General features: G+C 56.9%; 57 protein-coding genes and 3 pseudogenes (1 of these 60 running past the window's edge). 36 read left to right on the plus strand and 24 right to left on the minus strand.

Going from position 1 to position 57671, the window contains the following annotated elements:
* The first annotated feature begins 17 nt into the window (after window positions 1-17).
* From CU100_RS25585 to CU100_RS27415, 5 genes and pseudogenes are all read left to right on the plus strand, one after another.
* A complete protein-coding gene (locus CU100_RS25585; protein WP_106719615.1) occupies window positions 18-368 on the plus strand; it encodes an AraC family ligand binding domain-containing protein in 351 nt (116 codons plus the stop codon).
* 1174 nt (window positions 369-1542) lie between these two features.
* Window positions 1543-1902, plus strand: a complete 360-nt coding sequence (locus CU100_RS27405) for a type 1 glutamine amidotransferase family protein (RefSeq protein ID WP_245419248.1) — start codon at window positions 1543-1545, stop codon at window positions 1900-1902.
* Window positions 1903-2095: 193 nt separating this feature from the next.
* On the plus strand, window positions 2096-2335 hold the full coding sequence (locus CU100_RS27410; protein WP_245419250.1) for a type 1 glutamine amidotransferase family protein: 240 nt from the start codon (window positions 2096-2098) through the stop codon (window positions 2333-2335).
* Between the two features lie 92 nt (window positions 2336-2427).
* A complete protein-coding gene (locus CU100_RS25605; RefSeq protein WP_106719616.1) occupies window positions 2428-3150 on the plus strand; it encodes an alpha/beta fold hydrolase in 723 nt (240 codons plus the stop codon).
* A 38-nt stretch (window positions 3151-3188) separates the two neighbouring features.
* Window positions 3189-3317, plus strand: a pseudogene (locus CU100_RS27415) (putative quinol monooxygenase); the annotation flags it as partial.
* Between the two features lie 376 nt (window positions 3318-3693).
* Here CU100_RS27415 and CU100_RS25615 read toward each other — a convergent pair.
* On the minus strand, window positions 3694-4407 hold the full coding sequence (locus CU100_RS25615; protein WP_245419252.1) for an alpha/beta fold hydrolase: 714 nt from the start codon (window positions 4405-4407) through the stop codon (window positions 3694-3696).
* A 613-nt stretch (window positions 4408-5020) separates the two neighbouring features.
* Between CU100_RS25615 and CU100_RS25625 the strand changes: the two genes are divergently transcribed.
* From CU100_RS25625 to CU100_RS27020, 5 genes are all read left to right on the plus strand, one after another.
* A complete protein-coding gene (locus CU100_RS25625) occupies window positions 5021-6058 on the plus strand; it encodes an LLM class flavin-dependent oxidoreductase (RefSeq protein ID WP_106719617.1) in 1038 nt (345 codons plus the stop codon).
* Window positions 6059-6093: 35 nt separating this feature from the next.
* On the plus strand, window positions 6094-7062 hold the full coding sequence (locus CU100_RS25630; RefSeq protein WP_106719484.1) for a LysR family transcriptional regulator: 969 nt from the start codon (window positions 6094-6096) through the stop codon (window positions 7060-7062).
* Window positions 7063-7126: 64 nt separating this feature from the next.
* Complete coding sequence (locus tag CU100_RS25635) at window positions 7127-8062, plus strand: pirin family protein (RefSeq protein WP_106719485.1); 936 nt, start codon at window positions 7127-7129, stop codon at window positions 8060-8062.
* Between the two features lie 90 nt (window positions 8063-8152).
* On the plus strand, window positions 8153-9403 hold the full coding sequence (locus tag CU100_RS25640; RefSeq protein WP_106719486.1) for a DUF5996 family protein: 1251 nt from the start codon (window positions 8153-8155) through the stop codon (window positions 9401-9403).
* Window positions 9404-10039: 636 nt separating this feature from the next.
* Window positions 10040-10183 (plus strand): hypothetical protein, encoded by a 144-nt coding sequence (locus CU100_RS27020; protein ID WP_170113972.1) that lies wholly within the window; start codon window positions 10040-10042, stop codon window positions 10181-10183.
* A gap of 128 nt (window positions 10184-10311) precedes the next feature.
* On the opposite strand, the gene CU100_RS25650 is transcribed toward CU100_RS27020, so the two are convergent.
* Window positions 10312-10962: a hydrolase gene (locus CU100_RS25650; RefSeq protein ID WP_106719487.1), complete on the minus strand. Its 651-nt coding sequence runs from the start codon at window positions 10960-10962 to the stop codon at window positions 10312-10314.
* A gap of 149 nt (window positions 10963-11111) precedes the next feature.
* Between CU100_RS25650 and CU100_RS25655 the strand changes: the two genes are divergently transcribed.
* Complete coding sequence (locus tag CU100_RS25655) at window positions 11112-11996, plus strand: LysR family transcriptional regulator (RefSeq protein WP_106719488.1); 885 nt, start codon at window positions 11112-11114, stop codon at window positions 11994-11996.
* Between the two features lie 266 nt (window positions 11997-12262).
* Here the strand turns inward: CU100_RS25655 and CU100_RS25660 are convergent, their stop codons facing one another.
* Window positions 12263-12631 carry a nuclear transport factor 2 family protein gene (locus CU100_RS25660; protein ID WP_106719489.1) on the minus strand — a complete coding sequence of 123 codons (369 nt, stop codon included), beginning with the start codon at window positions 12629-12631 and terminating at the stop codon, window positions 12263-12265.
* A 506-nt stretch (window positions 12632-13137) separates the two neighbouring features.
* Here CU100_RS25660 and CU100_RS25665 point away from each other — a divergent pair.
* Window positions 13138-14322: an amino acid ABC transporter substrate-binding protein gene (locus CU100_RS25665; RefSeq protein WP_106719618.1), complete on the plus strand. Its 1185-nt coding sequence runs from the start codon at window positions 13138-13140 to the stop codon at window positions 14320-14322.
* A 46-nt stretch (window positions 14323-14368) separates the two neighbouring features.
* On the opposite strand, the gene CU100_RS25670 is transcribed toward CU100_RS25665, so the two are convergent.
* The gene (locus tag CU100_RS25670; protein ID WP_106719490.1) at window positions 14369-14791 is read right to left on the minus strand and encodes a winged helix-turn-helix transcriptional regulator; all 423 of its coding nucleotides are present in this window, start codon (window positions 14789-14791) and stop codon (window positions 14369-14371) included.
* Between the two features lie 136 nt (window positions 14792-14927).
* Between CU100_RS25670 and CU100_RS25675 the strand changes: the two genes are divergently transcribed.
* Both CU100_RS25675 and CU100_RS25680 read left to right on the plus strand, forming a co-directional pair.
* The gene (locus tag CU100_RS25675; protein ID WP_106719491.1) at window positions 14928-15881 is read left to right on the plus strand and encodes an NmrA/HSCARG family protein; all 954 of its coding nucleotides are present in this window, start codon (window positions 14928-14930) and stop codon (window positions 15879-15881) included.
* Window positions 15882-16022: 141 nt separating this feature from the next.
* Complete coding sequence (locus tag CU100_RS25680; protein WP_106719492.1) at window positions 16023-16421, plus strand: nuclear transport factor 2 family protein; 399 nt, start codon at window positions 16023-16025, stop codon at window positions 16419-16421.
* 502 nt (window positions 16422-16923) lie between these two features.
* Here CU100_RS25680 and CU100_RS25690 read toward each other — a convergent pair.
* Entirely contained in the window at window positions 16924-17835 is a 912-nt protein-coding gene (locus CU100_RS25690) for a LysR family transcriptional regulator (RefSeq protein WP_106719494.1), read from the minus strand.
* Between the two features lie 197 nt (window positions 17836-18032).
* Here CU100_RS25690 and CU100_RS25695 point away from each other — a divergent pair, with 197 nt between their 5' ends.
* The 4 genes and pseudogenes from CU100_RS25695 to CU100_RS25710 all read left to right on the plus strand — a co-directional run.
* Complete coding sequence (locus CU100_RS25695; protein WP_106719495.1) at window positions 18033-18290, plus strand: hypothetical protein; 258 nt, start codon at window positions 18033-18035, stop codon at window positions 18288-18290.
* Window positions 18291-18415: 125 nt separating this feature from the next.
* Window positions 18416-19816, plus strand: a complete 1401-nt coding sequence (locus CU100_RS25700; RefSeq protein WP_210280674.1) for an aldehyde dehydrogenase family protein — start codon at window positions 18416-18418, stop codon at window positions 19814-19816.
* 40 nt (window positions 19817-19856) lie between these two features.
* The gene (locus CU100_RS25705) at window positions 19857-20366 is read left to right on the plus strand and encodes a nuclear transport factor 2 family protein (protein WP_245419254.1); all 510 of its coding nucleotides are present in this window, start codon (window positions 19857-19859) and stop codon (window positions 20364-20366) included.
* A 141-nt stretch (window positions 20367-20507) separates the two neighbouring features.
* A pseudogene (locus tag CU100_RS25710) lies at window positions 20508-20747 on the plus strand (MFS transporter); the annotation flags it as partial.
* Between the two features lie 213 nt (window positions 20748-20960).
* On the opposite strand, the gene CU100_RS27425 reads toward CU100_RS25710, so the two are convergent.
* The 3 genes from CU100_RS27425 to CU100_RS25720 all read right to left on the minus strand — a co-directional run bounded on the left by CU100_RS27425 (window position 20961) and on the right by CU100_RS25720 (window position 22372).
* Entirely contained in the window at window positions 20961-21311 is a 351-nt protein-coding gene (locus CU100_RS27425) for a carbon-nitrogen hydrolase family protein (RefSeq protein ID WP_245419256.1), read from the minus strand.
* On the minus strand, window positions 21254-21670 hold the full coding sequence (locus CU100_RS27430; protein ID WP_245419282.1) for a hypothetical protein: 417 nt from the start codon (window positions 21668-21670) through the stop codon (window positions 21254-21256). Before CU100_RS27430 ends, CU100_RS27425 begins: the two co-directional genes overlap by 58 nt.
* Window positions 21671-21805: 135 nt before the next feature.
* A complete protein-coding gene (locus CU100_RS25720) occupies window positions 21806-22372 on the minus strand; it encodes a TetR/AcrR family transcriptional regulator (RefSeq protein ID WP_106719496.1) in 567 nt (188 codons plus the stop codon).
* Between the two features lie 132 nt (window positions 22373-22504).
* On the opposite strand from CU100_RS25720, the gene CU100_RS25725 reads away from it, so the two are divergent.
* From CU100_RS25725 to CU100_RS25805, 18 genes and pseudogenes are all read left to right on the plus strand, one after another.
* A complete protein-coding gene (locus CU100_RS25725; RefSeq protein ID WP_106719497.1) occupies window positions 22505-23362 on the plus strand; it encodes an alpha/beta fold hydrolase in 858 nt (285 codons plus the stop codon).
* A 263-nt stretch (window positions 23363-23625) separates the two neighbouring features.
* Window positions 23626-24366, plus strand: coding sequence for an SDR family NAD(P)-dependent oxidoreductase (locus CU100_RS25730; RefSeq protein ID WP_106719498.1), 741 nt, complete (start codon window positions 23626-23628; stop codon window positions 24364-24366).
* A gap of 127 nt (window positions 24367-24493) precedes the next feature.
* Window positions 24494-24895: a RidA family protein gene (locus CU100_RS25735; protein ID WP_106719499.1), complete on the plus strand. Its 402-nt coding sequence runs from the start codon at window positions 24494-24496 to the stop codon at window positions 24893-24895.
* 125 nt (window positions 24896-25020) lie between these two features.
* Window positions 25021-25365 (plus strand): hypothetical protein, encoded by a 345-nt coding sequence (locus tag CU100_RS25740; protein ID WP_106719500.1) that lies wholly within the window; start codon window positions 25021-25023, stop codon window positions 25363-25365.
* 52 nt (window positions 25366-25417) lie between these two features.
* Window positions 25418-25585: a hypothetical protein gene (locus CU100_RS27025; protein ID WP_170113973.1), complete on the plus strand. Its 168-nt coding sequence runs from the start codon at window positions 25418-25420 to the stop codon at window positions 25583-25585.
* 180 nt (window positions 25586-25765) lie between these two features.
* On the plus strand, window positions 25766-25915 hold the full coding sequence (locus CU100_RS25745; RefSeq protein WP_210280708.1) for a zinc-binding alcohol dehydrogenase family protein: 150 nt from the start codon (window positions 25766-25768) through the stop codon (window positions 25913-25915).
* 10 nt (window positions 25916-25925) lie between these two features.
* A pseudogene (locus CU100_RS25750) lies at window positions 25926-26200 on the plus strand (GMC oxidoreductase); the annotation flags it as partial.
* Between the two features lie 1222 nt (window positions 26201-27422).
* A complete protein-coding gene (locus tag CU100_RS25755) occupies window positions 27423-28220 on the plus strand; it encodes an SDR family NAD(P)-dependent oxidoreductase (RefSeq protein ID WP_106719501.1) in 798 nt (265 codons plus the stop codon).
* 166 nt (window positions 28221-28386) lie between these two features.
* The gene (locus tag CU100_RS25760; protein WP_106719502.1) at window positions 28387-29259 is read left to right on the plus strand and encodes a transketolase; all 873 of its coding nucleotides are present in this window, start codon (window positions 28387-28389) and stop codon (window positions 29257-29259) included.
* Window positions 29260-29263: 4 nt separating this feature from the next.
* Entirely contained in the window at window positions 29264-30400 is a 1137-nt protein-coding gene (locus CU100_RS25765; protein WP_170113974.1) for a transketolase family protein, read from the plus strand.
* Between the two features lie 21 nt (window positions 30401-30421).
* Window positions 30422-31450 (plus strand): zinc-binding dehydrogenase, encoded by a 1029-nt coding sequence (locus CU100_RS25770; RefSeq protein ID WP_106719504.1) that lies wholly within the window; start codon window positions 30422-30424, stop codon window positions 31448-31450.
* A gap of 85 nt (window positions 31451-31535) precedes the next feature.
* Window positions 31536-32828 carry an ABC transporter substrate-binding protein gene (locus CU100_RS25775; protein ID WP_106719505.1) on the plus strand — a complete coding sequence of 431 codons (1293 nt, stop codon included), beginning with the start codon at window positions 31536-31538 and terminating at the stop codon, window positions 32826-32828.
* Between the two features lie 62 nt (window positions 32829-32890).
* Window positions 32891-33763 carry a branched-chain amino acid ABC transporter permease gene (locus CU100_RS25780; protein ID WP_170113975.1) on the plus strand — a complete coding sequence of 291 codons (873 nt, stop codon included), beginning with the start codon at window positions 32891-32893 and terminating at the stop codon, window positions 33761-33763.
* Between the two features lie 5 nt (window positions 33764-33768).
* Window positions 33769-35550 (plus strand): branched-chain amino acid ABC transporter ATP-binding protein/permease, encoded by a 1782-nt coding sequence (locus CU100_RS25785; protein WP_106719507.1) that lies wholly within the window; start codon window positions 33769-33771, stop codon window positions 35548-35550.
* A gap of 7 nt (window positions 35551-35557) precedes the next feature.
* Window positions 35558-36295 (plus strand): ABC transporter ATP-binding protein, encoded by a 738-nt coding sequence (locus CU100_RS25790; protein ID WP_106719508.1) that lies wholly within the window; start codon window positions 35558-35560, stop codon window positions 36293-36295.
* A 9-nt stretch (window positions 36296-36304) separates the two neighbouring features.
* The gene (locus CU100_RS25795) at window positions 36305-37189 is read left to right on the plus strand and encodes an SMP-30/gluconolactonase/LRE family protein (protein WP_106719509.1); all 885 of its coding nucleotides are present in this window, start codon (window positions 36305-36307) and stop codon (window positions 37187-37189) included.
* Between the two features lie 52 nt (window positions 37190-37241).
* A complete protein-coding gene (locus tag CU100_RS25800) occupies window positions 37242-38126 on the plus strand; it encodes a substrate-binding domain-containing protein (protein WP_106719510.1) in 885 nt (294 codons plus the stop codon).
* A gap of 8 nt (window positions 38127-38134) precedes the next feature.
* A complete protein-coding gene (locus CU100_RS25805) occupies window positions 38135-39919 on the plus strand; it encodes a helix-turn-helix domain-containing protein (protein ID WP_170113976.1) in 1785 nt (594 codons plus the stop codon).
* Between the two features lie 633 nt (window positions 39920-40552).
* Here the strand turns inward: CU100_RS25805 and CU100_RS25810 are convergent.
* From CU100_RS25810 to tcuA, 16 genes are all read right to left on the minus strand, one after another.
* The gene (locus CU100_RS25810) at window positions 40553-40933 is read right to left on the minus strand and encodes a carboxymuconolactone decarboxylase family protein (protein ID WP_106719512.1); all 381 of its coding nucleotides are present in this window, start codon (window positions 40931-40933) and stop codon (window positions 40553-40555) included.
* 15 nt (window positions 40934-40948) lie between these two features.
* Entirely contained in the window at window positions 40949-43693 is a 2745-nt protein-coding gene (gene acnA / locus CU100_RS25815) for an aconitate hydratase AcnA (protein ID WP_106719513.1), read from the minus strand.
* A complete protein-coding gene (locus CU100_RS25820) occupies window positions 43690-45084 on the minus strand; it encodes an MmgE/PrpD family protein (protein WP_170113977.1) in 1395 nt (464 codons plus the stop codon). Before CU100_RS25820 ends, acnA begins: the two co-directional genes overlap by 4 nt.
* Window positions 45085-45118: 34 nt before the next feature.
* Window positions 45119-46477 (minus strand): CapA family protein, encoded by a 1359-nt coding sequence (locus CU100_RS25825; protein ID WP_106719515.1) that lies wholly within the window; start codon window positions 46475-46477, stop codon window positions 45119-45121.
* A gap of 15 nt (window positions 46478-46492) precedes the next feature.
* Entirely contained in the window at window positions 46493-47092 is a 600-nt protein-coding gene (locus CU100_RS25830; RefSeq protein WP_106719621.1) for a thiamine pyrophosphate-dependent enzyme, read from the minus strand.
* Between the two features lie 2 nt (window positions 47093-47094).
* Window positions 47095-47625, minus strand: a complete 531-nt coding sequence (locus tag CU100_RS25835) for a thiamine pyrophosphate-binding protein (protein ID WP_210204118.1) — start codon at window positions 47623-47625, stop codon at window positions 47095-47097.
* 104 nt (window positions 47626-47729) lie between these two features.
* Window positions 47730-48725, minus strand: a complete 996-nt coding sequence (locus CU100_RS25840) for a Bug family tripartite tricarboxylate transporter substrate binding protein (protein WP_106719516.1) — start codon at window positions 48723-48725, stop codon at window positions 47730-47732.
* 187 nt (window positions 48726-48912) lie between these two features.
* The gene (locus CU100_RS25845; RefSeq protein WP_106719517.1) at window positions 48913-49860 is read right to left on the minus strand and encodes a LysR substrate-binding domain-containing protein; all 948 of its coding nucleotides are present in this window, start codon (window positions 49858-49860) and stop codon (window positions 48913-48915) included.
* 128 nt (window positions 49861-49988) lie between these two features.
* Entirely contained in the window at window positions 49989-51074 is a 1086-nt protein-coding gene (locus tag CU100_RS25850) for a 2-methylaconitate cis-trans isomerase PrpF family protein (protein ID WP_407070383.1), read from the minus strand.
* Between the two features lie 76 nt (window positions 51075-51150).
* On the minus strand, window positions 51151-52653 hold the full coding sequence (locus CU100_RS25855; protein ID WP_106719518.1) for a tripartite tricarboxylate transporter permease: 1503 nt from the start codon (window positions 52651-52653) through the stop codon (window positions 51151-51153).
* A complete protein-coding gene (locus CU100_RS25860; protein WP_106719519.1) occupies window positions 52653-53102 on the minus strand; it encodes a tripartite tricarboxylate transporter TctB family protein in 450 nt (149 codons plus the stop codon). Before CU100_RS25860 ends, CU100_RS25855 begins: the two co-directional genes overlap by 1 nt.
* A gap of 186 nt (window positions 53103-53288) precedes the next feature.
* Window positions 53289-54767 (minus strand): aldehyde dehydrogenase, encoded by a 1479-nt coding sequence (locus CU100_RS25865; RefSeq protein ID WP_106719520.1) that lies wholly within the window; start codon window positions 54765-54767, stop codon window positions 53289-53291.
* Window positions 54768-54785: 18 nt separating this feature from the next.
* A complete protein-coding gene (locus CU100_RS25870; protein WP_106719521.1) occupies window positions 54786-55508 on the minus strand; it encodes a 4-carboxy-4-hydroxy-2-oxoadipate aldolase/oxaloacetate decarboxylase in 723 nt (240 codons plus the stop codon).
* Window positions 55509-55518: 10 nt separating this feature from the next.
* On the minus strand, window positions 55519-56235 hold the full coding sequence (locus CU100_RS25875; RefSeq protein WP_170113978.1) for an HpcH/HpaI aldolase family protein: 717 nt from the start codon (window positions 56233-56235) through the stop codon (window positions 55519-55521).
* A complete protein-coding gene (locus CU100_RS25880) occupies window positions 56232-57161 on the minus strand; it encodes an NAD(P)-dependent oxidoreductase (protein ID WP_245419259.1) in 930 nt (309 codons plus the stop codon). The genes CU100_RS25875 and CU100_RS25880 overlap by 4 nt, the downstream gene beginning before the upstream one ends.
* Before the next feature lie 28 nt (window positions 57162-57189).
* Window positions 57190-57671, minus strand: the 3' portion of a protein-coding gene (gene tcuA, locus CU100_RS25885) for an FAD-dependent tricarballylate dehydrogenase TcuA (protein WP_106719523.1). Its footprint extends 1057 nt past the window's final position; the window shows 482 of its 1539 coding nt (coding positions 1058-1539); the start codon falls outside the window, past its right edge; it ends in the stop codon at window positions 57190-57192.

Below are 57671 nucleotides of genomic sequence, written 5' to 3' on the forward strand. Positions count from 1 at the left end.
TGCGATGGAGAAAAATCGTGACAGTTTACAAGTTTGCCCTCGCGGATGCGTCTTTCGAGCGTTCACCAGGGCAGCAGGCCGACATCTTTACCGGCAATGTCCTGGACCAACGCCATGGTGGACCGGTGACCGTCGGCTTTGGGCGATACGGACCAAACCAAATCCTTGAAACGACTATTGCAGTACATGACACGATGGTAATCCTTGAGGGGGGGTTATCGGTCACTAGCAATGGGGAAACGTTCAATGCAGGACCAGGCGAAATTATCGCTATGCAGGACGGGGATCGAGTAACGATCCGTTCGCACGAAGAGGGAGCAGTGACCGCTTACGTTACCTACCCCCATTGGCAGGAAGCCGAATCTTAGCCCAGGCATGTAGCGAAGTTCACTATCCTCTGGTTTAATCGAGACTATTCACCTTGGCCCTGGACCGCGACGGCGTTAGCCCCACGGCCCTGCTCTCGCTTATCGTGGATCGCTGCGCTCTCGTGCCAGGGCGGCATCGGACCCTATCGGCCCCGTAGGCTGGCGATACAGGTCTCCACGAGCACCGCAAGCGTCCCATAGGGAATGAACGCAGGCTATGTGGCTCGGTTCGCGTGAGGTGCAAACGAACTCGTATTGGAGATGTGGAGTTGTTCGCCAGCTGGCAGGAACATCGCAGTGCAAGCCGGCTGCATGCCAGACGGCGCAGCCGCGCGGTTCAGACAGCTGAGGCCAGCCTTGCCGAGGAGCGCCATGTCTACTTGCCATCTCGCAGCGACTGCGGTTCCCCGCAACGCTTATAAAGCCGGCATCCGGTACCAATCACGGTTTTATATTGGTTTGATCGTCGACCAGGAGGAAGGCGCCGGCCTGATTGTAATGCGGGGCCAGACAAAGGCCAGCTAAGGCCAATAGCTCCGATGCGAAGGCGTCGAGCGCCCTCCGTTCCAATCCCGTGTAGCATGTTGCGAGGTACAAATAGTTTTCCAGCTGTTCACGTATGACACTGTCTGCATCGTTGTGCACTTCGTTTTCTGCTTTGCGCCTTGTTGAAGTCATTAGCCTGATAACGGCCGCATCCTGAAAGCGGACATTCCAGAGAGGGCACGTTTTCATGGGTTGGCTGCCGCCATCCTACGTCCCGCTGTCGTTCGCCATAGCGGCGCCGCTGCCAACATCGAGAATATACTTCGCTCATTGCGCCTGTCGCCGACAGAAGTCGTCCAGCTCGCCTCGCTTTTCCTTTCGCTGGGCCATGTGAGCTTTTCTCTTTGGCCTGCATCCCCAGCTAGGTGGAATTCGACCTGATGTTCTATTTGTTTACCCCATTCTCTCGCGATGCGGAGCGGAGTCGCCGCAACGGTTCTTTTGCTGGGCTTCATCCGGAACCTGAGGCATTCGCGTAACGCCGCCGGGCCGATCCCTACAATCGCGACCCGCTCCGTTTTTTTACCTCTTTTAACCAGCCGCCTTTCAGTTCCCACGCTATCGTCTTCGGAGTTTCAGGATGACCGGCTTCGGTCCTCCTACCACCGCGAAACATCAGGAGGCTTTCATGAGCAAGGGAAAAGTGGTGGTGCTGGTCTCAAACGCCACACGTATCGAAATTCAGGGAGGCGGCACGGGACCGACAGGACAGTATCTTAACGAGACAGTGGTGCCGATGATGGCGCTTGTCGGGGCAGATTATGAAGTTCTGCTCGCCACTCCCTCAGGCGCCAAGCCATACATCGACCCGGCGTCCGATGCAGTCCAGCATTTCGGCGGCGATGAGGCGGCCTATCGGATTGGCAAGGATTTCTTTGCCAACGATCCGTCGACGAACCAAGTCCGCACCTTGCGATCGGTGGTCGAGGAGGGACTGGACAATTATGCGGGCGTGTTCGCTCCGGGAGGCCAAGGGCCATTCGTCTGATGCAGGACCCTGACGCGGGCGAGATACTTCGGCATTTCCATGCCGCCGGGAAGCCTACCGCACTGCTCTGCCACGGCCCGATCGTTTCGATCTACGCCTTGCCTCGGGCGAAGGAATTTCGCGAGGCCTGATTCAGGGCAACCGCGCCGAGGCAGCGGAACTTGCGAAGGGATGGCAATATGCCGGCTACAAGATGACAGTCTATTCGGCCAGCGAGGAAAAACCCATTGAGGACAACATTCTCCACGGCAAGCTCTATTTCTACATGCCAGAAACTTTAAACCTGGCAGGCGCCAAAACGAACGTAGGCCCAGATTTCGAGCCGTATGTGATCGAGGATCGTGAGCTGATCACGGGCCAGAATCCGCGCTCAGACCATCCGATAGCCGCCGCCCTGATCACTGCGCTGAACCGGGATCGCGCGCGAGCTTGACAGGCAGGCACGCCGGTTCGGCCGCCCAAAGTTGCAACAAGAAACTGATGGAGACGATCGTGAAACGATCAATTTGGGAATTTCTCGCTGCCATGATTATCGCATCTTCAGCCGCCTCTGCTGCCACTGACAAGCCCATCTCGATCGTCCTGGTGCATGGCGCGTTCGTCGACGGCTCCGGCTGGCAAGCAGTGTTCGACATCCTGGCCAGCGACGGGTACGAGGTGCTGGTCGTGCAGAACCCGACGATCAGCCTAAGCGGCGACGTTTCAGCCACCAATCGTGTGATCGCCGCGGCAAGCAAGCCGGTCGTCCTCGTAGGCCATTCCTATGGCGGGATGGTCATCAACGAGGCAGGCGACAATCCGAAGGTGCAGAGCCTGGTCTACCTTGCCGCCTTTGCACCCGACGCCAAGGAATCGGTGGCATCGCTCGCTGAGCAACCCGTGCCAGCAGGAGAGTCGGGAGCGCCCCTGCTGCCGCCGAAAGATGGCTACCTGCTGGTCGATCCCTCAAGATTTCCGACGGCTTTCGCAGCAGATGTTGATGCGGCGGTAACCAGCTTCATGGCCGTAGCCCAGGTTCCGTGGGGCTTGGAAGCGGTGCAAACTCCGGTCGACAAGGTGGCGTGGAAGTCCAAGCCGTCGCATTTTATGGTCACCAAAAAGGACATGATGATCCCTCCGACGTTCCAGCGGGCTTTCGCCAAGCGGTCCGGCGCCACAACCGTCGAAATCGACAGCAGCCATGCGGTGATGCTCTCGCATCCGCGCGAGGTTGCGGCTTTCATTGAGAGCGCGGCAACCGCAAAATAGCGAAACGGGAGAATTGGACCATGTCTCACGTCAAGATCATGGCGACGTTTCTGGCACGGCCTGGCAAGGCTGGACAGCTTGAAGAGCTGCTGTTCAGCAGGGCGCCGGACTGCAGGGCAGAGCCGGGAAACCTGCGATGGGATGTCTGGCGGGACCAGGCCAAAGCAGACCGCTACGCGCTGGACGAATTCTATGTCGACAACGCGGCGGTGGCGGCACACGGGAGACGCCGCATTACAAGAACTACTGTTGATTATCAACGACGTCGCCGAACGAAACGCTTTTGTCCTCGAGCCTGCCCTGGTCGCCAACAAGAATGGCTAGCGGAGTGTCGGATGCGTCACCCATTGCTTTCTCGCCGAAGAGAGCGACGGCTTGCGTCTTATGCTTTTGTAGCCCGGTCCGGTGTTAGGGCTGGTAAGATCCGGTGCGGCACGCGGTCTGCGACGGAAGCTGCGGGTCGGACGTCTCCGGTCATCCAAACATCCTGGCTTCGCAGTGCGAAGGCCCCAAGCCGGAAGCTGCGTTCTAGACCGGTGCAGACTATTTCGCCGCTTCCTCGATCAGATCCGCCACGACCTCCGGTTTTGAAACCATGACCACGTGCGACGCTCCTTCAACGACAATCGTACGCTTCGAGCCCGCTCGATCGGCCATGAACTTGAGCGCGTTGACCGGTATGTTCTTATCGGCGTCACCGTAAACATAGTAAGATGGGAGTGATTTCCAAGCCGGTTCATCGGATTTCTCCGTAAGTGCGGCTTCAGTGATCGGCCGTTGGCCGGCTGCCATCAACGCAGCAGCCTCGGATGGAACGTCGCGAGCGAATTGTTCATGAAAGTTCGCTTGATCAATGTAGAGATCAACTCCACCCCCAGACAGCTTGACCGGAGGCGCCAGCGCTTCCCCAAGCGTTCCGCCTGGAAACTTGCCCGCCAGGTCAGTCGCCGCTTCTCCATCATCTGGTGCGAAGGCCGCCACGTAGACGAGCGACTTAACGTTATCGTGTCCGTTCGCAGCATTCGAAATGACCTGGCCACCATAGGAATGTCCGACGAGAACCACTGGTCCTTCAATGCCCTCGACAACGTCAGAAACGAGACGCGCGTCGCCCGAGACGCGGCCGCGGCCGGTTGCATGTCCAGCCCGTTCCGGAACCTCTCGGTAAAGCGTCAATGCAAAAAATAGCAATGACAGTGAATGCACATGCGAACGGTAAGGGTTGCGATTGCCGGGTCGGGGGCATGGGCGGGCCACGGCAAGCCTGCTCCTGTCGCGGCGCGCGCGTTATCGCCAAGTCTATGGGGTCGACATCCGCCTGTTGCGGTCTGCGGATCCCGGGCCGGCTTAAGCGACGATCGCGGTCTTTGAAGAAGACCAGCTCGGGGCGCCCGCAGACGGACGTTCTGGCCAGGCTTTCATAGAGGCGAGCGGGGCGGATATTCTCATCAAAGCCGGACCGAGCGATTTTCCGTCGAGAGACTAACTGATTTTTTTGAGGCACATCTCGTCGCTTGAAGCGCGAGTAGCTTCCTAGGCCGCTTCCAAGCAGCGCGTCGAGCCCAAACGCATCTCACCCAGCACATCGCTCAGCGCTCGTCGGTCGATCACCATTGCATGCCTGCCATGAGGCAATCCGCAGATTCGAGCTGATACTCTTTTGTCCACCCGGAAGAAGCCATGCCTCCGCGCCCGGAATAAAGCGGGTGGGCATGCGGATCCTCTTGCAAATGGCGTTCCCCATTTTGCGACAGAGCTTCCCAGGATCGAGCACTATCGCATGACCGGCATTGATGACACTCTCAGCCTGTCGGTAGCCGTGCACCCGCGGAGAAAGAAGCTGCCCGAAACATCTTTCAAAGGACCCATAATGGAAATCGGTATCGACAGTTTTGCAGCTATCCTACCAGATCCGGCGACGGGTAACATTCCCTCGGCCGCCAACCGTATAGCGGAACTGATCGAGGAAGTCGAAGTGGCGGACCGCGTCGGATTGGACGTGTTCGGTATCGGTGAACATCACCGCGCAGAGTTTCTCGATTCCGCGCCGACGATCATACTAGCTGCCGCTGCGGCACGGACCAGCCAGATCAGACTGACGAGCGCGGTAACAATTATAAGTGCCGCCGACCCTGTGCGGGTTTTTCAGGAATTTGCAACCCTCGACCTGATATCCAAGGGTCGTGCTGAAATCGTTGTCGGTCGAGGGTCGTTCGTTGAGGCTTATCGGCTCTTCGGTCTCGATACGCGTGACTACGACGACCTATTCGCGGAAAAGCTTGATCTGTTGCTTGCTCTGCAAGAGTCAACGAATGTCACTTGGGAAGGGCGTTTCCGTCCGCCGCTCAGCGGACAAGGTGTCTATCCGCGTCCTCATCAACAGCAACTTCCGATATGGATCGGTGTGGGCGGCACACCGCAGTCCTTTGCCCGCGCCGGTGCGCTTGGCCTTCCCTTGATGATCGCCATCATAGGCGGAGGCTTCGAACGCTTTCGTCCGCTTGTCGATCTCTATCGGGAAGCTGGCAAACGCGCAGGGCACAGCCCCGAGATGCTCAAGATCGGCATTCATGCGATGGGCTTCGTCGGTGAAACCGATGCTGCAGCCAAGGACGCCTTTTTCCCTGGATGGGCGCATTTGACAGCGAATATCGGCCGCGAGCGCGGCTGGTCGCCGCCGACGCGTCAGCAGTTTGAGACCATGGCGGGGCCTGAAGGTGCATTCCTGGTAGGTGATCCGACTACGGTGGCAGCCAAAATGCTGCAGGCGAGCGAAATACTGGGGGGCGTATCACGCATCACCTTCCAGATGAGCACAGCCGCTCTCGATAATGCAGCAATGAGACGATCAATAGAACTGCTGGGCACTGAAGTGGCGCCGGTGGTCAGAGCAGCACAACGCACTTGATACCTGAGCTTTGATCGCAAAACGGGGAATCCGAAATGGATATCGAAGAACTACGGACCTTTGTCGAAGTTGCCGATTCAGGGGGTGTATCGCCCGCGGCGCGCCGACTTGGAATTTCCAAGTCGATGGTCAGCCGGCGGCTTGCCCGGCTTGAGGTAGAACTTGGAGTGCAACTTCTTGCGCGCACCCCCCGTGGAGCTGGCCTCACCGAGGCGGGTGTCACGTTTCGCGATTACGCGGCAAAAACATGCATAGAAATAGACATAGCCCGCGAAACGATTTTGCCTGAAGGCCACCTTCGAGGGCGTTTGAGAGTCGCCGTTCCGCTGACATCAGGTCCAATGCACTTTGTATCCGTGCTTACGGAAATGGCGCACCACCACCCGCAGCTTCAGATTCATGCCGAATGTAGCGACCGGTTCGTTGATATGGTTGGGGAAGGGTTTGACTGCGCGATCTGGGTCGGCGCCTTGCGTGACTCCAACGTGGTAGCGAAACGCGTCGGCGAGGTATCTTGTAAGCTCGTTGCGAGCCCTGACTATATCAGGGTTCACGGGTCACCTGCAACGCCGGGTGAAATCGCAACCCACCAAGCGCTGCTAGGTGCGGAGGCCTGGCGGTTTCTGGATGGCGACAGGATCATTACCGTGCAACCCCAAGGTCGCTTCAGCTCCAACAATGGCGCGGCTATAGCCAAAGCAGCCGCTGCAGGGCTTGGCATTGCATGGCTTCCAGATTGTGTAACCCACACGTATTTTGCGTCTGGCGCGCTCGTGCCGATCATGACCCGCTTTCCGCTGCCCGTCGGGGAGGTTCATGTGGTGAGGCCGTCCAGACCGCACCCACCACGCAAAGTACGTATCCTCTGCGAATTTCTAATCAGATTGTTCGACAGGATTCGGGAGTCATCGGGTGAAGAATTCGAACCTCTAAGCTCAACAGGCGCCCCTATTCTCACAACACAGCCTGAGGTTACCCAATCTCCCGTCACTTGCGTCCCGTGAGGACTACAAAAACCCAACTACATCGCACGACGCAGATCGCACATATACAGGAAAGAGATCGCACATGAGCTGGAACCCCGCAATCGAACCAGGCTGTCCGGACGAGGTCGGCATCGACGCGATCGACACCCTCATCATTCCCCGCGCTCGCGACATTGGCGGCTTCGAGGTCCGGCGCGCCCTGCCGGCCCCGAAGCGACAGATGGTGGGCCCCTTCATCTTCTTCGACCAGGCAGGACCGGCCGAGCTCCTGACAGGCCAGGGCATCGATGTTCGTCCCCACCCACATATCGGTCTTGGCACCGTCACCTATCTGTATCGCGGGGACTTTCATCACCGCGACAGCACCGGAGCAGACCAGATCATCCGTCCCGGTGCGTTGAACTGGATGGTCGCAGGCCGCGGTGTTTCCCATTCGGAGCGAACATCCGCCACCGCCCGAACCGGGCCGAACAGCCTGTTCGGCATCCAAACCTGGCTCGCCCTACCGGAAAAGAACGAGGACATGGCGCCGACGTTCAATCACTACGGAGAGGAGAAGCTGCCGGTGATCGAGGATCAAGGCGTGTCGGTTCGGCTCATTCTCGGCAACGCCTACGGCAAAACCGCTCCCGCAACCATGTTTTCCGAGACATTCTATGCCGATGTCACACTGGGTTCGAGTGCTCGCCTGCCGATGCCGGACAATCACGAAGACAGAGGTATCTACATCGTTGAAGGCTCGATCACGATCGCTGGCCAGGAGTTCGAGGCACCGCAGATGATGGTCTTCCGCCCCGGCGACAGGATCACGGTTGCAGCCGGGCAGAAAGGCGCTCGCCTGATGATCCTCGGCGGCGCTACACTGTCTGAACCGCGTTACATCTGGTGGAACTTCGTCGCCTCTTCGAAAGAGCGCATAGAGGAAGCCAAGGCCGAATGGCAGGCGCAAAAATGGGGCGAAGGCCTGTTCGACCTGCCGATCCACGATCGCGACGAGCATATACCGCTTCCGGAATGATGACAGTAGCGTAATCGCCCTGGCTCGGTCGTTCAAGCCGAACCGCATTCACGACCTCGTCGTGTTTCTGCAGAAATTGGAGAAAGCAAAATGAGCAATAAATGGCCACGCCTCGACTACCTCAGCTGGCGCGAGACGTGTTCCGCCCTGCACCTCTACCTGCAGGTCGTCGGCAAATACCGGCTCGCTCACACTCCGTGGCTCAACCATTCCTGGAACGCGACTTTCTACGTGACCCCTTCCGGTCTGACGTCCTCTCCAATCCCTGATGGTCCTGGCATCGAGATTGTCTTCGACTTTCATGAACATTCAGTCATCGGTTCGAATGGCGACGGACATCGAGCCTCGTTTGCGTTGGGGACATCCACCGTCGCAGAGTTCCATGCCAATTTCGCCCGTCTGGTCTCCCAACTCGGCGGCAGACCGGTCTTCCATGGCCAGCCAAATGAAGTTGCGGACCCCGTGCCGTTCGATGAGGACCATCGGGAGCGCTCGTATGACCGCGAGGCCGTCCGGAATTTTCATCAGGCACTCATGGCAATAGACCGGGTATTCAAAGCGTTCCGGACATCCTTCATCGGGAAATCAAGTCCCGTGCACCTTTTCTGGGGCAGCTTTGATTTGGCCGTCACTCGGTTTTCGGGACGGCAGGCGCCAGTCCATCCCGGCGGCATTCCAGCACTGCCAGACAACGTGGCGCAGGAGGCCTATGACCGCGAGGTGTCTTCGGCGGGCTTTTGGCCGGGAGGTGGTGGCATCGATTATCCCGCATTCTATGCCTATGCCTATCCTGCACCGAGCGATTTCAGAGCTGCGTCTGTTCAGCCTGATGCGGCGTTCTGGCATGAAGGCCTGTCGGAGTTCATCGTGCCTTACGAGGCGGTCCAGACTGCTGCCGATCCTGACGAAGCGCTAATGGCCTTTCTCGTCTCGACTTACGAAGCTGCCGCCGATCTGGGACATTGGGATCGCGACCAGCTCGAGTGCACGCACGGGCAGCGGGGCAAAGTTCGGGAACTGAACGCGAAGGTTCCGGAGAAGGCTGCTTCTTCGGTTAGCGAGGAGGTGGAACGGGAGGACGGGGCGTCGAAAGGGCGGTACCGGATCGTGGTAGAGGGCGTCGAGGCGGAGATGACCTACAGTCGAGCTGGCACACAGCTCATCATTATCGACCATACCGATGTCCCCGCGGCCTTACGGGGGAGAAAAGTTGGGGAGCGGCTTGTGCGACAGGCGGTCGAAGATGCCCGACGCGAGGGTGTTTTTATCATTCCCCTTTGCCCGTTTGCGAAAGCCCAGATTGAGCGACATCCTGAATGGCAGGATGTTCTTCGAAAGTGAGCAGCATGCCCGGCATTGGAGAATAAGAGGCAGGAAGAAACCGGCCTGATGCTGGAGGCAGATCGGATTCTGATGGCCGCTGTCGATGAGGCAATCGACAACGCTGCCAGGACCGCTGGATCTGAACTCCGTGCAGTTGGCTCACGCGTTTCACACCCGTGATTACTTCGTAGATGGCGTCCTTCGGCACCTGTTCCTGCGTTTGTGCGGAGCGGACCCGACAACGAACAAGGGTGGTGATCCCAAACGGCATGGAAGATTTTGTATGGAGGGCGCAGCGTCGCTCGTCATTGGGAAAGGGAACGCGGCAGTCCGGCGACGTTGCGGATGAAGAAAGACCGCCCGGAGGATATCGACGAGGACAGAACCGAACGACAGCAACTGGCACTCTGCGCAGAACTTCGCGTTGACGACGGTTAATCCGAGGCTTGCTTGATCAGGCGCGCGCTTCGGATCCCACATCAAAGATCGACTTGAAGCAGTCATCGACGCACGCCACGCGAGACTTGAGTTCGTGTCCGATACCGACCGGGAGTTTACCGAAAGAGCAAAAACCTACCTGTCGCTCCTCACCGGTCCGCTGGGCCAGGAGTAGTACTGCACACTCGGAAACCTAAAAAGTTAATGGAGTTAATCGTGACAAACAGATGTCCTGTTCTTACCCCGTCTGAAAGACAGATCGTCGACGTCATCAAGAGTGCGGACAACGCCCTGGCGACTGTGGTCTCTTTGGCTCTGGACGAAGCGGTTAAAAAAGCTGCCGAAAATATCCAACTCTAACCCAACGGGGAAGAGATCAATCGACAAACTCATGGTCCTTATTCAGGTGCGCCGGCTTAGGGCGGCGAGGTCCGATGGAACGCTTTTGTCAATCCATCATCGAGCCTCGCACTCCCCGGATCACTTCATCACACTGTTTTGGGAACAGGCGTATTGAGCAGTTGCTGTTCCCAGAGATAGGCGATGCCGCTGCCACCAGCATGCTGGATGATCACATCTGTGACCTTCCCCGCAGTTTCCGCACGAGCCCAGTCGCGCTGCCATTCTGCCGCCAGCGCGAGCCAGGTCATCATGTTGGCACCAGCCGCAATCATGCGCTGTATGGCGACTTGGTGAGCTTCGACCGAGACACCGCCGGAAGCATCGGTGATGACCGTGACTTCCCAACCTTCGCCAAGCGCCTGGATCGCAGGCATTGCGACGCATACCTCTGTCCACAGGCCGGCCATGATCAGCTGCTTGCGTCCCGTTGCCTTGACAACGTCCACGACCTTCTGGTCCTGCCAAGTATTGATGAACGTCCGGTCGATGATTTCCTGGCCGGGGAAAACGTCCGCAATCTGCGGAAAAAGGTTGCCGCCGCGTCCGGCAACGACGGTGGTCAGGATTGTCGGCACACCAAACGCCTTTGCGACCTTGGCTAGTCCCACAGTGTTGTTGACCACCATTTGCGGCTCGTGGCTGTTTAGGTTCGCAAGCTGATAGGGCTGGTGGTCGATCAGAACCAGTACCGAATCTTCGGGGCGAAGGAGTGACGAAAGGCCGTTACGAAGGGTCATGATAAATCCTCTGCTGTCATTTTCAGGTGAACTATTTGATCAGCATGCGCTGTCAGCGGCGCTGCCGTTGACGCGGACACTGTCATTCCTCAAAATGATGCGGTAGTGTTCAATCTTGCAAAGCTGTGTCGCGAAACGGGGAACACTATTTGGACATCGAAGACCTGAGGACGTTTGTGGAAATTGCGGATGCTGGAGGTGTGACGGCCGCCGCGTTGCGACTTGGTGTCTCGAAGTCGATGGTCAGCCGGCGTTTGGTCCGGCTTGAAGAGGAACTCGGCGTGCAGCTACTCGCGAGAAGTACGCGTGGCGCCGCTCTCACCGAGGCGGGCAGCACCTTTCGGGATTACGCAGCAAGAGTCTGTGCGGAAATCGACGTGGCGAAGGAAACGATCTTGCCTGCCGGTGAGCTTCGCGGGCGCTTGCGGATCGCTGCACCTTTGTCGTTCGGGCCAACGCACTTGGCCAACGTCTTAGCGGAGATGGCGCGCCGGCATCCGTTCTTGCAAATACAGACCTGTTACAGTGACCAGGTCGTAGATCTTATTACAGAAGGCTACGACTGTGCCATACGGCTGGGCTATCTCCAGGATTCCAATCTGATCGCGAGACGCGTCGGGCCGATCTACGGGAAGCTTGTTGCGAGTCCCGACTATGTTAACAGACATGGATTTCCTGAGACACCGGAGGATCTTGCCAGCCATCAGGCTCTCATGCAGGGAACTGAAGCTTGGCAGTTTCTGGATGGCGAGAAGATCATTGCGGTCAACCCGCGAGGCCGCTTCAAGGCTGACAACGCCGTCGCTCTTACGGCCGCCGCGGTAGCGGGTATCGGGATAGCCTATCTCCCTGAGGGGCTCATCAAAGAACATGTTGCCTCGGGTGCGCTTGTTCCTGTGATGCCAAACTATCCATTGCCTACGGCTGGGATTTACGTAGTGCGGCCCCCGGCACAATATCCAGCCAAGAAAGTGCGCGTCCTAACCGAAATGCTGATCGAATGCTTCGATGATGGTGGGGCTCCGGACGCTTAGCCTCGTTTCGTCAGTATCGCAGCGAACGGGCGTTTGTACTCTTCGGCACTAGATGATCAAAAGTCACCTGTAGGAGGTTGCCAGCCAGTCGACCGCTTGATCCAATAGCCCGGCTTGTGATAAATTTGATAGTGGCCAACTCCATAAACGACACCAATACCGAACAGTTGGGCCTGGATGATCTTAGACGGCGGCTTTGATGTCCGTGCCGTTCGAGCACAGCTGGCTTCTCGCATCTTTAAGTCGATGCCCGTGAGCAATCGCCCTTAGGTGCCGGGTTCGATAAAAACATACAGCGAATGTATCCGACCATCCTGGAAATGAGCGATATCCATACCAGTCACCGCTGAGGGACCATCAGGAGGGCCTGCCTGCCATCGCAAACGGCCAATACCGTGGTGACCGAGGGCTGGCCCGATTGCCGAGAAGACGAAGTCGGCGGGTAAACTCGCAAGAACGGCGGTGACAGCATCGGAAATCGACGCATGGCCGATGACCGAAGTTTCCGGCTCATTAAGTGTAGCGTCCGCGGCGTAGAGTTCGCCGATCGCGATCAGGCGCCGTTCTGGATCGCGCTCGTTGAATACGCTGGCCAGGTTTGCTTGCAGGAGTCGGTCATAGTCTAAGGCTTGCATGGCTTTACTCCATCGGGTTGATCTTGTGATACGCGAGCGGCTGCCCGGACTGGGCGCCAACAAACGCCCACCATTTAAAGCGACAAGTATCGTAAGGCGCACGAGTGGGCTAGTTACCGATATCGGAAAGCTGTGTCGCAAAAGCTGGAACGACATGATGCCCCGCAGCTTCGACCGCGTTGCCGCAACAATGCATTGCATAACTTCCTATTCGTCAGGCCCCCTGCCGCAGGAAAGAAAACCCGATCCGCAACCACGACAATCAGCGGGTTGCTGATCTATCGACCCTCGCGACGGAAGGACTCGTTCCGTGTTCTGCAACACAGCTTCACCGATTGTGAGGCTGGTCATGACTAGCCGACGCTCGCTACACGGTTGTCGCAACAGCATAAACCGAACGGTCCGAAGGATCGAACCACGCCGGACCACCTGCCAAAGCCCACTTCTTGAAAAGTTGGTGGTGCCGAGGCTGTTCGTGGTTCTTCCGTCAGCAAAGGCGCATGGTGATGTCGTATACAAAAACTCCTATCCGCATAGGCTACTGCCTGTCATTGACAGGCCCGCTTGCGGGCAACAGTCAGTCGGCACGGCTTGCGCACGAAATTTGGCGAAGCGATATCAACGACGCGGGTGGCCTGCTCGGCCGACCCGTCGAGTTCGTCTGCTACGACGACGAAGGCGATGCGTCCCGCGTATCTGGTCTGTATGAACGGTTGCTCGACGAGGACAAAGTTGACCTGGTCATCGGCGGCTACGGCACCAACACCATATTGCCGGCCATGCCGTTGATCATCGAACGCGAGCGCTATTTCGTCGGGCTGATGGGTCTTGGCGTCAACAATGCGCTCTCCTACACGAACTATTTTGCAATGATACCGACAGGTCCGGACCCTAACGCGGCTCTGACGGAGGGTTTCTTCGAGATTGCCGCACAGCAGACGCCACGGCCTGTGACGGTCGCACTCCTTTCTGCGGATGCCGTATTCTCGAAAAATCCCATTCTTGGCGCAAGGGCCAACGCGGAAAAGCACGGTTTCAAGGTCATCCACGAGGCTGAATATTCGCTTGCGACCACTGACTTCGCGCCGATCCTGGATGCGGTCGCTGCGAGCAATTGCGACCTGCTTTTCCTATGCTCCTACATTCAGGATTCGATCGATCTCATCCGCGCCATTCGCAAGCATTCGTTCCGTCCGAAGATGGTGGGCGCGGGTATGATCGGCCCCCAGAATACGTCCGTAAAGACGGCACTCGGTCCCCTGCTCAACGGCTTGGTGAACTACGAGTATTGGGTTCCGGTTTCGACTATGATGTTCCCGGGCGTGGCGGCGTTCCTAGACACCTATCGGGAGCGCGCCAGTAACGAAGGCGTCGATCTTCTCGGGCACTACATGGCTCCGCTGGCCTACGCTCAGATGCAAGTCGTCGCGACGGCGATTAAATCGACCGGCGGGCTCGACGACCGGGCTTTGTCAAATTTCACCCGTAATGCGGTATTCCATACGGTCATGGGTGAAATCCGGTTCGGCAAGAACGGCGAGTGGGAGATCCCCCGGGTGGTGCAAGTGCAATTCCAGGGGATTGATGGCCATGACGCCGATCAGTTCAAATATGGCTCGAGGCAGGTTGTCGTCAGCCCCGGTGGGCTAGCGTCGGGACAACTCATTTTTCCTTACGCTTCGGCACTGTGATCGCGCGTCGCTTCGGGTTGAGCTATGCTAAACGCTTACCTCAAATTCAGGTCATCAGCTCGTCGATACGCTCTTGTTGCTGGGAAGTGCTTCTGCAGCTTCCGGTATCAACAGGCAGACCATTTAGCTCTTGCAGCCGTGTACCCCAATTGCACATACTGACAAGCACAGGTTCCAGTGATTTTCCCAACTCCGTTAGCTGGTACTCCACCTTCGGTGGGATCTCTGGATAAATGGTGCGGTCTATAATGCCATCGGCTTCCAGTTCCCTGAGTTGGAGCGTAATCATTCTTGGCGTTGCGGCCGGAGTGAGACGGCAAATAGCGTTGAACCGTAGTTTGCCATCGAGCAGATGAAACAGGATCACCGGCTTCCACAGCCCCCCGATGACCGAAATTGTCGCTTCCACCGCGCATCCGGTCCGGTTGGCTGTACTGCGCTTACGCTTAGACCTGACACTATCATCCATGATACTACATGCTCTTTTTGTACGTACTTCATTTAAGAGCACTATACCCTTATTTTCGCGGCTGTGCAAAGAAAACGCGCTGGCACCGAAGTGTCTGTTCCAGCCGGTTAGTCTCAAGAAGGAGCACAGCCTCACAATGTCTACGAAACAAAAGCCGCTTATTTCGGTGGTTGGTGCAACCAGCAAGCAAGGCCGCAGCGTGGCCACGACACTTCTCAAGAGCGATCAATACAGGGTCCGTGCATTGACCCGGAACCGTGATTCCGAAGAGGCTCGTAGCCTCGCAACTCTCGGTGCAGAAGTTGTGGTCGCGCCGCTAGGGCCTGGCCATCAGAAGGAACTTATTGCAGCGTTTGCTGGCGCGGATGGTGCATACCTGATGACGCCGCAGCTTCTGCCCCAAGACAACGCCGAATTCGCCCTCGGCAAACAACTGGCCGATGCAGCGGTTGAAGCCGGCGTCGGTCACATCGTGTTTTCGACATTAGAGAATGTTGCCAAGGTCTCGGGTGGAAAGAAGTTCACTCCCCACTTCACCGACAAGGCGCTCGTTGCCGATTACATTCGCACACTGCCAATTACGCACTCGTTCGTCTCTCTCGCTTTCTTTTATACGAACCTACTTGAGTATTACGTCCCGCAGATGGAAGGGGACACGCTCCTCATGCCAATATACCTCCCTGAGGACTTCCGCGCACCGTTCGTCGATCCGACGACAGCAACGGGACCGGCCGTCCTGTCCGTGCTGTCCGACCCTGCGACCTTCATTGGAAAGACACTTCCGATCGTCGGCGACATCATCTCCCCGCGCGAGATGATCAAAACCTTCCAGCGCGTGACTGGCATCAAGGCAGAATACCGGAGCGCGTTTAAGCGCGACGAACTGCTGAAATACTTTCCGGGATTTGGCGCCAACGAGCTTCTTGTCGATGAACTGATCGGCATGGTCGAGTATGCGGTCGAGTACGGTTACTTCAACAAGGAACACGACCTGGAATGGAGCCGCCGCTTGGATCCGAATACCCTTTCCTGGGAGCAGTTCTTGAAGTCGACCGACTGGCGCGGCGACAAGAAGCAGTTCGGCCTTTGAACAAGTCTGTCGGGGCGACAACTGTCGCAAGATGGTAACGCGGTTGTCGACTTCAAAATATCACGGGCTGGCATCCGACGTTACGCGGAGCTGCCCATTATTTGATTTGCATTCAGACCCAACAACAATAGTGAGAACGATATGAGCGTTGAAGACAACAAGCGCACCGTGCGCGAGTTCTGCGATCACTTTAGAACATCGAACGCTGATGGTCTAATTGATGGTATGACAGAAGATGCAACCTGGTGGGTCAACGGAAAGCCGCACCTGTTTCCGTCCGCCGGCATGAAGACGAAAGCGGAAGCTGCGAACATGTTCCGTAACATGTTTGCGGCCTATTCGAACGGTCTTGATGTGAAAGTCCTGAACATGATCGGCGAAGGCGATAGCGTCGCTGCTGAGGCGCGTTCGCAGGCACTCACAAAGTCCGGCAAGGTCTACGAGAACGAATACTTTATTCTGTTCAAGATCCGCGACGGAAAGATTGCGAGCGTGAGGGAATATACCGACCTTATGCACGTCGAGGAGACTTTTGTCTGAGGCGCGTGTGGGTTGTTAGGTACGGTCGCATCGATCTCGTGAATGCTGTTCTTCGAATGACACACACGGGGTTAAAGCGAGACCCAGCAAGGCCATGGAAAATATGGTCACCGCAGATCGAAGATGTTCCGCAGAGGGACGTTGCAGCCTGTTGTTGATCTCCTTTTAAGAATAGCGCTGGGGCTCCATAAGGGACGCGCAGTGGCGTTCCTCGCGGGGACCCGCGCAAACGACATAAAACAGGAGAAGATTGCGGTAACATTGTCTGCGCCGAAAAAACTCAGGGAACAGCCCGGTAGGCAGCGCGCGCCCGCATGTCATAGCTTGACGCTGTGTTCTATCACGATTGAACGACTGCCCGCAGTCATCGCCTTGAACGGATACGGACCTTCGGCTCCTGCGCTTCTGCTGTTAGTGGCTTGAATTAAAGAGCATTTCCCATGGGACCGATCTTAAACAGCAAACTGTCCCATAGCAGTGGACAGAAATCTTGGGTGCCGACTCAATAAAGCTTTTGGGAAACGCGCTCGGCCATGAAATCAATGAAGGCGCGAACTTTGGGCGCTCGTGCCGACATAGGGGGCCAGACGAGCGAAACGCTGCCACGTTCGTCCGTGTAATCTGCGAGGACGGCTTGGAGACGTCCCGCCGCAATGTCTTCGCTTACGAGATAACTTGGCGCCTGAATAATCCCCAACCCACCCAGTGCGGCGGATGCAAGTGACTCGCCGTCGTTCAAAATGACAGAGGGCTTGCTTGGCGTTGCATGGTGTGAATTCTTGAACGCCCAAACCTCCTGCCGACCGGTGGTGGGGAAACGATAATAAACACAACAATGATCATGGAGATCTGCTGGACTTTTCGGAATGCCGCGGCGGGCAAGATATTCGGGTGAGGCGCACGTTATGAATGTGTGTGGTCCGATTCTTCGCGCGCGTAAGGTCGAGTCGTCCAGCTCCCCAAGTCGCAGCACCACGTCATATCCACCCTCGATAATATCGACCTTCACATCATCAAGGCTGATATCGGTCGTCACCTCCGGGAAGAGGGTCCGAAAATCGATGAGCGCCGGCATGATAATCTTGCGTCCTAAGACTGTGGGCACGCTTACCTTGAGTCGACCTCGGGGTGCCTTCTGGACCAGATGAAGCTCTTGCTCAGCATCTTTCAGTTCTTTCAAGATGCGTGCGACGTATCGGTATAGAATGTCGCCTTCGCCGGTCACGGCTAGCGATCTGGTCGTACGGTTCAACAACCGTAAACCTATACGCGCTTCAAGTCGCTCTACCGCCTTTCCCACGGCGGATGCGGATAGGCCAAGCTTCCTTCCCGCAGCGGCGAAACTTCCGGTTTCGACGGCAACTGAGAACGCGACGAGGCCGCTGAGGGACTCTATTGAGACGATTAACGACATTATGTCCGGTATGATGCGACGAGTGCCCCCATTCCGTCAACAGCCGCGATTCTCCAATATCAACACAGCAACTGTTCGCGCAGACCGCTACTAGAACGTCGAGCTAAGCATTGGGAGGAAGTAATCATGTCTCACACTCATGCACGTGTCCCCCGTCGTTGATTATTCAACGCGCCGGGTAATGGATCAAGCAAGCAATGACAGGAATGCGGCAGGTAATATTCGAACGCCTGAAAACGACTGCGATGGTGTGGCTCGCCGTCTACCCAAGCGTCCTTCTGATTATTTGGATTGTAGGCGACTGCATGCAGGATTGGCCAATACCGCTGCGCGTACTGGGCGCAACGCTCATGGTTGTGCCAATTGTCACCAACGTTAGCCAACCCGCAGTCAGGACAATTGTCGGCAAAATCGAACAGGTAATGGTGCAGTGGCAATCACGTAACCGGCTCTAGCCTCGTCCTTTCCCGACGAATACTCGAAAGTGGAAGGATCCACAGATATGACGATGCCCCTCGACAACATACCGAGCCGCAAAGCCTTCAATTGGATCAGCGGATCTCAATGCCAAGAAGGTCAGTTGAAACAGTCAATAGACCCAGCGACTTATAACGTAATCGGCCATTACCCCGACTACGGCCTTGAGGCAGCGAAATTTGCGGTGGTAGCAGCCTCTAAAGCCTTTCGCGAAACAATGTGGGCGCATGATCATGAATTACGGGGTCGGGTGCTCGACCAACTAGCGCGCGCCTTCGAACGCAATCGCGACAGACTACTCGAAATTCTGTCGTTGGAGAACGGCAAGGTAAAGGCTGAAGCTGCATTCGAGCTGGACATGGTTGCGAGCAAACTCCGCTACTCGGCAGCCACTGCCTTGGTCGAAAGTGGACGGGCATCGACACCAAAGCCCGGGAGCATCTCCGTGATCCTTCGGCAACCGATGGGAGTCGCGGCGGTCATTGCACCTTGGAACTCTCCGGTTATTCTGACGATCCGATCACTCGCCCCAGCGCTCGCTGCTGGTTGCACCACCGTCATCAAACTCCCGGCACAAGTCGCACAGACGGCGAGCGTCATGGCCGAGATTATGGCGGAAGCAGAGGATCTTCCGAATGGCGTGATCAATCTGTTTTTCGAAAGCGGTCCTGAGGGCTCCGCTTATCTCGTGGACTCGCCGGAGGTTCCGGTCGTCAGTTTCACCGGATCTACCCGTATCGGCCGAGCCATTAGCAGCGCCGGCGCGAGGTACCTCAAACGTTTCGGAATGGAGCTCGGCTGTAAGACGCCGATGATCGTCTTTGACGATGCAGACCTTGATGCCGCCTTGCCGGTACTGGAAAAGGCGCTGACTGTCTTCAGCGGTCAGTTCTGCATGACGGGGTCCCGCTTGCTCGTGCAGGATGGAAAATATGAGGCCGTGCGCAACGGCTTGGCGGAGAGATTGCGCAACGTCAAGGTTGGCCCAGCCGCCGACCCCGCCAGCGATATGGGCCCGCTGATCGACCGCGCTAACGTTGCGCGAGTCGATGGTGTGGTCGAGGCCGCTATCGCAGCCGGCGCGAAGGTCGTCGAGCGTGGCGGCCCCATCAATGTGGGTCCCCTTGCAAACGGCGCTTTCTTTCGCCCGGCCCTTCTGGAAGTCTCCGACAACAGTCTTGCTATCGTACAGGAGGAGACTTTTGGTCCAGTGCTGACGATTCAGCGGTTCACTGACGAGGCGGAAGCGATCCGACTTGCCAACGACAATGAGTACGGACTGTCGGCCAGCATCTGGACACGCGATGTAGATCGATCCTTGCGCGTCGCGCAGGCGCTCGAAGCGGGCTCGGTATGGATCAATGACTGGGCGAAGGTCTACGACGGTACCGAGGAGGGCGGATTCAAGCAGTCTGGCGTTGGCCGCTTGAACGGTCTGGCCGCGCTGGACGATTTCATCGAACACAAGCACATCGCGCTCAAGCCGGGCTTGGCGCAACGCTGACACCTCAATTCCCAAAGTCACTTAAAAGGAGGAATATACGATGTCTATCAATGCGCACGCTAAGAAGTTGTCTGAAGCCGAGCCTGCATCCCCGACCTCACCGTTAGGGGTATTGCAGTCGATCCTGTCGAACCCGACTGACCTGGATTTCGTAAAACAATTCACGACGGACGATTTCATTTATGTTTCGCTGAACTATGAGCACGCGGAGCTGAAGCGGATCATGCCTTGGGCGGGTACCAACGAAGGTACCGAAGGGCTGGTTCAGACTTTCATCGATGTCGGCCGTTACTGGACGACAGACAACTTCGAAATTCAGGACAGCTTCGAAAATAAGAACGGAGCAGCGATCTTCGGCACGTTCACCTACACATCAAACGTTTTGGGCAAAACGGTGACGTCGCCCTTTTCGGTTCTGGCGCGCGGTGAGAACGGCAAGCTGTCTTATGTGCAGTTTATGGAAGATACTTTCGCAACGGTCCGCAGTTTCAGAAACGGCGGCGAGTATTCCATCAAAGCGAACCCAGACGGGTCCGAAATCACTGTCTGAATGTAGGTCTGCCTCGCGGCAACGATCACTAACTTGATGTAAGAGGTTTCGGGCAGCAAGTAATCGCTAGCGAATTGAACGAAACTTTGGTCAGTTTTCGGCAAAACAACGCCGAAAAAACAATCCTGATCCTGCATGCGCTTGCTCACCTCTCGCAGGAGCGATGGCGCCTATGGCTGCGGCGTGACCGAGGATTCTGCTGATCCGCAAAAGATGGTCGAATGGTTCATGGTCGAGTCCTGGGCGAAGCACCTGCGCCAGCACAAACGGGTTTCGCAGGCCGATGCCGACCTCCAGGCCAAGGTACTTGCCTACCACTCGGGTCCCGACAGGCCTGTTGTTCGCCGTTTCCTGGCGATCAACCGGCCGGGCAAAGCCTGATACGAAGCCGTCTTTGGCAGGATCAAGGTCCTCCCAAGAGCGGGAGGACCGGCAATACGGCAGTGCAACGTAGTGGCAGTCCTGCAGAGAACTACAGTGACTGGGTTTTTTGACAATTAAATATCGATATCAGGGACCCCGATGCCGCCAGGGTCATACAGTTCGTCCACGTAACAGGGATATTCCTGCCGCTGTCGGGCAGAAACCTGCGCATTAATGTCGATTAGCATGATGGAAGAACTGGTTTCTGTCCGCCCAGCCAGATCGCCCCGGGGTGACGGCGAAGCCGCCTCCGCCGAAGCGTGGACCATCCGTAGAATGCCCGACCCTGTTCGAACTGACGACGTAACTCCCAGAGACGATTGAGGCCATCTTGCCGGCAGTTATCCAGCTTTCGTGGGCAGAACCGGTCGCCCGAGGAACGGCAATCAAATCGGCTCCGCATCGGCCGTACTGTCTGGCATGTTCGTTGAACATGAGTTCGGGATACAAAAGGACGCCTACACCTAGCACGCAAATATTCTGGATGTTGAAGCGCCCATCGCCTCGACTGAACCAGGACACCTCGGACCAACCAGGCTCCTGCGGAAGGTAGGTCTTCGTATGCAGGGGGCGAACTCGCCGTTCTCGATGACGATCGCCTCATTGGCAAGGCGGTCGGCGAGCAGCATTGGACGGCTTGTTATAACAGCCGGAATGTTCAGCGCAGCGAGAGCAGCGGTTCCAGCTTCGTGGATCTCAACACTTTGCTGTGCGTCCTCGACTACGAAATCATTCTTTCGAGCCAGCCACTGACCGAAAGGCATCTCATTCATCAACAGTATATCGGGCCTGCACTTGCCAATAGCTTGGGCAAATTGCTCCCACGCCGGTCCACGCGGCTGCAAGCCATCGGTCATTTCGACGTAAGCACAAACAGGCATTATTATCCTCCACCTCAAGGGATTGAGCTTAGTACTTGGCGTAGGGTCAAGTTTCAGGGCTGCCATGAGCTTCCCGATGTACGGACGGGTATTCTCAAGGCGGTAGCGGATACGGTAACCGGCACGGCTTAGGCGTTATCGGCTAGGCAGTGACTTCGCAGCGGCTGCATTTTTAGCTTCTTCGATGGAAAGGCGAACCGCTCGTTTCATGGCATCCTTCTCGCCGAATATCGCAACAAAAGCCGTGGCACCTTCCAAACGGGCTAACGTGTCAGTCGCAATATCACGAGCTACATCGACAGGCATGGCGCGGGACAGGATGCTCGACAGATGATCGCGATGCGCTTGAAAAAATGCTCGAACGGCATGCTTCGCAATCGGGGTCTCGTCACTTGTGCCGTAGGCTAGATGCAGACCTACGCATCTGCCGCGATCAGTGAGAGTGGTCGCGATAAATTCGATGACCTCGACGAATTCATCATCCCATTGCCCGGAGGCTGAGACTCTTTGACCGAATGTCTCTTGCAAAGTGAGATCAAGTACCGCCGGAACGAGAGCTTCCTTATTGGGAAAGCGGACGTACAGCGATGATTTCTTCAGGCCCACGGCATCCGCGAGGTCATTCATCGACGCGCCTGCATACCCTCTTGATCGAAACAACTCCCTCGCAGTCGATACGATCGTTTCTCTCATGACTTTCATACGTCTTCTCCGAGCCAGGGTTCTCCGCCCTTGATACAGGAAATCTAAAGGGTTGACAACCGACCGTTCGGTCGTATTTTACTTTCATTCGCGACTGTTGGTTTGTCGAATCCTTTGAGATGGAGTTCTAAAATGGCCGTAAGCTACAAAACGCAAAAGGTACAAGACGTCGAGGTTTTCTACAGAGAGGCCGGTTCAAAGGAAGCACCAGTCCTTCTTCTGCTCCACGGTTTTCCGTCATCCAGCCATATGTTCCGTGATCTGATCCCGCTGTTGGCAGATCGATACCGCGTCATCGCACCAGACCTTCCCGGGTTCGGTCGAACGAATTCACCTGCACGTGGAGAATTCCCTTACACATTCGATGAACTCGCCGCTGTCATGACGGGCTTCACAGAGGCACTCGGCCTCAGCCGCTATGCACTTTACGTTTTCGACTACGGTGCACCGATCGGGTTCAGGATGGCGACGGCCAATCCGGACCGAATCTCCGCCATCATCAGCCAGAATGGCAACGCCTACATCGAAGGGTTCAGTGATGCATGGAGTGCGTGGGAGGCATATTGGCGTGACCCCTCCGCTCAAAACAGAGAGGCATGTCGGGCATCTCTGTCTCCTGAGGTGATCGAGAACTGGCAATACCGCACCGGGACATCAAAGGAGCGTCTTTCACCCGATGGTTATCAACTTGATATCGCGTTCATGTCGCGGCCGGGTGCTGAAGACATTCAACTGGATCTAATCCTCGACTACAGAACAAACATTGACCGGTATCCGGAGTTTCAGGCGTATTTTCGGGATCACCAACCACCGTTCCTGGCGGTCTGGGGCAGACATGATCCAGCATTCGTACCCGCGGGTGCCGAGGCCTATAAGCGTGACCTCCCCACCGCGGAGGTCCATCTACTCGATACCGGCCATTTTGCCTTGGAAACACATGCGGATGAGATCGCTCAGTTCATCCGGAGCTTCCTGATCAGACATTTCTAAGCTCGATACGACGCTGTCGTCGTCGGGCTTGGCTCAAGTGGCCACTGAAAAGGGACAATCGCGAAGCTTCACGGGGAGGACAGGTACGGGTTTTACGACTTTCCAAGTGTTCCTGTTCAAGCAACGGAGTTTTGCACGCCTGGCACCTACAGGATGCCAGCAATCCCCGCGAAATAGTATTAGCTTGTTCGGTTGGATCCGACGGTGTCCTTCGAAAATAACTTGAAACACATCAACTTATCCTGGTGGAAAGGAACGGATACATGATCAATCTTGAAGGCAAACGCGCACTGGTAACTGGCGGGTCGCGAGGCATTGGTGCTGCGATCGCATTGGCGCTGGCAGAAAACGGCGCAGATGTCGCGTTCACCTACCAACGCTCCGCCGAAAAGGCCTCGAAGGTAACCGAAGCGATCGAAAAGATGGGGCGTCGCGTGGCTGCAATCCAAGCGGACAGCGCCGACCCCGAGGCAATTGCTAGCTCAGTAAGCGAGGCCGTCTCCGCTTTGGGCGGGCTGGACATCCTCGTGAACAGCGCCGCGATTGGCCACAACGGCATGATCGTCGACCTGGATGTCTCAGCGTATCAGACCTTGATGGATGTCAATGTACGAGCTCCGGTCCTGTTCGCGAAAGCCGTCATCCCGCATCTCGGCAAAGGCAGCCGCATCGTCACAATCGGCTCGGCTCTGGGCGAGCGGGTACCGTTTCCCGGCATAACACCCTATGCAATGTCCAAAGCAGCACTCACATCCTTCACACGCGGTCTTTCGCGTGAACTTGGTCCAAGTGGTATCACCGTCAATCTCGTGCAACCCGGAGCAACCGATACTGAAAGCAACCCGGCGGACGGCCCGGCTGCAGACTTGCAGAAAAGCTTGACCTCCTTGGGACGCTACGGCGAACCGCGGGAGATTGCCAACGCTGTGGTATTTCTCGCAAGCCCGGCCGCGAGTGTCATCACGGGCGCTATTCTCACCGCAGACGGCGGTGCAATCGCCTGACTTGCTCGTGCAAGATTCTGATGGAGCGATGGTGCCCACCTTTTCGATCGCCCGGACTAACCGGCAACACACCATTTCGGTGGGCGCCATCTCCATGCTTATACCTTCCTCACAATAGGAGACCTCAATGGCAAAGCCTGAACTTTTCGTCACGCCCGGGTACGGGCAGAAATTCCATGAGCTTTTGCACTTTTCACAAGCGCTCAAGATTGGTGATCGCATCGAGATCTCCGGCCAGGGCGGATGGAACGATGAACTCGAAATTCCGGAGTCAATCGTGACCGAGATCGAGAGGGCATTTGAGAATGTCCGGCGAACCTTGGCCACGGCTGGCGCGGACTGGAAGGATGTCGTCCATGTCAACTCTTATCACGTCGGAGGCTTTCCACCGATCGTGAACGAAACGATTGCCGGTCTTTTCCGTGAGTACATGCCCGATCGAGCTCCGATCTGGACGCAGACCGGTGTGGAAGCCCTTGGGCTCCCCGCCATGCGAATTGAGATCCGTGTCACTGCCATCCTGGAATGACTCTGGCGCCTACCACGGCTGCATTACGATGCAAAGGCTAGTCGCGTTTAGCAACGGCCGACCCATGGTCAAAGCCTGTGATCGCCTTAATGCGATCAGAATCTCAGCCTCCCAAGGAGAATGTAATGAACACCGACAGTTGCCCCCTTCCCACACCGCAGGAGCGCTCCTTCCTAGCCATCCAGCAAGCGGCCGAACAGACGATGCTTGAGAAGGTGTCGCGCGCCATCTCCGATGCGACAGCCGAAGTCACGAGGAACGTGCAAGACGCTGGTTTGGAATTTGAACCGACCAGTGAAGGCTACTTCATGTTCGCGGTTCAGCAGACAACATTCGTGCGCCTTTGCGGAGGCAATCCGCACACGCTGCGGGGAGGAAACCTGGAGGTTGGCGAACATGTCATTCGGAACTGTCGCAGCATCATTGACACCTATTGGAAGAGCCACACAGCACAGATCACGGTGCCCTGAAAAGCACTTCCCTGTCCCAAACAATCGGTCACAGCAATAAACGAGGTCTATCATGGAATGGGAATACCTGACAGTCGACAAGACACTCGATAAGCAGCAGATGAACGAACTTGGTGACGCCGGGTGGGAATTAGTTGCGGTCGTTTCACCAGCGCATTTCGTCTTTCATTATTTCTTCAAGCGGGAAGCTCAGCCGCTACAGCAACTATCGAAGGACTGAAGCGTTTACAGGCGTCTTGCCTTTTAGCAATGCAAATGGCGCCCCGTAGCACGGGCGGGACGACCGCGATCTGGCCCCGCAATCACTGGGCAATCCATTCAGCAGATTGGGCTGAGCGCTGCAAATTGGGTTCATCGGTGAATGACAGTTAGCCCGTGCAGTTACGGAAAAGGAAGAACAGTGAAGGCTGCAGTCTATGGCAACCCTGGTGTTCCGGCCGTTCTTGAATATGTCGGTATGCCGGATCCTGCCTGCGGGCCGGGCGCTGTGCTCATTGCCGTCGAGGCTATTTCCATTGAGGGAGGCGACCTCATTGGTGAATTGCACTGAGAGCTGACCAGCCTTCACCCGCTTCATGTTCCGGACATGGTTCCGCAACACCATGTGCATGGGCGCTGCCATCCACGAGACGGGCGGCGCGCGGATGGGAGAGACTCCGGAGACATCCATCAGTGCTCAATCGCTACAACCAAGTTTGGGACGCGCCTAACCTCATCGTCACCGACGCCAGCGCCTTCCCCGGCAGTGGAGTTGCCGGCACCACCCTCACCGTCATGGCCCTGACCCTTTTGCGCCTGCCGTCATCTCGTTGATGGAGAAGAGCATTCCTCTTAAAATGGCTCTAACGCAGATGAGCAACTGCCCGATTAGTAAGGTATTTTCTGGCTTTTCACAGCCACGTCTCCGACGTCGATTACACCAGGTCTTGATTGGAATTGGACACACAACCTATGAATTACGGCTTCGTATAGTCAGGGAAGTTGTCAGCAACCCTTCGTTTGAAACTGCCGATAATAGGCTAATCTGGTGCGTTTTCGATTGTAGCGTGAGTGTCTACAATCCCGATTAGAAGCCTATTGTGGCGACCTATTCAACAGTATGCCTTTAAAAGAGAGTGGACTGCAGACCAGCTAAATATCCCCTCTCGTTTCGAAGTTATGCGATTTGGCAAGAACAGGAATGAACGTGGCCAAACGACCACGACTGCTTCGGGCCCTCATGTTGGTCATCGATGCCGTCATCGTGCCTGCCTGAAAAGCAGACATCGCCCCGGTGTTTGTCACGTCGGCTATGCGCCGCCAAATAGTAGTCACAGTCGCTTTCGGCCCAAACCGCCATGAACAGAGCCACAGCCCCTGCGGTACAGATTGCTTTTCGATACAGAATGGTGGGAGTCACGCCCCCAACCAAGCTGCCGATTATTCGCCGTCGCCGGCCATGCGATCAGCTTGAACCGCCAAATCGATTACGTAGTGAACCAAGAAGGCTTCAATCAACGAGAGCGCATACTCGCTGTCAAACGGCGGCATGTCAGCGTTCAAATGGTGATAGTCGACATATTCTGCAGCGTCTCATAAGGATTCATGGGAGTTCGGCCCGAATCGAGCTTTGGCTAGCGGATGCCGTGCCTACGGATGAGCTTTCAGTAGGCCTGTTTTGCGCGTTCCTGAAAGCATCCCGCACGCTAGATTCTGCGGTCTTAGCCTAGTTGTCGTCTGGCTTGCTTGCCAAACAAGCTCCAGTCAGAAAGCACGACGCCGCGTCTATTTCCCGTCGCAACTCGCAAACAAAGGTGCAACTTGCCATTCCGCCATTGCACCTTCCACTCTGCGGCGTCGCACGGGGCAACATTGATTCCTGCAGGGCGAAATTTCACGTTTGTCTTAGGTTGATACTTCGGAACGCGCAAAAATATCTATTGTTGATACATGGGGTATCGTACCTGATCCAAGATCGCCCTCAATTTTCCTACATTATTGACCGGGTCCTTGCTGGCGGGATACCCCATTGGTCGAAAGTTCGTGGAGGAGCGGACACCTTGTAGGAGGAAAGCGAAGTGGCAGAGGGTATCGGGCAAGTAATCGTCACAGGCGGCGCTTCGGGGATCGGAGCGGGCGTGTGCGAGCTGCTCGCAGCGCGAGGCCAGAAGGTCATCGTTGCCGACCGCAATCGAGAAATCTCTGCGGAGCTCATTGAGTCCCTAGCCAGCAAGGGGATTAATGTCAGCGCGCGTCGCCTCGACGTGTCCGACCCGGAAGCAATAACCCAGTTCTACTCCTCGCTTTTGGCCGACGGTATCCTTGCGACCGGGCTGGTGAACTGCGCCGGCATCAATGTTCGCGCTGGGGCATTAGACTTCAAGCCGAGCGACTGGCAGAAGGTCATGGATGTAAACCTCCGCGGTACGGCCCTGATGGCGCAGGGCTTCGCGAAGGCGCTCATCCGCGAGGGACGAACCGGTGCGATCGTCAATGTCGCGTCGATGCTCGCGCACTACGGCGCGCCGAACTTGATTTCCTACTCAGCATCAAAGGGCGGCGTCGCGATGGTGACGAGAAGCCTTGCAGTCGAGTGGGCATCCTCTGGAATTAGGGTCAATGCGGTCAGCCCAGGATATATCCAAACTTCGCTGACAGCCAAAATCTTCAGCATCGAAAGCTATCGGCACACGATTGTTCGACGAACGCCGTTAGGTAGGTTGGGAAACCCTGAGGACCTTGCGCGAGTCGTGGCGTTTCTCATCTCCGAAGATTCGCGCTTTGTCACGGGGCAGATCATTCCGGTGGATGGAGGGATTACAGCGGGCGACACGGCGCTGGGGCCTCCGCCCGACCAGCTATTAGCAAGCGCGTAACTCGGCGGAACGCGCGAATTCTAGTTCAATACTTCACGGACCAGGTTGGTCCCGATGAACGGCGGGTCGTGAACGTGGCCCGGCGACCGGGTCCCTTTCGGTTCAGACCATAGGCAGACTGCCGCTGCACGGCAGCGCGAAACTTAAAAGAGAGGACGCAGTCCACATGGTTGAACTTCAACACAATCGAGCAGGTACCGCCAACGACCTGAGTTTCCTGGGCGATCGCGCCGCATGGGTACGCCGCTGCGTTGTCGATCTCGCTGCGGTTGCTGGCAGTGGTCACATCGGCCCCTCGCTTTCATGCACTGACATCTTGGTTAGCCTTTACTACGGCTACATGAATATCGATCCGAAGAATCCAGGCAAGATCGACAGAGACCGCTTTATTCTAAGCAAAGGCCATGCCTGTTCCGCGCTTTATCCGATCCTCGCCGACCTTGGATATTTCGCGTACGACGTGCTGAACGACTTCACACAGCTTCACAGTATCCTCGGCGACCACCCCAACATGCTCAAGGTTCCTGGGATCGATTTCTCGTCTGGATCGCTTGGCCACGGTCTGGCCATCGGGATCGGCATGGCGGAGGCAGGGCGGTTCCGCAAGACCAACGAGCGAGTGGTTGTCATGCTCGGCGACGGCGAACTCAACGAAGGCCAAATCTGGGAAGCGGCCGGATATGCATCGGCTCGCAATCTTGGCAGCCTTCTAGCCATCGTTGACAAGAATCATGTCCAAGTCGACGGAAACACCAAGGATGTTCTCAATTTCGAACCGATCGACAAGAAGTTCCGCGCCTTCGGCTGGCATGTCGAGGAAGTTAACGGCCATGAGTTCACCGAGCTTCTCGCAGCGCTCGGTCGTTTCGATGCTCGCCGCACTTCTACGGACGCATCTCCGACCGTGATCATCGCGGACACGGTTTCTGGCAAGGGTATCCCGTTCATCGAAGGCATGGCCGAGTGGCATATCGGCTTCCTGGCCGGCACCGATTATGAACGCGCCATTGAAGGCATCAACTTGGTACACAAGGGCTAAACATATGACCAAGACACAAGGTAAAACTGTCCGTGACTTCCGTCCGCTCGCCGACCTCAAGGACGGGCGCTCGTTCGACATGGCCGGGCGCGATAGTGGCGAGAGCGCGCTTGTCTCCGGTTCGGTGTTAGCCGATCTTGCGAGGGAAGACGAGCGGATCGTGCTCGGCACCGCCGATCTCCAGTTTGCCACCCAGATGGTCCAGTTTCGCTTCGAGTTTCCGGAACGCCTCCTGCAGTTCGGGATTTCCGAACGCAACATGCTGGGGGCCGCAGCCGGCCTAGCGTCTTCCGGATACATTCCTTACGTGTGCACCTTCGCGTGCTTCGCTGGCGTGCTCGGGTTTGAGAACATCAAAACCGACATGGCATATCCCCAAATGCCCGTGCGGGTTCTGGCCACGCATGCCGGGATTTCCATGGGCTTCTTCGCCACTTCGCATCACGCCACCGAGGACATCGGAGCGCTCCGCACAGTCGCCAACCTCATGATTCTGTCACCGTCGGACGGTCCGTCTTACGAGGCAATGCTGCGGGCTACAAAGGACCATCCCGGCCCGATCTACTTCCGTCTCGGTCGCGGCCGTGAACCTAGAATCTACGAGTCTGCTCAGGTTGCGCCGACACCAGGCGCTTCCACCCTTGTGAGGAAAGGCGGCAACAAGATTCTCATCGTCGCAACGGGAGCAATGGTCTATCCCGCCATCAAGGCGGCGGAACAACTCGGCGACGACGTGTCTGTCTTTGACGTCCACACCATCAAACCGTTCGACCCCTCGACGATCGTCGAAGCGGTCGGAACGGACACGAAAATCCTCGTAGTCGAAGAACACAACGTGGAGGGCGGTCTGGGCTCTATTGTCCGGGAGGGTCTCTTCGACAACTGCGTCCATGTCCCGGTCTACAAACACGGCCTCATGGACGAATTTGCCATAATCGGGCCGCCTGCCCATCTCTATCAGTACTACGGCCTTGATGCCGCAGGCATCGCCACGATCGCGGATCGTCTCGCGAGCGCCTCCGGTCTGCCCCGCCCGAGCTCTCTTTGGACGAAGCAGGACCGGGATCGCGTAAGTGGGGAGGTCGCCGCCAACCGCAAGGTCCGCGCCAAGGTGACGTGGGCTGGTCGTCAAAGCGCTTGAGCTAAGAAACGGAGATGTCGCATGGAAGCACTTGTCACCGACAACCCGAGGCAGATGACTTTGACCGACGTTCCCCCACCTGGGGAACCAGGTGAGGGACAGCTTCTGCTCGACGTCGACGCTGCAGGTATCTGCGGCTCGGACTACGGCCTCTATCTGGGCAAACATCCGCTGTCGAACTATCCGATGATCCAGGGTCACGAGTTCTGCGGAACCGTCCGCAAGCTCGGACCAGGATGCTCGGGCCGAGTGCCGGTCGGACATCGGGTTGCCGTCGAGCCGTTGATCGGTTGCGGGGAATGCTATCCTTGCAGCGTAGGGCGGTACAATTGCTGCACGAATTTGAAATTGCTTGGCGTCCACAAGCCCGGTGGTTTTCAGGAGACGCTCGTCGTCGATGAAAAGCTCGTGCATGACGTCGGTGATCTTCCCGCGGACATCGCGGCGTTCGCCGAGCCGATGACGATCGCTCTCCAAGCGGTCAAACGGGCAGGCGTGTCAAATCGAGAGCAGGTCTATGTGATTGGCGCTGGGCCGATCGGGCAGGCGATCATCCTCGCAAGCCTTTGGCACGGCGCGCGTGTCGCAGTCTCCGACCTCGTTGAACATCGGCTTGAGAGGGCTCGAAGCATCGGGGCCGAACTCGCCCTCAATGCCAAGGACACGGTAGCCGAAAAGATTGCACAATGGACAGACGGACGAGGCCCTGTGGTTGTCATCGATGCCACGGGTGTCCCCGCGGTTATCCGCTCCGCCATCGACATCGTCGCCGCTGCAGGCCGGATCGTGACCGTAGGGATTTCCACGTCCGACGTTCCGTTGCCGATCGCGACCATGATCCGCAAGGAACTCACGATCTTCGCATCTCGGAACAGCATGCAAATGTTTCCCGAGGCAATACGTGCCGTCCAGCACTACCGCAACGAGGTGGCAAAGCTCGTCACGCAACGGATCGGCCTGTCGGAAGTGCGAGACACGATCGAGCTCGCTCTCGAGCGTCCGGACATCGTGGAGAAGGCCGTCGTCGTTTTCGAACGCGCCGGTGACTAGGCAAGCATGAGGAAGCTGCATCTGTAGGTCTACGTCGTTGCTGCGACCTGCGCTTATTGGAACTGACTGTCACAGGGAGGAATTTATGACACGTCGTTTGACTGACCACCAGGTATCTCGCCGCGGTGTGCTGATGGGAATGGGAGCGATCGCTTCCATGGGGGTGCTCGGCTTTCCCGCACTGGGTTTCGCGCAAGAAGTCGACGGGCCTCTTACGCCGTGGTTTGGAAAGGGAGGCCCAAAGGCCGGAGCCGGACTTAAGTGGACCCATGGTCTCAATCTCGCCTTAACAGGCACAGGAGCCGCGATCGGCCAGGTAATGTCGCAGGGGTCACAGGTTGCCACGAATTTGATCCGCGAGTCCGGCGGCCCCGATATCAAGCTCGCGCTCAACGACCATCAGGGCGGTCTCGTCCCCGCTTCGGTCACAGGCGTTCGCCGCATGATCTCCCAGGAAGGCATCAAATCGCTCGGAACGTCGTACGGCCCCGCTTCGGAAGCGCTGTTCCCGCTCGTCGCCAACTCCAATATCACCACGTTCTGGAGCGGCGGTGCTGGACCGGGCGGTCTCAACAAGCCGAATGTCTGGATCACCATGGCGCTCTTCGCGCTCGACCCAGCGACTGGTGGAATCGCATATCTCGCCAAGCGGTTCCCTGAGGCAAAGCGCCTCGCGCTCATCGGCCAACAGGAGAACGGCATTGGCGCGATCAAGGGAATCGCTCCCAAGGTGTGGCCGCAGGTGAGCAATGGCGGCACAGTGCTGGATGCCGAGTATGTGAATATCGGAACGACCGACTTCAGCTCTCTCATCGCCCGCCTCAAGAGCGCCAAGGCTGACGCCATCTTCTCGACCATCTACGGCAACGACCAAGGCTACTTTATCAGGCAACTGCGGGACGCGGGCGTAAACATACCAATCATGTCGATCGATTTGGCGACGCCGACCGTGCCCGACATCGCGGGTGACGCGGTAGCGAACAATTGCTTCCTCGCGGTGGACGGCTACCTTCCTGAGAATCCAAACCCTTACAACAAGCTCTTCGTCAACACCTACAAGAGCAAGTACGGCACGAACCCGGACTACTTCGCGGCGAATTTCTTCGAGGCCACCAACATTCTCGGAGCCCTCATCTCCCGCGCCGTGGCGGCGGGAAAGAACCCAGAGGATGCTGGCGTGCTCAGCGAAGTCATGGCGGCGAACTCAAGCTTCCCCTCGGTCTACGGCGGTTCGGTGACCGAGCCCGGCCAGATGAAGTTCAATGTGGAAGACCACTCGGTTACCAAGCCGATCGGCGTGTTCGAAATCGGTCAGAAGGGCGTCCTCAAGAAGGTCGCCACGATCACCAAGGGTTCGACTGACATTGGCGCGGCCTGACAATCGCCGTCGGCGGGGGCACAATGCCTCTGCCGACTGGACCATTCATCTTAGGTGAGACGATGACACAACTTATTCAATTGATCACCTTCGGGATCGTCCAGGGTCTAACCTACGCGCTCCTGGCTTCGAGCTTCTGGATCATCTATTCGACGACCAGGACATTTCACCTCGCGCATTCGCTCACCTACGCGATCGCCGGCTACGCGGTATATGTCGTGTCGGTCCAACTGGCGATGCCGCTGTGGATCGGTCTCCTGGCGTCGCTCCTCTGTTCGGCGCTGGCAGGCTGCGCCATCGAATTTCTTCTCTACGACAAGCTCCGGAAGCGCGGTTCGACAGTGCTCGGCATATTCCTGTCCTCGCTCGGGGTCGCCGCAGCCGGAACGGCGCTCCTTCAGTTGATTTTTGGACCGATGGTCAAGCAGGTTCCCGGCTTCCCCAATGCCACCCTGTCGATGGGCGAGGTGACAGTAACGACCTTGCAGTTGACTGGATCCGCAGCCGCTTTGGTCACGATCGCAGCCCTCTATGTGCTGCTGACGTTTACGTCCATCGGCAACGCCGTCACGGCGGTCAGGACCAATCCCCGTCTTTCAATGGCGGTCGGCATCCGTGTGGAGAGCGTGTCGCTCCTGGTCTTCGCAATCGGCAGTGCCATGGCTGGACTGGCGGCCTACTTTGAGACGATCAGCTTTGTGGCCTATCCGACGATGGGACTCCAACCTGTGATGTTCGGCGTCATCGCGGTGTTCCTGGGCGGGATCGGTTCCGTCAAGGGCGCTGCGCTTGGCGGCTTTGTGCTCGGCTTTCTTCTGGTCTTCAGCGGACTGTTCCTGTCGCAGAATCTCGGTGTCATCCTGGTCTTCGCGGTCCTGCTGGTCATCGTCGTGTTCCGCCCGGACGGTCTCGTCCGTAGTCCAATCGGGAGATAACCAACATGGCCGGATCATACATCGCAGATTTGGCCAGCCAGGTCGCTTTCCTGGTGGCTCTCTCGGTTTCTCTCAACATTCTGCTCGGGTTTGCCGGGCAGATGTCCATGGCCACGGCCGCCTTCTACGGACTTGGCGCATACACTTGCGCGGTCCTCACCTCTCAGGGAGCTTCGCTCACGGGAGAGTCCCTCTTTGCACCCCAACTGCCTTTTCTCGGCGGTTTTTTGGGTGCGGTCGTGGTCACGTTCTTCGCAGGCCTTGCGGTCGCTGCCCCGGCGGCACGCCGGGTGAAAGGCGATTACCTCATTCTCCTGACACTCGCCTTCCACTTCCTGTTCATCACCGTGACGTCCACCTGGGTCGATCTGACGGGTGGGCCCAACGGGATAATGCTTCCGCCACTTTCACTCCTCGGTTTCGAGATCAAGACGACGGATCAGGCATTCTGGCTGGCTTTCGCATGGGCGGTCATCGCAACGATCATCTGCTGGAAGATCGGGGGATCTCCGTTTGGCAGACTGCTGCGCGGTATCCGCGAAGACGAAATCGCTCTTCACGCCCTCGGAAAGCCTACCGTTTGGCCCAAGTCTCTGACATTCGGCATCACTGCGGCGATCGCCGGAGCGACCGGAGCGGTGTCGGCGGCCTATATGCAATTCGTCGCGCCGACCACCTATAGTCTGGACCTCGCCATTCTTGTGGCGGCATGCGTTGCATTGGGTGGCGCAGGCAATATCCTCGGCAGTGTGCTCGCCGCTATAGCGATCGGTTCGCTCCGCCCCATACTCGAGAACACGGGCTTGCTTTCAAGCGATACCGCAGTGCCGTGGCAAACGGTCATCTATGGCGCGATCCTCGTGTTGGGGATGGTATTCCGGCCCGCGGGCTTGTTGCCGGAAGGTTTCTCATTCCGCAGGCGTGGAAATTATTACAAGTCGGTTCCCGGCGACAACGTCATCGCAATGGCCGGGCACAGCTACATCGAGCCAAGTGGCGCTCGCAGGGTGAAAACACCAAAGCCCGTTTCAGAAGTCGTGGTGGAAGTGCGGGATTTGACAAAGAGCTTCGGCGGTCTTCAGGCAACCCGCGACGTCAGCTTCAAACTTCGCAAAGGGGAGATCGTGGCGCTCATCGGTCCGAACGGCGCGGGTAAGAGCACCATCTTTAATCAGATGACCGGGGCGATCCGGCCGGACAGGGGCGACGTGCTTCTCCGCGGCCAGTCCGTTCTCGGCGCCGATCCGGTGAAAGTGGCCAAGCTGGGGATGGCGCGGTACTTCCAGCATGTCCGCATCCTGGAGGGCATGACGGCGATCGACAACGTCGCGCTTGGCGTTCCGGGCCAAACGGGCGAGGCCCTGAGCCGCGTTTTCCTCACCCCCAGCGCTGTGGCAAAACGTGAGCGGGAAGTTCAGGCCGAAGCTCGCAAGCATCTCAAGGATGTTGGAGCCGACGGATACGCCGATCAAATCGCCCGTGATCTCGCTTTCGGCCAGCAGAAGCTCATCGCGTTCGCACGTTTGCTCGCGACGGGAGCCGACGTGTTGCTTCTCGATGAACCGACCTCAGGGGTCGACCCGAGATCCGCGCAGCAGATAATTGAGCTGGTCCGCGAACTTGCCGCCAGCGGAAAGACGATTTGCATCGTCGAACACAGCCTGCACGTCGTCTCGGAACTTGCGGACCGCATCGTCTTTATGGACGCCGGAGCCGTTGTCGGGGAGGGCACGGTCGAGGAAATCACGGGGCGAGCCGACCTCGTCGAACTCTATTTCGGAACGTGAGGCAGACATGTTGAGTGCAATCGAAAACAATGTCGCGAACCAGCCCGCCTTGTTGGAAGTCCAAGGCCTTTCGGCTCGATACGGCAAGCGGGCCGTTCTCAGCGATATCGACATCCGCTTGGCACCAGGGGAGATCGTGGCCGTTTTGGGCCACAACGGCGCTGGCAAGACGACCCTGCTGCATTCGATCATGGGTATGCACGACGAGCGGAGCGGAGGCATATTCTACCATGGGAAGGACATCTCAAGGCGGCCGTATTACAAGAACGCCTCTGATGGCATCTCGCTCACTCCTGCGGACGCCCCGGTGTTCCGTCCGTTGAGCGTCGAGGCCAACCTAAGGCTCGGTACCTACTCGACCTCGCCGAAGGACATCGACGACCGCCTCGAGGCGATCTATGCGACTTTCCCCCATCTCAAGGACCGAAGGCTACAGCTTGCGGGAACCCTGAGCGGTGGCGAACAGCGGATGCTCGCGGTCAGCATGGCGGTCATGAACAAACCGCGGGTGATGTTGCTTGACGAACCGTCGATCGGATTGGCCCCGGCCACCGCCGACATGCTCATGTCGGAGATCAGCTTGGTCAGCAAAAGCCTCGGGACATCGGTCCTCATTGTCGACCAGAACGTGAGAGGCGCACTGCGGGTAAGTTCCCGTGTCTATTTCTTGAGGATGGGCCGGATCATATTGGAGGAACCGGCCGAGGTATCCGCACAGCGCGAGCACTACTGGGATCTGTTTTAGGAGGAGATCATGTCCAACCCTGTACTTGCCAAAGGCATCACCGAAGGCGAAGGTCCCGTGGCGATGCCCGACGGCAGCGTCTGGATCGTCGAGATGGCCGGGAATCGCGCTTGCGTCACCCGCGTCTCCGACGACAATGTGGAGGTTAAAATCAGAGTTGGCGGCCGACCCAACGGAATGACCGTCGACGGAAACGGCCGGCTGTGGGTAGCCGAGGCACGTGAGGGACAAGTGCATTGCTACAATGTCAACGGGTCGTTGAGATCGGTCGTAGACCATCCGGAGAACCGCTTTCTTTGGCCCAATGATTTGAGGTTTGGGCCTGACGGACTGCTTTATCTGACGGACTCCGGTGTCCTCGACACGGTCTTCATCACCGGGATCGCGATCAACCCTGATTGGGCCAATCTCGATTACCGCGGATGTGTGTATGTGATCGACCCGTTAACATCGAAGGTTCTCCGCCGCTTCGACGACGGCATCAAGTTCACCAACGGCTTAGCTTTTGGCCCTGACGACAAGCTTTACGTCAACGAGACGATCGGGGGCAACGTCTACCAGTACGATGTCTTGAACACCGATGCGCCCGAGCGCCGGCTGTTTGGGAACGTGAATACGGCCGACGGACCGGCGGGCTGGCGGGGGCCGGATGGCATGGCCTTCGGAACCGATGGGAGGCTCTATTGTACCGTGTACGGTCAAGGTGACGTGACTGTCCTCGATCCTGAGGGCAAAGTTTCCGAGCGCCTCCCGACCAACGGATTGCGTCCTACAAACATCGCGTTCGCACAGGGACGGAGGACCGCGTTTGTCACGGAGGTCCTCAATTCATGTGTTGAGGTGCTGGATGTGCCGTGCGAAGGATTGCCGTTGCATCGGCCGAGGTTCGACTGAAGGCGGCGATTAGTCTTCGCACGCCTTCAGTAAGTGATTGGGACACAGAATAATGCTGGAGCGTGCATTGATAGATCACCTTGGTAAGGCTGGCGCAGTGAACGACGATGGCGGTCCGGCTGGCCCGATCGTTATCGCGGTCGATACTCTTGGCGCCAACCTCGAATTGCTCAGCCAATTGGCGATCAAGACTCGCAAGCGAGGCTTCCGGCCGCTGTTTCTTGAGGCTGCCGCCGATTTGAGCTTCGCCGATGTGTCGGCCATAGTTCCAAGTGTGCGTGGAGTGATTCTTGCAACCGATATCGTCAATCCCGAAGCGTTCGCAAATGCGGACAGGCCCATCGTTTTGGTGGCAGACTCCATCCGTAACGGTACGCTCGTTGATCAGTTGATCCATGACGCGGAACAAGCGGGTTACTGGGCTGCAGAGTACATCGCTTCGGCTGGACGCATCTCCGTGGCTATCATCGGACAATATGACCCTAGTCGTCCCGCTTTTCGGGGGTTCCTCAAGGGCGTTTCCACCTATGATTTGGTTGTGAGAGGTGAACATATCGTTGAATGTATCGATGACCGGCCCGCGGCAGCAGAGCGGTTCAAGTCCTTCTTAACCCAGGTGTCAGCACTCCCGCAGGCTGTCTACTGCACTAGCGGCGACGTCGCATGTGGCGTTTATGAAGCACTCCTCGCCGCCGGATTTTCCGTCCCGAACGATATGTGGATCATCGGCAATGGCTCGTCTCATATGACCGGCGCTCCGTTCTACGACATCACCACGATCGCTCCTCCCAACGATGTGCTGGCGGCCGAGGCAATCGATCTTCTCTGTGCTCATGTTGAGGCCGCGGGCCGTCGCCCCGAAATCAGGCGTGTCTCCTATCGTACGACGCCAGGCGTGACCACGGACTACTTCAACGTGGTTAGGTCAACGAGATGAATGTCCCGGTGAAAAAGAAACGTATTGTTGGCACAACCACTCCGGCGGACCGAGGAAGTCTTGGAGAAGAACTCGCGGCGCGACTCGAGCAAATTCTTTCGTCGGATAGTTTCGACATCGCCAGCGCGCGTTCCGGGCTGGGTGAAGCCGCGTCGACAATACGGGAGCAAAGCGGACAACAGGCTATCCTGACGGCTCTCTACGAAACCGCCACGGAAATAATCGACGTTCATGTCGTTGGGCAAGTGCTTCAGGCGGCCGTAAACCGGGCGAAGGTGCTGCTGAACTCCGACCTTGCCTACCTCGCTCTTTATGATCAGCAATCGAAAGGGACGCGCGTCACTGCCACCGTAGGATCGGTATCCTCCGATTTCGGATCGTTGCACGTACCCTTGGGAGCGGGCATGGGTGGAAAAGTCTCTCAGCTCAGGGAGCCGTTTTTCACACCCGACTATTTAAAAGACGAGCGACTTGTTCACCTTCCTCGGGTCGACGTAGGTATCAAGGCAGAGGGCGTCCGCGGAATGGTCGGAGTGCCTCTTATCGCCCGAAACCAATTCCTGGGCGCATTGTTTGTCGCCGATCGCGTCGTACGCCATTACACCGCCTCGGAGGTTTCATGGCTGCAGGCCCTTGCCGCCCTCATTGCGGTGGCGCTTGAGAACGCTCGTTTGTTCGAACGCGAGGAGGCATCCCTCAAACAGACGCAGATCGCATACCAGTCCTTGAACGCGCGTCTCGCCGCATCGGAGCGGGAGGCGTCGATCCATCGCCGGATTGTCGCCATTCTGGAACGCAATGGTTCTCTGGAGGAGTTGAGTTCGGTCATCGAGAAAGACTTGAACGCGACCGCAGGCTTCGTTCCCGCGCTCGGCGGAGACGCGGACGTGCCTCTCGAGGAAAAGTCTTATTCGTCCGGTGTCGGCGATCCCGCCGTCCTGACACTGCGGGTTAAGACCAACGCCGCACTAACGGGCAGCGACCGGCGGATACTAGAGCGTGTTGTCCAAGCGGCCGAAACACTTTTACTCCGCAAAACAGTCCGAGGCATCGAAAAGGCATTGGTGGGCAGTGCGGTTTTCCAAAGGCTCATGACAGCGGGGGTAAGTGTCGGAGAGGCCACCGCGTTCCGGGGAGAGCTTCAGATCGACCTGCTGAAGCCATGCAGGATCGCGGCATTCCGATCTGGGGAGCACTCGCCCGAAGCGCTGATGTCGATGGTTCGCCAGGCTATAGGCGACGTTCCCCACCTCGTCGCGCAGAGTGAGGGTGTCGCTTTGGCCCTCTATGAAGAAGGAGGTCCAGTGAGCGCGGAGAGCTTGCAGGGCGCCATCAATATTGTCGCTGGCGGCCGCGTTGCCGTCGGATCGGTGCTTTGCCCAGAGCCCGTGGTGAACGCTGACAAGGCCGTGCGCAGAGCCATCAATTCGGTAGACCTCGTCGTCATGCTTGGCAAGGCTGGAGATCATACCGCAGACTTGAATGCGACGCCGGAGGCGCTACTGCTAAGAAACGCCGAACCCGATGACGTCGCCGCCTACATCGAAGCGGCTTTGGGCACGGTGTTCGCATATGAGGGAAGTAGAACCGGTGAATTGATCGCCACCATCCGGGCATACTTCGCTGCAGGCCTCAACGCAGCGAAGGCGGCGGAGGCACTTGGCATCCACTATAAGACTGTCATGCAACGGCTCGACCGCATTTCCAAAATCGCTGGAATTGACTTCAAGGATCCTAGACAGATGTTCCGACTGCAGATCGCGCTCTTTATGCTGGGCATGAAGGGATCATAGTCATCGAGAGCGAAGCGCTGTTCCCCCTAGGCCGCCTAGCGGCGGGTGGTCTGCCGGCGCCCCCAGCATGGGGTTGCCGAAGGACAATGAAAGCGTGCAATAACGGGACGTTGTCCACAGACCCCCCGTAAGCCGCTACAACATCAAATTTATAGAGGTCATGACGTTCCGTCCACCAAACCCAAGTCCTCCGCAAACCCATGAATCCCGACTCTTGGTGGTTGTAATATAACTGCGCACGCACCGCGCATCATCAGATAACGCCTTGTAGTCACCACCTGAATGGCAGAGTTACTGATTTCGGTGGAAAAAGCCTACAGTCCGTAGTTAGCCCCATCTCGGTCAATTCATGGCGTTAGTTCAGTTACCGCAATGACGGGTAGATGATGCATATCCACGGGACCGTTGAAAGTTAGCCTGTTGTTTTAAAGGTTTTGGGCGCATCTGCAGCTGTAAAAGGTCCGTGGCCTATCGATATGTATCGGTCATTTCCCATTAGCTAATGCCGGGGAAGATCGAATCTAATCCTCCAATAAATAGCGTCAGAATTGATTGAATCGATAAAATACCCTGATCGGATCGTTGGCACGGCGTTGCGCATAATTTGTGCCAAGGCAGAGGCACGATCCTCCGCTATTCGGCCTCCAGCCTATTCAGCACCTCGCGTGCAATCCGAAAGCTATCGACCATCGCCGGCACGCCACAATAGATACCCACCTGCAGGAGAATCTCCTTGATCTCATTCTTGGTGAGGCCGTTATTGATGGCACCACGAACATGCGCAGCCAATTCATGCGGACGGTTGAGGGCGCTGATCATGGCGAGGTTGATGGTGGACCGCGTCTTGCGGTCAAGTCCTTCCCGCCCCCAGACTTCACCCCAGCAATAAGTGGTGACAAGCTGTTGCAGGTCCTGCGTGAAATCGTCTGCCTCGGCTAGTGCCTTGTCTACATAGCTGTCGCCCAGTGTTTCCCGGCGTATACGAAGGCCTTTGTCATATGTAGTCTGGTCCATGTGTATGTCTCCTGTTCAATGGTTGGAAGCATGCTTGTGCATATCGGTGGACGGTGCAAGTTCCGCCTTGATAATCAATTGGTTGAGTATGTAGGGCATGATGCCGCCGCTGCGCATATATTCCACCTCTGCGGGGGTATCGAGACGAAGAATGAGAGGCACTTCTGTGGTTTCGCCGTTGGCTCGGTGAATGACCAGTTTCAACGGCTGGCGCATTGGAGCGGCCTCATTCAGACCGACAATGTCGAAACGTTCCGATCCATCAAGGCCAAGATCGGCGACATCGACAGGCTGCGTAAACTGGCAAGGCATCACGCCCATTCCCACCAGATTGTTGCGGTGAATACGTTCGAAACTATTGGCAATAACCGCACGCACACCGAGCAGCCGCGTTACCTTCGCCGCCCAGTCACGGGCGCTGCCTGTACCGTATTCGTGACCGGCTATGACGATCAGTGGCACAGCGTCTGCCTGATAGCGTAGAGCAGCATCATAGATGCTCATGCGTTCCCCACCCGGTTGGTAGGCGGTAATTCCGCCCTCCACGTCCGGTACCATGAGATTGCGTAGGCGCTGATTGCCAAATCCCCCCCGCATCATGATCTCATGGTTCATGCGACGCGCGCCGAAATTATTGAAATCCGCAGGCGCGACATCGAGTTTCGCCAGATAGCTTCCCGCAGGAGAATTTTGCCGGATGCTGCCGATCGGGCTGATATGATCAGTCGTCACGGAATCACCCAATATTGCCAGAACGCGAGCGCCGATGATCGGCTTGAGAGCCGATTCCGAAAGTTCTGGTGCAAGGAATGGCTGCTCTTGCAAATAAGTAGAATCATCTTGCCAGGGAAAGAGTTCGCCGGTGATCTGTGGGATTTTCTTCCAGTTCGGATCGTTTGCGGCAATGTCTCCAGCATAGGTCTCGCGATAAAAGGCGGGGTTTGCAGCAAGAGCTTGCGCATCGGCCAATTCTTCGGGTGTCGGCCAGATGTCCCGAAGATAGACCGGCAGCCCATCCGTTCCCAGCCCAAGCGGTTCCGTCGCAAGATCGATATTGACACGCCCGGCGATCGCAAACGCTACGATCAACGGCGGGCTCGCAAGAAACGAAGCGCGAACAGCGGGGTGAACGCGTGCTTCGAAATTACGGTTACCCGAGAGTACTGCGCAAGCCACCACGTCGCGTTCAGTGATCTGGGTTTCGAGTTTGGAATCGATCGGTCCTGATGCGCCGACACATGTAGCGCAGCTATAGCCTGCAACCACGAAGCCGAGAGCGTCGAGGGACTTTTGAAGATGGGTTGCTTCGAGATACCGGCTGACCACTTTCGATCCGGGGGTGAGCGATGTCTTTACCCACGGCCGGGCTTTCAGTCCGAGTCCTACCGCTTTCCTGGCTACAAGACCTGCGGCCAGCATTACGCCCGGATTTGACGTATTGGTGCAGGAAGTGATGGCGGCGATAACAACGTCCCCATCGGATACGACATGATCGCGTTCATCGTGGTAAGCCGCATCGCCGCCATTAAACGTCTTTGTTTTGCCATAGCCGCCATTGGTGATTGGCGCGTGCAACAGTTCGTCGAAACGAGGCTTCAAATCGTCAAGCGGCACACGGTCTTGCGGTCGTTTGGGACCGGCTAGGTTTGGTACAACGTCTGCCAGATTTAATTGCAGTTCTTCGGAATAATCGATCTCGCCTGGTTTAACTGCGCCGAAACAACCCTGCGCACGGTAGACTTTCTCGACCGCGCGGACCTTTTCTTCCGTGCGCCCAGTCTGCCGAAGATAGCTGCAAGTCTGCTCATCAACAGGGAAATAGCCGATGGTGGCGCCATATTCGACAGCCATGTTGGCGATGGTGGCTCGGTCCGGCACGCTTAGCTTTGCCACACCCTCACCAAAAAATTCAACGAACTTTCCAACGACCTTGGCCTTGCGCATCATCTCAGTGACATGCAGGACAAGATCCGTCGCGGTCACGCCGTCCCGTAGCCCATTCGTCACATGGACACCCACCACATCTGGCGTCAGGAAGAAGACGGGCTCGCCCAGCATAGCGGCTTCGGCCTCAATCCCGCCGACACCCCAACCGACTGTTCCCAGCCCCGCTATCATGCAGGTATGAGAATCCGACCCAACCAGGGTATCCGGATAGCAAACGCCATCCTTGACGAGGAAACCCGGCGCAAGCAATTCAAGATTCAGTTGATGCAGGATACCGGCTCCCGGTGGAAAGAGCCGGATACCGTCATAGGCTTGCATTGCCCATTTGACGAAGCGGTAGCGTTCGGCATTACGCTTTATGTCAAGCTCAGTATTGAGCTGAAGGGCATCCGGCCTGGCGTGGTAATCGACGGTCAAAGTATGGTCGAGCGCCATGTCCACGGGCACTTTCGGACCTACCGTCCCGGCGGGATATCCCAGCCTCATCATTGCACCGCGAATGGCCGTCAAATCGCCGAGCAAGGGAATACCGGCGGCACAATTCAACACGATACGCCCGATGGTGAATGGTATTTCCTCTTCCCTCAGTGCGTTCGGTTGCCAATTGGCGAGGCGCTCGACATGCTCGGGCAGAACTTTTCTACCGTCCAAATTGCGCAAAACAGATTCCAGCACGATCCGCAGCGATATAGGCAGTCGCGATACCTTGCCTATTCCATGCTCTTCCAGAGCGGGAACCGAAAAGAAATGCAACTTTCCATCAGGCGCGACGTCAATCTCGCGTCGCGTGATTTCATGCAGCGACACGCTCATGCAGACCTCGCCAAAGTAAAATTTTCTGTAAGCAGCCGCACAGATGGCAAGGCAGCCAGTGTCCACACGCGTTCGGTGAGCAGTTCCGCCTGGTCATCGGCAAGCCGGCCTCGCGTCAGAAGCTTGAACTTGGTGCGACTTTCCTCCTCCGTACAGGGATCGGCAGGTGTGCCATGGCAATCCAGCACCATTCCTTCGCTAGTACGGCCATCGGCAAAATCCAGCGATACGCTCGCCCCATATTGCGCGGGACAGACGGCCTCGATACGGGGATCCACAACGATTTCGATACGGCCCGCAAGCTCCCTGATGACGGGGTCATTGACCGCTGAAACAGCGAACATATCCGGGTCCCGGGGATTGCCGGTCAGGGCCAGAGCGGCGCAATAAGGAATGCTGTATTGTGCGCCCATCGTATCGATGGGCGCTGGCGAGCTATTGTTCTGAGCGGCATATTTGCTGACTCCGATACGAACGTTGGAGATTTCACGCGGCGACAGCGGTTCGGCTCCCCTCAACTCAAGCAAGAGTTGTACGGCCGATTGAATCCAGCCGCAGATCGGGAAAACCTTGAACCATGTTTGGGTGATCGCCCAGTTTGCACCGAGTCCCCGGCTCAATCGTTCCGGTGCGGCACTACTGCCTCCGAATACCTCGATCAGCCCGAAATGGCTGTCTATGGCAAAAGGGGGTCCCAGAAAACCTCGCTGCGCTAGCTGGCCCATGCGGACGCCAGCCTCGGCGGCACGTCCAAGGTGCAACCGCTTTACCATGCCGCCGCCCTTGCCAATGGAAAAGCTCTTGATACCCGAGGCCGCCGAACAGCTTAATCCAATCGCCGAAAAAAGCTGGTCGCGGGAGAGATTCATCACAATTCCTGCTGCGGTGGCTGCGGCCACGGGCGCTGCCAAGCTGGTAACATGGAAGCCCCGGCGGGACGGTTCGGCCCCGACGGCAAGACCGATGCGGTGCATTACTTCATAGCCGGCAATAATTGCCTCCAGCAGCTTTGCGCCGCTGGCATTGACCGCCTCAGCCGCGGCAAGAGCAGCCGGGATTACCGCAGCACCGGGATGGGTGACCGATTCCGCAATGAGATCATCAAGCTCATAACCGTGAATGGCGGTGCCATTGCACAAAGCGGCACCTGGAGCCGCCACGCGGTCGGCGCGACCAATAATAGTGCTTGCTCCCTGCGTTCCTTCGGAAACGATCTCATCGGCAAGAATGCGCGACCACGGCTGAGTTGCCCCGAAAACACCGCAGCCCAGCGCTTCGAGCAGACAAATTCTCGCTTGCTCCGTTACCGCCGCCGGAATTTCATCAAGGTTGATATCCTGCACGAACTCAATCAATTCGTGCGCATGACTTCGTATCGCCGCGCCGTCCATCGGGTGTCCTTTGTCTTGGGAAGAGGGCATTATGTCAAAGCCGGATAGTGCCGATGCCGTCCTCTATATCGATCATTGTGCCAAGCGGCGCGGAAAGCGTTTTGAGGCGATTTAATACGATCTCGGCAGTCTCCCGATCAGCCAAGAATGGGCGTCCCTCGGTCAAAGCATGAGAGCCTTTGCCGGTCCGCCGGGTTATCGTTCCGCCGGATGTCGCCTGTCGGCCCATTTCGATGGGATGAAAACGAATTTCACGCAGGCCCTCGCCGTCACAGGCCATTTCGATCACCGCCGAACTCCACCAAGGAGCAAGATCGAGACCGGGATCCAGCGGATAGGCGGCTGGCGTCAGCGTTGGTAACCGGTCGACATCGTGATCCCAGGCTTCATAGCTGTCGTAAGGTACCCGGCGCACAAACTCAGACTGGGCAATGAAATTGCCGATCCCGTAGAAAATCGGCTTACCACGATAAATCTCCACTCCTAGAGTCTTATGCCAGCCATGACCAATATAGATGTCCGCTCCCGCATCGATCGCCGCTTTGGCAAACTGCCGTGCAAATCCCGGAGGGTTATCGCTTCGCGGCCCTTCTGAAATATTGAAGTGATGGGCGACCATCACGAGATCCGCCATGGTAGCCGCCTCGTCTATGGATCGTAGGTTTCCTTCGAGGTCGCGGGGATGACACTCGCTCGAAACCTCGAAATTTTCTCCGCGAATAAATCTTGCGGATGTACGCGTCGATTGATCGCCGGGGAAATTGAAGGCAATCTCCTCCTCTCCCTCATCACTCTCACGCTTGACGCCTATGCCAAGTAGGCTGGCAACCCGTTGCAATTGTTCGGCGGCGCTATCGTCGACCTGATATTTCATCGTCACCCGTAGCGGATTGACCCCCGGGCGCCCAAGCAACTGCGCCTTTGGATGGCTGGCCCACTCATACGCCTTGTTGCCGGAACTGACGGAAACAAGGCCTACCCTGCCCTTTCGCGTTTCGAGATAGACTGGATCACGGGCTTCCTCGAGATCCCGCCCCGTGCCCGCACATGCAAATCCGGCTTCGCGGCAATGCCGGATTGTCGCTAGCAATCCAAGCGATCCGAAATCGAAGCTGTGGTTATGGGCAAGCGAAAGCAGATCTATGCCGGCGGACTTGAGTTCGTCTGCAAGCTTAGGTTCCGCGATCATGTAGCTCGCCACCCAATCCCCGCGCGACGCCCAATCAAGATCATCTGCATCTCCGAAATTCATTTCCAGATGCGCATAGGTGACATCCGAATTACGGAGCAGATCGAGGACGCCGAGAAATTCGGGTTCCTCATAAACCGAGAACGGACGAGAAATCATGCACTCCCCCGCCAGCACCACTTTCCATTCTCTATTTTGCGACATTCGCTTCTTCCCCGCCTAGTAATAAGCGCGCTCCGCCCCGAGAAGATTTTCGCGAAACCGGTCCTTCAGATAGGCACCGTCACGCACGCGGATAGACATGGGATAGCGCTGGGTATTGACCTTGATGACACCGAAAAATGGTCCCTCGGCACCGAAAAGCTTTGGCACCATAGCTTCAAGCTCTGCTTCGGTATAAATGGTTTCGCTTTGGGCGAAGCCGCAGGCTTGGGCTACCGCACCAAGGCTGACGCCGCGTTGAGTATGCGTCGCCTGCATTCCTGTTTCGCTATAGTGCTCGTTGTCTATAATGGCGATGGCGAGATTCCTGGGGTGTTGCGCCCCAATCGTCGCGAGAGCTCCGAGACCCATAAGCGCCTCTCCATCCCCTGTCATGACCAGCACCCGGCGTTCCGGCTGGGCAAGTGCCAATCCAAGTCCCGTCATGGCCGCCGCACCCATGCCACCCCAGAGGCAAAACGTGTTGGGATGATCAACTGTACCCGCATCGTAGGTGGTTGATCCAAGTCCCGTGACCATGAGCGTATCGCCTCTTTGCGCGACAATGGTCCTCATGACGTAACGTCGATCGAGCGTGCCTTTTTTCCTGTCGGTCATGATCATTTACTCCAGTCCTTGAAGCCGAGGAGGCGCTGGCTGAGAAGAACCGCTACAACGCAGTTAGAAGAAAAGGCCAGTTGGGACGCGGCATAGACGACCTGCCCAACCTCATCCGCGTGATTGGCGCGCTGGACATAGACCCCCATATCCTGGAAAACCCGTTCGGTGTTTTGACCCATGGGCAGTTGCCACGGGTTGAACTCACCCCACTCACCACGCATCGTGACGATCATAAGCAAGGGCATGCGGCAGTGAAGTGGAACGCTCAGCATGTTGATGCAGTTTCCCGCACCTGATGACTGCATTAAGAGAGCGCCGCGGTCACCGCCGAGCCAAGCCCCGGCAAGCATTGCGATGCCTTCTTCTTCCGTCGTCAGCGAGACTGCTGTGATATCCGGATCGCCTGTACAGCTCGCTATGAGTTCGATATGTCCGGCATCGGGAACGTAGGCGACTTGCTTCACATCCGCTTTCTTGAGCGCATCAAAGATATCATCTGGCCAGACGCGGGATATAGATTCGTGTTTCACGTCAACTCCATGCAAATTGGTGGGTATTTTGGTAAGCTCTGCCGATCGATCCGCAAGTCCCAAGCCGTGCGGATCGTTTCAATTCTCGGTCAGTCTGCGCGACTTTAGAGCTGGTTAGCGACGCCGGATTCTTTGATCACTTGTGTCCATTTCTTGATGTCTCCCTCGATCTGTTTGGAGAACTCTTCCGGGGTATTGCCGACCAGAACCGCACCTGTCGGCTCAAACTTGCTGCGGAATTCCGGATCGTCGATCATGGCCTTGGCGCCATCGTGGATTTTATTGATGATCGCCTTATCGGTGCCTGCAGGAACCAACAGACCATACCAGAGATCCGATTCAAAGCCGTCCAGGCCAGGCAATTCGGCAACCGCCGGTGTATCTGGCAAGGATGCGTTTCGCTTGAGACTGCTGACAGAAAGCGGACGAAGCTGGCCCTGCTTGATGTATGGCGAGGCGCTCAGGATGGACACGAACAGACAATCGATATGGCCGCCAAGCAGCGCCGTGATCGATGAACCGGTTCCCTTATAAGGCACATGCGTAATATCCAGACCCCCGCGAGCTTTCAACATTTCCAGCGCCAGATGGGCGCCCCCACCGACGCCAGATGAACCGCAGCCGAGCTTACCGGGGCTCTTCTTCGCCATCTCAATGAATTCCTCCATTGTCTTGGCGGGGGACGAGGGCGGCACGAGAAACACAAACGGCAGGGCCGAAAGCATCGAGACCGGCGCCAGATCCTTTACGGGGTCATACTTGACTTGGTCTCCAAACAGCTGAGGATTGATGACGATAGTGGCATTGGTCGTCAGAAGCAGCGTATAACCATCTGGCTTGGACTTTGCCACGATATCGGTGCCTAAATTCCCATTGGCTCCGGCCTTATTCTCAACAAGAACCGGATTGTTGTTCCACAGGCCTTCAAGCTTATGCGCCAACTGGCGGGAGACGATATCGGTCCCACCCCCAGCTTCGAATGGAGTGATGATCTTGACGGTCTCACTGGGATAGTCCGTTGCTTGGGCAAAGGCCGGCACGGTGTAGGCAGTAAATACGGTTAGTGCCAGACTGGCGATTTGGCTGCGATAGGCAAACATGTATTCCTCCCATATCTTTTTATCATTGAGCAAAGCTTATTAATCGCAATGCACCGAGGCAAAGCCTGATTTTCGATAGTAGTATTCGTTTGCAGCATACTGAGTTGCCGGGCCTAGCAGTTGCATTCGGTGAAACCTTGCAAAAGGGAATGCCAGGCTGCGCCGGTCTTTAATGCTGCCGTTGACCCTATTTTGTTATCTGTTCCTGCTCGCGCCCGCGAAGGGTCGAGCGCACGTATTCGGGGGTCAGCTCGGGAGTCAGTATTTCGATGAAGTCGAAAATAAACCGCCGGATATAGGTATTGGTCCTCAGGGTAACGTAGCTGGTGCTTGCCTCAAACAAATGTCCCACATCGCGAGAGCGTAAATCCCTGTCCTGGCGCAGATTGACCGCGTCGGTCGCCATCACGGCGATACCCAAACCCAGTTCCACATAAGTTTTGCCCACGTCGGCATCAACGGCATCAAAAAGAATGGTCGGCGTAATGCCACGTTTCTCAAAAGCGTCAACGATCTTCCATCGACCGCTTCGATGCGGATCATGGGCGATCATCGGATATTTTGCGATCGTTTCGAGCGTGAGATTCTTGACACGCAAAATGGGGTGCCCCTTCCTTGCAATAAGGCTGCGGGTAATCTGGTAGCACGGGAGACGCAGCAAGCGTGGAAACGGCCGCAATGTTTCAGTTCCCACCGCCAGATCGGCCTTTCCGGCCTCAACCGCCTCGCAAATTTCCGTAGGATTACCCTGTAACAAGGCAATGCGGACCTGGGGATGACGCTGCACGAAACTCTTGATGACACGGGGCAGGATATAGCGGGCATGAGTATGCGTCGTGGCGATAGTGAGGGTCCCCTCTTCTTGAGCGCCATAGTCCTCGCGAATGCTTTTGAGGCTCTGCACTTCATTGAGTATTCGCTGGGCAATCTCCACTACTTCCCGACCAGGATCGGTCAAACCGGTCACACGGTTTCGACTTCGCTGGAAAATCGAAAATCCCAGTTCCAGCTCCAACTCCTGGATCTGCTTGCTCATGCCCGGCTGAGAGGTATGCAATGCATCGGCGGCAGCGGATATATGATTGCCCTGCCTGTTGACCTCAATGACATAACGAAGTTGGCGAAGATGGACCATGACGTTTCCTGCACTCAATGGCGACAAACCATTCTATGTCGCTGTCAACGCTGGTTGCATGTAAATAATGCGAGAAGACAGGGTATTGGCGGATATCGCGCTAAATCTTGCGTGACAATTGCCAAGGTCTATTCCGCTTCGTTCGGCCACACCTCAATCGGGATTCGTACCCAGCCTTCCATCAACCGCCGGGCCGTACGGCTCATCACGATTCGCCCGAGGAGCCACTTGCCATTCCTTTCGGAAATCTCGACGCCTACGTTCAACAAGCCGGAAGCATGCCCAAGTGTGGCAGTTTCGTTCGTTGTGACGGCGAGGCGGTTTGCAACAGTTCCTGGAACTTTGAGGGCGGTGGCAATGGCGATCGCTCCCGTGCCGGTAATGGCATGGTGTAATTTTCCCATCGAAACGATCCGGGCTACAAGATCAATCGCCCCCGCTTCGATATTGACGCCGCTCGCTGTAATGTAGTCTACCGAAGGCGAAACGAAGGCCAGCTTGGGCGAATGGGGGCGTTGCCTGGTGGCCTCTTCGAGCGTGGCCGAAAGGCCCATAGCCACGGCCCCGGCCGAATGGATCGATTCGACGCGCTCAAACAGTACGGAATTACTGTTGAGCGCCTCAGGCAATTCCGTCCCTGCCAGTCCGAGCGTCGCCGCGTCAACGATGACAGTCGGCATCCCGGCATTGATCAGCGTGGCTTCCAAGGTTCCCAGTCCGACCACTTGCAGCCGATCGGCTGCATTTCCCGTCGGGAATAAGCCGGGGCTCTCTGCCTCTTGCTGATACTCAATACGAATCTCCGCACCGGGAAAAATCACTCCATCGAGCAGAAACCCGCCATTTTCTTCCACTTGACCATTAAGCATGGGCACGTCCGCGATGATTCTTTGCGCGAGATTGACCTGCCAGATCCGAACGCGGGAAAATCCGTTTGCACGCGGTTCCACTAGTCCCTCTTCAAGGGCAAAAGGTCCGACCGCACCGATAAGATTGTCGCATCCACCCGACCAGTCGATAAAGCCCCTGTTGACCGCAACCTGGCCAAACAGATAGTCGACATCGCAGTCAGGACGATTTGAACGCGAAATGAGCGCGGTCTTGCTAGTGCTGGAATAGCCTCCGCCCATGCCATCCATCTGACGGCCATAAGGGTCCAGACTGCCGAATACCCGCAACAAAACACGGTCGCGCATTTCCGGGTCAACCGGCAGGTCTTACGGCTTGAAGAATAACCCCTTGCTCGTACCGCCGCGCATAAAAGCAGCAGGAATCCGGCGGTGCATACTCTTAGCCTTCCGTCACGGCCTGATCCTTGCGTTTGCGGATCATCGGAAAGATCATCATCACCATCAACGCAAACGCAACCGCGAGAAAGATCGCACTGAGGGGCGCGGTTACGAAAACACTGAGGTCGCCATGAGATTGCAGCATTGCGCGGCGGAAATTTTCCTCCAGCATGGGGCCGAGCAAAAACCCCAGAATAAACGGAGCCGGTTCGCAATCCAGCTTGAGGAAGATATATCCGATCAAGCCGAATAACGCGGCAAAGGCCACGTCGGTTGAACTCATGTTGACCGTGTAGATGCCGATGCAGGAAAAGACCAGAATAAGAGGGTAGAGCCAGCGATATGGAACCTTGAGCAGGGTAACCCATACTCCGACTAGCGGGAGATTGAGGATGACCAGCAATACATTGCCGATCCACATGCTGGCGACCAGCCCCCAGAACAATTGCGGGTGCTGCGTCATAACTTGGGGCCCGGGCGTGATCCCCTGGATCATCAACGCACCCAGTAGCAGTGCCATTGTCGCGCTGCTCGGGATTCCGAGTGTCAAAGTTGGAATGAAATGCGTTTGCGCAGCGGCATTGTTGGCGGATTCCGGCCCCGCCACACCTTCGATGGCGCCTTTGCCGAAACGCGAGGGATCGGCTGCAAGCTTTCTTTCGACCGCGTAGGACGCGAAGGAGGCTATGGTTTGCCCGGTTCCTGGCAGAACGCCGAGAATGGCCCCGATGCCGGTACCCCGCAATATGGGCTTCCAAGATGCTTTCAGGTCTTCCCGCGACGGCATGAGGTTCTTGACCTGTCCAGGCAAGACTTCCCGATGCTGGGTAACGCCCAGATTGGCGATGATCTCCGAAAATGCGAAGAGCCCCGACGCGACCACGACGAAATCAAACCCTTCTGCAAGGCCGTTCATGCCGAAAGTAAACCGGTCAATGCCGGAGTTCACGTCCGTTCCAGCCAAGCCGAAAATCGCACCGCAAAACGCCATGCCCATGCCCTTGACCAGGGAGCCACGTACAAGTGCCGAGGCGGAGATGAGTGCCATGAGCATCAGGGAGCAGTATTCCGCCGCACCGAACTTCAGGGCTACTTCACCGAGTGGTGGCCCGATCAGCGCGATCAGTACAGTCCCAACGCAGCCTGCCACGACCGACCCGATCGCTGCGATTGCAAGGGCCGGTCCCGCACGCCCCTGGCGTGCCATTTGATAACCATCAATGCAGGTTACTGCCGATGAGGATTCGCCAGGAAGATTAACCAAAATAGCCGTTGTAGAGCCGCCATAGGCAGCACCGTAATAAATGCCGGCCAGCATGATCATCGCGCCTTCGGGTGGTAAGCCGTAAGTGAGCGGCAAGAGCACTGAGATGGTTACGAGAGGCCCAACACCCGGCAATACGCCGATGAACGTACCTAAAAGGACGCCGGCGAAGCAATAGAGCAGGTTCATCGGGGATAAGGCGACGCTGAAGCCAAGTGAAAGATGTTGCAGGAGTTCCATCACCAGGGCCTCAACTTCAAGGGAATGTTCAGCCCATAGACGAAGATGCCGACTGCGATGAGTGTCAGAACCACGACCATCAGAACGAGTTCGAGCAAGCTGCCTTGACGCCCGCCCAGCCGGCTTGATAGGACCAGCACAATAACCGCCACGATGAGGCCGGCGGAATCGATGAGCAAACTGAACAGGAGCACGGAAGCGAGTATGAAGATGAGAGGTCGGATCTCCCAGCTGGCGACATGATCCGACAGTTCAGGCTTGAGCGTTGATCGAACAAGCATCGTGACGCCGATGAGAGTCATGATCACGCCGAGGATGATCGGAAAATAGCCCGGCCCCATGTTTCCCGGCGTTCCGAGCTTATAGCCTTGTGCGAGAATTATCGTCCCGAGCCCTATGACGCCGAAGAGCGCGCCACTCAGGAAATCCTTGTTGATCTGAATTTTCATGGTTCCTCCCAATCTTCAGTGCGGCTTCCCTCCGCATCTCCTCTTCAAGACGCTGCGAGATGGTTCAGGCACTCCCATGCCCCAACATCCTTATCGCCCGTCTCAACCTCGGATCGCTTCCGATTTGCCGACCAGCATCCGCTTCTGGACAACGGAATGCGTCACGACAACTTCAAATTCTCCGCTTTATCTTTGCACGAAGGGGTTGGCTGAGGGCGCATCGAAGTTCATCCAAACGCTCTTCATCTGTAGATATTCCTTGATCATCTCAGCGCCGTTTTCCCGTCCAATTCCGCTTTGGCGATAACCGCCAAACGGCGACATAAAACTTGTGGCGCGATAGGTATTCACCCAGACCGTTCCAGCTTTCAACGCCTCCGTCATGCGAATCGCGCGGCCGATATCCCGGGTCCACACACCGGCAGCGAGACCATAAATCGTCTCGTTGGCGATTCGCACAGCATCCTTTTCGTCCTTGAAACGAATAACCGAAAGGACAGGTCCGAAAACCTCTTCCTGAGCGATGCGCATGCGATTTTCGACGTCCTTGAAAATAGTTGGCTCCACAAACCAGCCGTCGCCGCATTCGGGTCGCCGTCCTGGCTCTCCGCCAATAACAAGCGTGGCTCCCTCTTTCTTGGCGATATCGATGTAGTTGAGCACCTTGGCGTATTGTGGCTGTGTGGTAATGGGGCCGACTTGCGTGTCCATGTTGGCGGGATCGCCCATTCTGGCGGTACGCACCTTTTCGATCAGCCGGTCCAGGAATGCGTCATGCACAGAATCCTCGACCAGCAGTCGTGATCCTGCAAGACAGGTCTGGCCGGTGGCTGCGAAGATCCCGGAAATCGCTCCGTTCACCGCCTCTTCCATATCCGCATCGGCAAATATTATGTTGGGCGACTTGCCTCCCAGTTCCATCGTAACGTGTTTCATGGTCTGGGCCGCAGCGGCATAGATCCTTTTGCCGGTAGCATCGGAACCGGTAAATGCCACCTTGGCCACATCAGGATGTTCCACAAGCGGCTTGCCGACTTCATTCCCAAAACCGGTGACGACATTGACAAGGCCCGCGGGGGCGCCCGCCTCTTCGATAAGCTTGACAAACTCCAATACCGACGCGGATGTGAATTCCGAAGGCTTGATGACCACGGAATTACCCGCCGCCAGAGCTGGAGCGAGCTTCCACGTCGTCAGCATAAGCGGCGAATTCCAGGGGGTGATGACAGCAACCACGCCAAGCGGCTCGTAACGCGTATAGTTGAGATAGCCCCTCTTATCGAGGGGCATCACCGCACCCTGGACCTTGTCAGCCAGCCCGCCATAATAGTAATACCAGTTGGGAATGTAGCGCAGCTGTGCCAGCATCTCCGCCATCAGCTTGCCATTGTCGCGCACCTCGATGGTTGCAAGACGCTCTGCCTCCCGCGCAACAAGATCGCCGATGCGGTGCAGGAGAGCTCCCCTCTCGCTGGCCGTGCTTGAAGCCCACGGCCCCTGACTGGACACGCGATGCGCGGCCTTGACGGCCATGTCCACGTCATCGGCATTGCCGCGCGCAATCTTTGCCCAAGGCTTGGCTGTAAAGGGATTGATTGTCTCAAACCATTCGCCACCCCTTGGATCAACGAATTTGCCATCGATATAATGTTGAAAAGTCTGCATTGCCGCCTCTCTACAGAATCACTTGTCTACGCCAACGGAATTCGCAAACCCAAAGGGTTCAAAGTGTTCGATAACTTTTCCCTTGAGCAGTTTGTCGACATCGAGAGCGCCATGGGCCGGGTCGGGAAGCAGATCTCTCAGATTGCCCTCCGCCAGCGCATCGGCCTCGGCGCGATCACGTTCCAACGCCTTCATCAGAACCTCGCGGGCCAATAGCCGCGGCACCACCACCACCCCGTCATCATCACCCACGACGATATCTCCCGGGATAACCACGATTCCCCCAATATGCACCGGGACATTGATCGATCCCGGCGTAGACTTTTGAGGAGCGCGGGGCGAAACACCCTGGCAAAACACGGGAAAACGATCCTTGCGGAGCGCCGCCACGTCCCGGATCGAACCGCTTGCGACCACGCCTACTCCGCCGCGGGCCAGCGCCTGCATCGCACTTCGATGCCCGAAGCACCCCGTATTATGATCGCCATCATCGATAATCAGTACATCTCCGGGCTGGAGCATGTGTACCGCCTTGTGGGTCATAATGTTATCACCAGGGAAACAGAGCACGGTGAAAGCTGAACCGACCATGCTTATGTTTTCGAATATCGGCCGGATGGTGGATTTCATCGCCCCATGACGGCCCATCGCGTCGCTCAACGTCGACGTCGCGACAGTTTTGAACTGCTCGATCAAATCGGACGGCGCCCGTTCAAAGCTGTGATAAATATGACCATACATCGCAATATCCTCAAATCCCGAAAGGTCGGTCTGTGTTCATGGCGGCGCGGACATTGCCGAGAAAATTTGTGGCTTCATTGCTGACGAACGACTTAAGGTGAACGTTGATCCAGCGCAGACCGAGACGCCGATAATCCGCCACGGCATCAAGATCACCCTGAACATTCATGCCAGCGACCCGTCCCGATTTGGCGATGGTTTCAATAGCCGCTTCGACAGCGTTACGAACGCGAGGATGCCCTGGCTGACCCTTTAGGCCCATAGACTGGGCGAGGTCCACAGCGCCAATATAAAACACGTCTGCATCTATCGCAGCGAGCATTTGCTGCAGGTTGGAGAGTGCCTTTTTTGACTCGATCATAACGACCAGTAGTTTTTCCTTGTGATCGCCTTCCCATTGACTGATCCCCTCAATGATCGCCTTGGCTTCCGCCACGCTATCGACATGTGGGGTCTGGATGCCATCCACTCCGCAGCTAAGATAACGGTTTATCAGGCCAGGCTCGTTGCTCCACGGTCTCACGACCGAGGCCATGCTGCAGCTTCTGGCCGCACGCGCAAGTTCCTCAACCGCCGCAAAATCCGTACTCGCATGCTCACAATCGATAAAAACGGTATCGAATCCCAGCGTACCTATGAATTCGATCAGACGCGGCGTTGGAAAGTCCGGATTGCAGATCGCAACAGTCTCGCCCGCTCTCAGGCGTTCTTTAAGCCTGTGTTTCATCCTTTGACCTCCGCAGCGCGAGGCGCCCCGCCGGCGATCACGAAACGGGCGAACTCGGTATGATCGGCATTGGAACCAGTCCAGGATTGTGCATCCTCCCACAGCCGCAAGCATGAATGGCCAAGTTCCGCGGGAACGTCGCAGGCCCGCGCCACCTCCATGGCCAGCTTCAGGTCTTTCACCATGAGATCAAGGGAAAAGCCGGAATTGTAGGCCCGGTTAAGGATGTACTGTTTAAACTTTTTCTCCGTGCTGTTGTTGCGCCCGGTGGATGCATTCAGCACGTCAACCAAAACATTACCATCTACCCCGAAACGCTCAGCTACGAGCAGCGCTTCCGCAGCCGCAGCAAGACCCGCCGCCGACACATAATTGTTGAGAACCTTGACCGCATGACCGGAACCGAGAGGGCCGATATGGAAGCGGCGCCCCATTGCGGCGAGCAGCGGGTCGAAATGCTCAGCAAGCCTGGAGTCGCCTCCCACCATAATTGCAAGCGTAGCCGCAATCGCGCCCGGAACACCTCCTGAAACAGGGGCATCAAGCATCCCGATTTCCCGCTTTTGAAGTAAGCTGCCGAGTTCGCGCGTTCCGACGGGAGCAGACGAGCTCATATCGATGATGGCGGATCCAGACTTCAGGCCGCGCAGAAGATGATCGCCCTGCCCTTCGTCTCCCAAGGCAACACGTCGCACAATCCCTCCATCGGGGAGCATAAGCACGACGACATCGGAGCGTTCACCAAGTTCGGCAAGCGAGCCGACATTGATGCATTTGCTGGAGACCGCGAATGCCTCTGCCTTTCCGGCATCGGTATCGTAGATGGCTAAGTTCCATCCTGCATTGACCATATGCCCGGCCATGGGCTGGCCCATATTGCCGATCCCGACAAAGCCGACCCTTGTTGCATTCTGTGAAGCGTTCACGGCCGTTCCTCCCTGCAAACTTTTTGGCTCAAGCTTCGGCAGATGCCGCGGTGTGGATATTCGAAGATGCCTGCACCCTTGCCGCTTCAGCTGCACTTCGCCCGGCTATGCGCCCAAAAACCGCTCCACTCATCAATCCAGTTGCGCCCGGATAGTTGAAATAGAATAGTCCGCCTACCAGTTCACCGGCCACATAGAGTCCTGGGATGGGAGACTGATTGGTATCTATTGCCTGAGCATCGGTTGAAATGCGCAGACCTCCGAATGTGAAGGTTATACCGCAGGTCACGGCATAGGCTTCGAACGGCGCCACTTCGATCGGATTGGCCCAATTGGATTTCGGCAACGGCAAGCCCTCTGTCTTGCGGCCGTCCTTGACCGTTGGATCGAACGGGACGTCACGGGTGACGGCGGCATTGAATTCACGTACTGTCTTCAGGAATTCGTCACGGTTGACGTCATCCATCTTGTCGGCCAGTTCCTCCAGGGTATTTCCCGTGACGCGAGTAA

The organism is Phyllobacterium endophyticum (assembly GCF_003010935.1).
GTDB classification, from domain to species: Bacteria; Pseudomonadota; Alphaproteobacteria; order Rhizobiales; family Rhizobiaceae; genus Phyllobacterium; species Phyllobacterium endophyticum.

Bases quoted from the DNA above. Each gene is read 5' to 3' on its own strand.
- CU100_RS25640 (WP_106719486.1), top strand. From the start codon at position 8,153: ATGAGCAATAAATGGCCACGCCTCGACTACCTCAGCTGGCGCGAGACG.
- CU100_RS25865 (WP_106719520.1), bottom strand. From the start codon at position 54,767: ATGCAGACTTTTCAACATTATATCGATGGCAAATTCGTTGATCCAAGG.
- CU100_RS25785 (WP_106719507.1), top strand. From the start codon at position 33,769: ATGGCCGGATCATACATCGCAGATTTGGCCAGCCAGGTCGCTTTCCTG.
- CU100_RS25735 (WP_106719499.1), top strand. From the start codon at position 24,494: ATGGCAAAGCCTGAACTTTTCGTCACGCCCGGGTACGGGCAGAAATTC.
- CU100_RS25635 (WP_106719485.1), top strand. From the start codon at position 7,127: ATGAGCTGGAACCCCGCAATCGAACCAGGCTGTCCGGACGAGGTCGGC.
- CU100_RS25775 (WP_106719505.1), top strand. From the start codon at position 31,536: ATGACACGTCGTTTGACTGACCACCAGGTATCTCGCCGCGGTGTGCTG.
- CU100_RS27430 (WP_245419282.1), bottom strand. From the start codon at position 21,670: ATGCCTGTTTGTGCTTACGTCGAAATGACCGATGGCTTGCAGCCGCGT.
- CU100_RS25740 (WP_106719500.1), top strand. From the start codon at position 25,021: ATGAACACCGACAGTTGCCCCCTTCCCACACCGCAGGAGCGCTCCTTC.
- CU100_RS25800 (WP_106719510.1), top strand. From the start codon at position 37,242: ATGCTGGAGCGTGCATTGATAGATCACCTTGGTAAGGCTGGCGCAGTG.
- CU100_RS25870 (WP_106719521.1), bottom strand. From the start codon at position 55,508: ATGTATGGTCATATTTATCACAGCTTTGAACGGGCGCCGTCCGATTTG.
- acnA (WP_106719513.1), bottom strand. From the start codon at position 43,693: ATGAGCGTGTCGCTGCATGAAATCACGCGACGCGAGATTGACGTCGCG.
- CU100_RS27410 (WP_245419250.1), top strand. From the start codon at position 2,096: ATGACAGTCTATTCGGCCAGCGAGGAAAAACCCATTGAGGACAACATT.
- CU100_RS25670 (WP_106719490.1), bottom strand. From the start codon at position 14,791: ATGGATGATAGTGTCAGGTCTAAGCGTAAGCGCAGTACAGCCAACCGG.
- CU100_RS25810 (WP_106719512.1), bottom strand. From the start codon at position 40,933: ATGGACCAGACTACATATGACAAAGGCCTTCGTATACGCCGGGAAACA.
- CU100_RS25765 (WP_170113974.1), top strand. From the start codon at position 29,264: ATGACCAAGACACAAGGTAAAACTGTCCGTGACTTCCGTCCGCTCGCC.
- CU100_RS25675 (WP_106719491.1), top strand. From the start codon at position 14,928: ATGTCTACGAAACAAAAGCCGCTTATTTCGGTGGTTGGTGCAACCAGC.
- CU100_RS25680 (WP_106719492.1), top strand. From the start codon at position 16,023: ATGAGCGTTGAAGACAACAAGCGCACCGTGCGCGAGTTCTGCGATCAC.
- CU100_RS25770 (WP_106719504.1), top strand. From the start codon at position 30,422: ATGGAAGCACTTGTCACCGACAACCCGAGGCAGATGACTTTGACCGAC.
- CU100_RS25625 (WP_106719617.1), top strand. From the start codon at position 5,021: ATGGAAATCGGTATCGACAGTTTTGCAGCTATCCTACCAGATCCGGCG.
- CU100_RS25650 (WP_106719487.1), bottom strand. From the start codon at position 10,962: ATGACCCTTCGTAACGGCCTTTCGTCACTCCTTCGCCCCGAAGATTCG.
- CU100_RS25825 (WP_106719515.1), bottom strand. From the start codon at position 46,477: ATGTCGCAAAATAGAGAATGGAAAGTGGTGCTGGCGGGGGAGTGCATG.
- CU100_RS25790 (WP_106719508.1), top strand. From the start codon at position 35,558: ATGTTGAGTGCAATCGAAAACAATGTCGCGAACCAGCCCGCCTTGTTG.
- CU100_RS25605 (WP_106719616.1), top strand. From the start codon at position 2,428: ATGATTATCGCATCTTCAGCCGCCTCTGCTGCCACTGACAAGCCCATC.
- CU100_RS27025 (WP_170113973.1), top strand. From the start codon at position 25,418: ATGGAATGGGAATACCTGACAGTCGACAAGACACTCGATAAGCAGCAG.
- CU100_RS25830 (WP_106719621.1), bottom strand. From the start codon at position 47,092: ATGACCGACAGGAAAAAAGGCACGCTCGATCGACGTTACGTCATGAGG.
- CU100_RS25690 (WP_106719494.1), bottom strand. From the start codon at position 17,835: ATGTCGTTAATCGTCTCAATAGAGTCCCTCAGCGGCCTCGTCGCGTTC.
- CU100_RS25695 (WP_106719495.1), top strand. From the start codon at position 18,033: ATGACAGGAATGCGGCAGGTAATATTCGAACGCCTGAAAACGACTGCG.
- CU100_RS25795 (WP_106719509.1), top strand. From the start codon at position 36,305: ATGTCCAACCCTGTACTTGCCAAAGGCATCACCGAAGGCGAAGGTCCC.
- CU100_RS25660 (WP_106719489.1), bottom strand. From the start codon at position 12,631: ATGCAAGCCTTAGACTATGACCGACTCCTGCAAGCAAACCTGGCCAGC.
- CU100_RS25840 (WP_106719516.1), bottom strand. From the start codon at position 48,725: ATGTTTGCCTATCGCAGCCAAATCGCCAGTCTGGCACTAACCGTATTT.
- CU100_RS25720 (WP_106719496.1), bottom strand. From the start codon at position 22,372: ATGAAAGTCATGAGAGAAACGATCGTATCGACTGCGAGGGAGTTGTTT.
- CU100_RS25855 (WP_106719518.1), bottom strand. From the start codon at position 52,653: ATGGAACTCCTGCAACATCTTTCACTTGGCTTCAGCGTCGCCTTATCC.
- CU100_RS25630 (WP_106719484.1), top strand. From the start codon at position 6,094: ATGGATATCGAAGAACTACGGACCTTTGTCGAAGTTGCCGATTCAGGG.
- CU100_RS25780 (WP_170113975.1), top strand. From the start codon at position 32,891: ATGACACAACTTATTCAATTGATCACCTTCGGGATCGTCCAGGGTCTA.
- CU100_RS25845 (WP_106719517.1), bottom strand. From the start codon at position 49,860: ATGGTCCATCTTCGCCAACTTCGTTATGTCATTGAGGTCAACAGGCAG.
- CU100_RS25730 (WP_106719498.1), top strand. From the start codon at position 23,626: ATGATCAATCTTGAAGGCAAACGCGCACTGGTAACTGGCGGGTCGCGA.
- CU100_RS25725 (WP_106719497.1), top strand. From the start codon at position 22,505: ATGGCCGTAAGCTACAAAACGCAAAAGGTACAAGACGTCGAGGTTTTC.
- CU100_RS25665 (WP_106719618.1), top strand. From the start codon at position 13,138: ATGTCGTATACAAAAACTCCTATCCGCATAGGCTACTGCCTGTCATTG.
- CU100_RS25875 (WP_170113978.1), bottom strand. From the start codon at position 56,235: ATGAAACACAGGCTTAAAGAACGCCTGAGAGCGGGCGAGACTGTTGCG.
- CU100_RS25820 (WP_170113977.1), bottom strand. From the start codon at position 45,084: ATGGACGGCGCGGCGATACGAAGTCATGCGCACGAATTGATTGAGTTC.
- CU100_RS25860 (WP_106719519.1), bottom strand. From the start codon at position 53,102: ATGAAAATTCAGATCAACAAGGATTTCCTGAGTGGCGCGCTCTTCGGC.
- CU100_RS25705 (WP_245419254.1), top strand. From the start codon at position 19,857: ATGTCTATCAATGCGCACGCTAAGAAGTTGTCTGAAGCCGAGCCTGCA.
- CU100_RS25760 (WP_106719502.1), top strand. From the start codon at position 28,387: ATGGTTGAACTTCAACACAATCGAGCAGGTACCGCCAACGACCTGAGT.
- CU100_RS27405 (WP_245419248.1), top strand. From the start codon at position 1,543: ATGAGCAAGGGAAAAGTGGTGGTGCTGGTCTCAAACGCCACACGTATC.